Origin of the sequence: Thermococcus sp. GR5, assembly GCF_012027535.1 — an archaeon.
GTDB classification, from domain to species: Archaea; Methanobacteriota_B; Thermococci; order Thermococcales; family Thermococcaceae; genus Thermococcus; species Thermococcus onnurineus.
The window spans coordinates 165486-220872 of the sequence record NZ_SNUN01000003.1; the positions used below are offsets into that span (position 1 = coordinate 165486).

62 protein-coding genes (1 of these 62 running past the window's edge) are annotated in these 55387 nt (G+C 51.0%); 34 read left to right on the plus strand and 28 right to left on the minus strand.

Going from position 1 to position 55387, the window contains the following annotated elements; translation table 11 throughout:
• Nucleotides 1-6 precede the first annotated feature (6 nt).
• Nucleotides 7-330, plus strand: coding sequence for a tRNA-binding protein Pbp11 (gene pbp11 / locus E3E33_RS04380; protein ID WP_167711016.1), 324 nt, complete (start codon nucleotides 7-9; stop codon nucleotides 328-330).
• 10 nt (nucleotides 331-340) lie between these two features.
• A complete protein-coding gene (locus E3E33_RS04385; protein WP_167711014.1) occupies nucleotides 341-1183 on the plus strand; it encodes a TatD family hydrolase in 843 nt (280 codons plus the stop codon).
• On the opposite strand, the gene rtcA is transcribed toward E3E33_RS04385, so the two are convergent.
• On the minus strand, nucleotides 1180-2214 hold the full coding sequence (gene rtcA, locus E3E33_RS04390; protein WP_167711012.1) for an RNA 3'-terminal phosphate cyclase: 1035 nt from the start codon (nucleotides 2212-2214) through the stop codon (nucleotides 1180-1182). The genes E3E33_RS04385 and rtcA overlap by 4 nt on opposite strands.
• Before the next feature lie 93 nt (nucleotides 2215-2307).
• Between rtcA and E3E33_RS04395 the strand changes: the two genes are divergently transcribed.
• On the plus strand, nucleotides 2308-2898 hold the full coding sequence (locus E3E33_RS04395) for a hypothetical protein (RefSeq protein ID WP_167711011.1): 591 nt from the start codon (nucleotides 2308-2310) through the stop codon (nucleotides 2896-2898).
• Here the strand turns inward: E3E33_RS04395 and E3E33_RS04400 are convergent.
• Complete coding sequence (locus E3E33_RS04400; RefSeq protein ID WP_167711009.1) at nucleotides 2879-3733, minus strand: hypothetical protein; 855 nt, start codon at nucleotides 3731-3733, stop codon at nucleotides 2879-2881. The genes E3E33_RS04395 and E3E33_RS04400 overlap by 20 nt on opposite strands.
• Before the next feature lie 78 nt (nucleotides 3734-3811).
• Nucleotides 3812-4324 (minus strand): metallophosphoesterase, encoded by a 513-nt coding sequence (locus tag E3E33_RS04405; protein WP_167711007.1) that lies wholly within the window; start codon nucleotides 4322-4324, stop codon nucleotides 3812-3814.
• 108 nt (nucleotides 4325-4432) lie between these two features.
• Here E3E33_RS04405 and E3E33_RS04410 point away from each other — a divergent pair, with 108 nt between their 5' ends.
• The 10 genes from E3E33_RS04410 (at nucleotide 4433) to E3E33_RS04455 (ending at nucleotide 15155) form a co-directional block, all read left to right on the plus strand.
• On the plus strand, nucleotides 4433-4927 hold the full coding sequence (locus E3E33_RS04410) for a hypothetical protein (RefSeq protein ID WP_012571001.1): 495 nt from the start codon (nucleotides 4433-4435) through the stop codon (nucleotides 4925-4927).
• Nucleotides 4927-8400: an LAGLIDADG family homing endonuclease gene (locus tag E3E33_RS04415; protein WP_167711005.1), complete on the plus strand. Its 3474-nt coding sequence runs from the start codon at nucleotides 4927-4929 to the stop codon at nucleotides 8398-8400. Before E3E33_RS04410 ends, E3E33_RS04415 begins: the two co-directional genes overlap by 1 nt.
• A 68-nt stretch (nucleotides 8401-8468) precedes the next feature.
• Nucleotides 8469-8900, plus strand: a complete 432-nt coding sequence (locus E3E33_RS04420; RefSeq protein ID WP_012570999.1) for a translation initiation factor IF-2 subunit beta — start codon at nucleotides 8469-8471, stop codon at nucleotides 8898-8900.
• 149 nt (nucleotides 8901-9049) lie between these two features.
• Nucleotides 9050-10618: a carboxyl transferase domain-containing protein gene (locus E3E33_RS04425; RefSeq protein WP_167711004.1), complete on the plus strand. Its 1569-nt coding sequence runs from the start codon at nucleotides 9050-9052 to the stop codon at nucleotides 10616-10618.
• A 10-nt stretch (nucleotides 10619-10628) separates the two neighbouring features.
• Nucleotides 10629-11015: an OadG family protein gene (locus E3E33_RS04430; RefSeq protein WP_012570997.1), complete on the plus strand. Its 387-nt coding sequence runs from the start codon at nucleotides 10629-10631 to the stop codon at nucleotides 11013-11015.
• 2 nt (nucleotides 11016-11017) lie between these two features.
• On the plus strand, nucleotides 11018-11482 hold the full coding sequence (locus E3E33_RS04435) for an acetyl-CoA carboxylase biotin carboxyl carrier protein subunit (protein ID WP_167711003.1): 465 nt from the start codon (nucleotides 11018-11020) through the stop codon (nucleotides 11480-11482).
• Between the two features lie 6 nt (nucleotides 11483-11488).
• Complete coding sequence (locus E3E33_RS04440) at nucleotides 11489-12616, plus strand: sodium ion-translocating decarboxylase subunit beta (RefSeq protein ID WP_012570995.1); 1128 nt, start codon at nucleotides 11489-11491, stop codon at nucleotides 12614-12616.
• 83 nt (nucleotides 12617-12699) lie between these two features.
• A complete protein-coding gene (locus tag E3E33_RS04445) occupies nucleotides 12700-13542 on the plus strand; it encodes a CBS domain-containing protein (RefSeq protein WP_167711142.1) in 843 nt (280 codons plus the stop codon).
• A gap of 36 nt (nucleotides 13543-13578) precedes the next feature.
• Nucleotides 13579-14580, plus strand: a complete 1002-nt coding sequence (locus E3E33_RS04450; protein WP_167711002.1) for a homoserine dehydrogenase — start codon at nucleotides 13579-13581, stop codon at nucleotides 14578-14580.
• A 50-nt stretch (nucleotides 14581-14630) separates the two neighbouring features.
• Nucleotides 14631-15155, plus strand: a complete 525-nt coding sequence (locus tag E3E33_RS04455; protein ID WP_012570992.1) for an ASCH domain-containing protein — start codon at nucleotides 14631-14633, stop codon at nucleotides 15153-15155.
• Here E3E33_RS04455 and E3E33_RS04460 read toward each other — a convergent pair.
• From E3E33_RS04460 to E3E33_RS04500, 9 genes are all read right to left on the minus strand, one after another.
• On the minus strand, nucleotides 15152-15787 hold the full coding sequence (locus tag E3E33_RS04460) for a ZPR1 zinc finger domain-containing protein (RefSeq protein ID WP_167711001.1): 636 nt from the start codon (nucleotides 15785-15787) through the stop codon (nucleotides 15152-15154). The two genes, E3E33_RS04455 and E3E33_RS04460, sit on opposite strands and share 4 nt — an antisense overlap.
• Nucleotides 15788-15856: 69 nt before the next feature.
• The gene (locus E3E33_RS04465) at nucleotides 15857-16255 is read right to left on the minus strand and encodes a cell division protein SepF (RefSeq protein WP_012570990.1); all 399 of its coding nucleotides are present in this window, start codon (nucleotides 16253-16255) and stop codon (nucleotides 15857-15859) included.
• Between the two features lie 52 nt (nucleotides 16256-16307).
• Nucleotides 16308-16604 carry a hypothetical protein gene (locus E3E33_RS04470; RefSeq protein ID WP_167711141.1) on the minus strand — a complete coding sequence of 99 codons (297 nt, stop codon included), beginning with the start codon at nucleotides 16602-16604 and terminating at the stop codon, nucleotides 16308-16310.
• Nucleotides 16605-16644: 40 nt separating this feature from the next.
• Entirely contained in the window at nucleotides 16645-17454 is an 810-nt protein-coding gene (rrp42, locus tag E3E33_RS04475; protein WP_048055007.1) for an exosome complex protein Rrp42, read from the minus strand.
• A 1-nt stretch (nucleotide 17455) separates the two neighbouring features.
• Nucleotides 17456-18205, minus strand: a complete 750-nt coding sequence (rrp41, locus tag E3E33_RS04480; RefSeq protein ID WP_012570987.1) for an exosome complex exonuclease Rrp41 — start codon at nucleotides 18203-18205, stop codon at nucleotides 17456-17458.
• Nucleotides 18202-18972, minus strand: a complete 771-nt coding sequence (rrp4, locus tag E3E33_RS04485; protein WP_012570986.1) for an exosome complex RNA-binding protein Rrp4 — start codon at nucleotides 18970-18972, stop codon at nucleotides 18202-18204. The genes rrp41 and rrp4 overlap by 4 nt, the downstream gene beginning before the upstream one ends.
• Complete coding sequence (locus tag E3E33_RS04490) at nucleotides 18969-19679, minus strand: ribosome assembly factor SBDS (protein WP_012570985.1); 711 nt, start codon at nucleotides 19677-19679, stop codon at nucleotides 18969-18971. The genes rrp4 and E3E33_RS04490 overlap by 4 nt, the downstream gene beginning before the upstream one ends.
• Before the next feature lie 11 nt (nucleotides 19680-19690).
• A complete protein-coding gene (gene psmA / locus E3E33_RS04495; protein ID WP_012570984.1) occupies nucleotides 19691-20473 on the minus strand; it encodes an archaeal proteasome endopeptidase complex subunit alpha in 783 nt (260 codons plus the stop codon).
• 64 nt (nucleotides 20474-20537) lie between these two features.
• A complete protein-coding gene (locus tag E3E33_RS04500) occupies nucleotides 20538-20774 on the minus strand; it encodes a hypothetical protein (RefSeq protein ID WP_012570983.1) in 237 nt (78 codons plus the stop codon).
• A gap of 54 nt (nucleotides 20775-20828) precedes the next feature.
• Here E3E33_RS04500 and E3E33_RS04505 point away from each other — a divergent pair, with 54 nt between their 5' ends.
• From E3E33_RS04505 to E3E33_RS04540, 9 genes are all read left to right on the plus strand, one after another.
• Complete coding sequence (locus tag E3E33_RS04505) at nucleotides 20829-21305, plus strand: HIT family protein (protein WP_167711000.1); 477 nt, start codon at nucleotides 20829-20831, stop codon at nucleotides 21303-21305.
• A gap of 289 nt (nucleotides 21306-21594) precedes the next feature.
• Nucleotides 21595-25347, plus strand: coding sequence for a lamin tail domain-containing protein (locus E3E33_RS04510; RefSeq protein ID WP_167710999.1), 3753 nt, complete (start codon nucleotides 21595-21597; stop codon nucleotides 25345-25347).
• Entirely contained in the window at nucleotides 25344-26261 is a 918-nt protein-coding gene (locus E3E33_RS04515; RefSeq protein WP_167710998.1) for a hypothetical protein, read from the plus strand. The genes E3E33_RS04510 and E3E33_RS04515 overlap by 4 nt, the downstream gene beginning before the upstream one ends.
• Nucleotides 26258-27271: a hypothetical protein gene (locus tag E3E33_RS04520; protein WP_167710997.1), complete on the plus strand. Its 1014-nt coding sequence runs from the start codon at nucleotides 26258-26260 to the stop codon at nucleotides 27269-27271. Before E3E33_RS04515 ends, E3E33_RS04520 begins: the two co-directional genes overlap by 4 nt.
• Nucleotides 27268-27969, plus strand: a complete 702-nt coding sequence (locus E3E33_RS11105) for a CGP-CTERM sorting domain-containing protein (RefSeq protein WP_167710996.1) — start codon at nucleotides 27268-27270, stop codon at nucleotides 27967-27969. The genes E3E33_RS04520 and E3E33_RS11105 overlap by 4 nt, the downstream gene beginning before the upstream one ends.
• 4 nt (nucleotides 27970-27973) lie before the next feature.
• On the plus strand, nucleotides 27974-28402 hold the full coding sequence (locus tag E3E33_RS10930) for a hypothetical protein (RefSeq protein ID WP_240912016.1): 429 nt from the start codon (nucleotides 27974-27976) through the stop codon (nucleotides 28400-28402).
• Entirely contained in the window at nucleotides 28345-28920 is a 576-nt protein-coding gene (locus tag E3E33_RS10935; protein WP_240912017.1) for a hypothetical protein, read from the plus strand. Before E3E33_RS10930 ends, E3E33_RS10935 begins: the two co-directional genes overlap by 58 nt.
• Nucleotides 28920-29855 (plus strand): hypothetical protein, encoded by a 936-nt coding sequence (locus tag E3E33_RS04535; protein ID WP_167710995.1) that lies wholly within the window; start codon nucleotides 28920-28922, stop codon nucleotides 29853-29855. Before E3E33_RS10935 ends, E3E33_RS04535 begins: the two co-directional genes overlap by 1 nt.
• Before the next feature lie 22 nt (nucleotides 29856-29877).
• A complete protein-coding gene (locus E3E33_RS04540) occupies nucleotides 29878-30537 on the plus strand; it encodes a CGP-CTERM sorting domain-containing protein (protein WP_167710994.1) in 660 nt (219 codons plus the stop codon).
• Nucleotides 30538-30691: 154 nt separating this feature from the next.
• Here E3E33_RS04540 and E3E33_RS04545 read toward each other — a convergent pair whose 3' ends face one another.
• From E3E33_RS04545 to E3E33_RS04555, 3 genes are all read right to left on the minus strand, one after another.
• A complete protein-coding gene (locus E3E33_RS04545) occupies nucleotides 30692-31996 on the minus strand; it encodes an RNA-guided endonuclease TnpB family protein (protein ID WP_167710993.1) in 1305 nt (434 codons plus the stop codon).
• A 70-nt stretch (nucleotides 31997-32066) separates the two neighbouring features.
• Nucleotides 32067-32324 carry a nucleotide pyrophosphohydrolase gene (locus E3E33_RS04550; protein WP_167710992.1) on the minus strand — a complete coding sequence of 86 codons (258 nt, stop codon included), beginning with the start codon at nucleotides 32322-32324 and terminating at the stop codon, nucleotides 32067-32069.
• 9 nt (nucleotides 32325-32333) lie between these two features.
• The gene (locus E3E33_RS04555; protein ID WP_167711140.1) at nucleotides 32334-32621 is read right to left on the minus strand and encodes a hypothetical protein; all 288 of its coding nucleotides are present in this window, start codon (nucleotides 32619-32621) and stop codon (nucleotides 32334-32336) included.
• 93 nt (nucleotides 32622-32714) lie between these two features.
• On the opposite strand from E3E33_RS04555, the gene E3E33_RS04560 reads away from it, so the two are divergent.
• The 3 genes from E3E33_RS04560 to iorA all read left to right on the plus strand — a co-directional run bounded on the left by E3E33_RS04560 (nucleotide 32715) and on the right by iorA (nucleotide 35237).
• Nucleotides 32715-32966 carry a hypothetical protein gene (locus E3E33_RS04560; protein WP_012570979.1) on the plus strand — a complete coding sequence of 84 codons (252 nt, stop codon included), beginning with the start codon at nucleotides 32715-32717 and terminating at the stop codon, nucleotides 32964-32966.
• A 72-nt stretch (nucleotides 32967-33038) separates the two neighbouring features.
• The gene (locus E3E33_RS04565; protein ID WP_012570978.1) at nucleotides 33039-33248 is read left to right on the plus strand and encodes a hypothetical protein; all 210 of its coding nucleotides are present in this window, start codon (nucleotides 33039-33041) and stop codon (nucleotides 33246-33248) included.
• 72 nt (nucleotides 33249-33320) lie between these two features.
• Nucleotides 33321-35237, plus strand: coding sequence for an indolepyruvate ferredoxin oxidoreductase subunit alpha (iorA, locus tag E3E33_RS04570; RefSeq protein ID WP_206203358.1), 1917 nt, complete (start codon nucleotides 33321-33323; stop codon nucleotides 35235-35237).
• A 434-nt stretch (nucleotides 35238-35671) separates the two neighbouring features.
• Here iorA and E3E33_RS04575 read toward each other — a convergent pair whose 3' ends face one another.
• The gene (locus tag E3E33_RS04575; RefSeq protein ID WP_167711137.1) at nucleotides 35672-36355 is read right to left on the minus strand and encodes a DUF4152 family protein; all 684 of its coding nucleotides are present in this window, start codon (nucleotides 36353-36355) and stop codon (nucleotides 35672-35674) included.
• Between the two features lie 498 nt (nucleotides 36356-36853).
• A complete protein-coding gene (locus E3E33_RS04585; protein ID WP_167710991.1) occupies nucleotides 36854-37177 on the minus strand; it encodes a hypothetical protein in 324 nt (107 codons plus the stop codon).
• 55 nt (nucleotides 37178-37232) lie between these two features.
• Between E3E33_RS04585 and E3E33_RS04590 the strand changes: the two genes are divergently transcribed.
• Nucleotides 37233-38288: an AI-2E family transporter gene (locus E3E33_RS04590; protein WP_167710990.1), complete on the plus strand. Its 1056-nt coding sequence runs from the start codon at nucleotides 37233-37235 to the stop codon at nucleotides 38286-38288.
• Here the strand turns inward: E3E33_RS04590 and E3E33_RS04595 are convergent.
• The 5 genes from E3E33_RS04595 to E3E33_RS04615 form a co-directional block, all read right to left on the minus strand.
• The gene (locus E3E33_RS04595; RefSeq protein WP_167711135.1) at nucleotides 38212-38751 is read right to left on the minus strand and encodes a nicotinamidase; all 540 of its coding nucleotides are present in this window, start codon (nucleotides 38749-38751) and stop codon (nucleotides 38212-38214) included. The genes E3E33_RS04590 and E3E33_RS04595 overlap by 77 nt on opposite strands.
• Before the next feature lie 61 nt (nucleotides 38752-38812).
• Nucleotides 38813-39535 carry an ABC transporter ATP-binding protein gene (locus tag E3E33_RS04600; protein WP_012570972.1) on the minus strand — a complete coding sequence of 241 codons (723 nt, stop codon included), beginning with the start codon at nucleotides 39533-39535 and terminating at the stop codon, nucleotides 38813-38815.
• Nucleotides 39532-40239: an ABC transporter permease gene (locus E3E33_RS04605; protein WP_012570971.1), complete on the minus strand. Its 708-nt coding sequence runs from the start codon at nucleotides 40237-40239 to the stop codon at nucleotides 39532-39534. The genes E3E33_RS04600 and E3E33_RS04605 overlap by 4 nt, the downstream gene beginning before the upstream one ends.
• Before the next feature lie 39 nt (nucleotides 40240-40278).
• Entirely contained in the window at nucleotides 40279-41319 is a 1041-nt protein-coding gene (locus tag E3E33_RS04610) for a substrate-binding domain-containing protein (RefSeq protein WP_012570970.1), read from the minus strand.
• Between the two features lie 120 nt (nucleotides 41320-41439).
• Nucleotides 41440-41838 (minus strand): DUF2240 family protein, encoded by a 399-nt coding sequence (locus tag E3E33_RS04615; RefSeq protein WP_167710989.1) that lies wholly within the window; start codon nucleotides 41836-41838, stop codon nucleotides 41440-41442.
• Between the two features lie 92 nt (nucleotides 41839-41930).
• Here E3E33_RS04615 and E3E33_RS04620 point away from each other — a divergent pair, with 92 nt between their 5' ends.
• Genes E3E33_RS04620 through E3E33_RS04630 form a run of 3 tightly spaced genes read left to right on the plus strand, consistent with a single transcriptional unit; the run spans nucleotide 41931 to nucleotide 43838 of the window.
• Nucleotides 41931-42317 carry a PaaI family thioesterase gene (locus E3E33_RS04620; protein ID WP_012570968.1) on the plus strand — a complete coding sequence of 129 codons (387 nt, stop codon included), beginning with the start codon at nucleotides 41931-41933 and terminating at the stop codon, nucleotides 42315-42317.
• A 48-nt stretch (nucleotides 42318-42365) separates the two neighbouring features.
• Nucleotides 42366-42656 (plus strand): PadR family transcriptional regulator, encoded by a 291-nt coding sequence (locus tag E3E33_RS04625; RefSeq protein WP_012570967.1) that lies wholly within the window; start codon nucleotides 42366-42368, stop codon nucleotides 42654-42656.
• Between the two features lie 3 nt (nucleotides 42657-42659).
• Nucleotides 42660-43838 carry an MFS transporter gene (locus E3E33_RS04630; protein WP_167710988.1) on the plus strand — a complete coding sequence of 393 codons (1179 nt, stop codon included), beginning with the start codon at nucleotides 42660-42662 and terminating at the stop codon, nucleotides 43836-43838.
• Between the two features lie 54 nt (nucleotides 43839-43892).
• Here E3E33_RS04630 and E3E33_RS04635 read toward each other — a convergent pair whose 3' ends face one another.
• Nucleotides 43893-44108 (minus strand): hypothetical protein, encoded by a 216-nt coding sequence (locus E3E33_RS04635; protein ID WP_012570965.1) that lies wholly within the window; start codon nucleotides 44106-44108, stop codon nucleotides 43893-43895.
• A gap of 89 nt (nucleotides 44109-44197) precedes the next feature.
• On the opposite strand from E3E33_RS04635, the gene E3E33_RS04640 reads away from it, so the two are divergent.
• Together E3E33_RS04640 and E3E33_RS11115 are read left to right on the plus strand one after the other, a co-directional pair.
• On the plus strand, nucleotides 44198-44632 hold the full coding sequence (locus tag E3E33_RS04640; RefSeq protein ID WP_167710987.1) for a PEGA domain-containing protein: 435 nt from the start codon (nucleotides 44198-44200) through the stop codon (nucleotides 44630-44632).
• Nucleotides 44633-44697: 65 nt separating this feature from the next.
• On the plus strand, nucleotides 44698-44760 hold the full coding sequence (locus tag E3E33_RS11115) for a CGP-CTERM sorting domain-containing protein (protein ID WP_167711133.1): 63 nt from the start codon (nucleotides 44698-44700) through the stop codon (nucleotides 44758-44760).
• On the opposite strand, the gene E3E33_RS04650 is transcribed toward E3E33_RS11115, so the two are convergent.
• From E3E33_RS04650 to E3E33_RS04665, 4 genes are all read right to left on the minus strand, one after another.
• Nucleotides 44757-45011 carry a hypothetical protein gene (locus E3E33_RS04650; protein WP_012570964.1) on the minus strand — a complete coding sequence of 85 codons (255 nt, stop codon included), beginning with the start codon at nucleotides 45009-45011 and terminating at the stop codon, nucleotides 44757-44759. The genes E3E33_RS11115 and E3E33_RS04650 overlap by 4 nt on opposite strands.
• Nucleotides 45012-45079: 68 nt before the next feature.
• Nucleotides 45080-47305: a DHH family phosphoesterase gene (locus tag E3E33_RS04655; protein ID WP_167710986.1), complete on the minus strand. Its 2226-nt coding sequence runs from the start codon at nucleotides 47303-47305 to the stop codon at nucleotides 45080-45082.
• 38 nt (nucleotides 47306-47343) lie between these two features.
• Complete coding sequence (locus E3E33_RS04660) at nucleotides 47344-48522, minus strand: MFS transporter (protein WP_167710985.1); 1179 nt, start codon at nucleotides 48520-48522, stop codon at nucleotides 47344-47346.
• Nucleotides 48523-48684: 162 nt separating this feature from the next.
• Complete coding sequence (locus tag E3E33_RS04665) at nucleotides 48685-50154, minus strand: S-layer protein (protein ID WP_167710984.1); 1470 nt, start codon at nucleotides 50152-50154, stop codon at nucleotides 48685-48687.
• Between the two features lie 65 nt (nucleotides 50155-50219).
• On the opposite strand from E3E33_RS04665, the gene E3E33_RS04670 reads away from it, so the two are divergent.
• From E3E33_RS04670 to E3E33_RS04680, 3 genes are read left to right on the plus strand one after another with little or no spacing between them, the layout of a single operon-like run.
• A complete protein-coding gene (locus E3E33_RS04670) occupies nucleotides 50220-50759 on the plus strand; it encodes a DUF2391 family protein (protein ID WP_167710983.1) in 540 nt (179 codons plus the stop codon).
• Nucleotides 50760-51767 (plus strand): DUF3226 domain-containing protein, encoded by a 1008-nt coding sequence (locus tag E3E33_RS04675; protein WP_167710982.1) that lies wholly within the window; start codon nucleotides 50760-50762, stop codon nucleotides 51765-51767.
• A 49-nt stretch (nucleotides 51768-51816) separates the two neighbouring features.
• On the plus strand, nucleotides 51817-52512 hold the full coding sequence (locus E3E33_RS04680; protein ID WP_167710981.1) for an HAD family hydrolase: 696 nt from the start codon (nucleotides 51817-51819) through the stop codon (nucleotides 52510-52512).
• A gap of 151 nt (nucleotides 52513-52663) precedes the next feature.
• Here E3E33_RS04680 and E3E33_RS11120 read toward each other — a convergent pair whose 3' ends face one another.
• Nucleotides 52664-55387, minus strand: the 3' portion of a protein-coding gene (locus E3E33_RS11120) for a DNA polymerase domain-containing protein (RefSeq protein ID WP_167711131.1). 1203 nt of this gene lie beyond the right edge of the window; 2724 of the gene's 3927 nt are visible here — the last part of the coding sequence; the start codon falls outside the window, past its right edge; the stop codon is at nucleotides 52664-52666.

Consider the following 55387-nt stretch of genomic DNA (forward strand, 5'->3'; position numbering starts at 1 on the left):
GAGAGCATGGGATTCCTGAGCAGGCTGTTCGGTGGGAAGAAGGAAACCGGTACTGAGGAAATTCAGATAGTCTCAAGGAAGCCGGTTGGAAAGTTCCATGTTGAAAAGGTCTTCCACATCATGGGACGCGAAACCCTCGTGGGGACCGTGGAGAGAGGAGTAATCTATCCCGGCTACAAGGTGAAGGGAAAGAAAGCCGCAGTGATTTACAGGATAGAGAAAGGTAGAAAGGCTGTGGATTTTGTCATCGACGGAGACAAGGCTGCACTCATTCTCGAGGGAAGTACTAAAGCGAAAGAGGGAGATACCCTTGAAGTCTATCAGTCGTGAGGTGAGGGAAATGATCATCCTCGATGACCACTTCCACGTTGATCCTTTCAAGGGCCTGTTTCTGGAAGCTGTCGAGCAGTTCCACAGAGCTGGCGGGACTCACCTGATGGTGGTCTACAAGACAGCCCACGACTACGGCTTCCCGGGAATGAGCGCAGAGGATTTCATCAAAGCCATGGACTTCCACATCGAGCTTGTGGAGAAGATAAACAAAGAAACACCTGTAAAAGCATACGCCGTCGTCGGCGTCCATCCAGCGGAGTTCGTCTACCTTGCAGAGAAAAAGGGCCTCGAATATGCCAAGAACGAAGTGATGAAGGCCTTAGAATACGCCCAGAGGCTCTGTCTCGAAGGAAAAGCGATAGCCATAGGCGAGATAGGCAGACCCCACTACGAGGTTCCACCCGAGATCTGGGAGGCGAGCATCGAGCTGATGAAGTACGGGATGAGCTTGGCCAAGGAAGCCGACTGCGCGGTCCAGCTCCACACGGAGAGCTTCGACGAGGCCAAGTTCCGCGAGCTGGGCGAGATAGTCAAGGAGGTCGGAATAAAGCCGTACAGAGTCGTCAAGCACTTCTCGCCGCCGCTGGTGAAGATTGCCGAGGAAGTCGGTGTCTTCCCGAGCATAATCGCGAGCAAGAAGAACATTGCCGAGGCCATCAAGCAGGGCAACCGCTTCATGATGGAGACGGACTACATAGACGACAAGCGCCGTCCCGGAGCCGTTTTGGGGCCGAAGACAGTGCCGAAGAGGACAAAGGCCTTCCTCCAGAACGGCCTGTTCACGGAGGAAGACGTTTACAAAATTCATGTGGAAAATCCAGAGAAGGTTTACGGGATGGAGATGCCTTAAAGTTCGGCCTTTCTCACAACCCTCACCCTTCCAGGCTCTCCAACCTCTCCCTCCACCTCGAAGATCTTGCCCAAAAACTGCTCCACGACCCAGACGTTCGTCACGAGGTGGTTCGTTATCTCGGCAACTTTTATCTCGCCTCCTGCGAAGGCCAGGAATGGTACCAGCTGGTCGCCAAGGAATCTATCAACCGCGGCCCTGCTCGTTAGCTGCTCCAGAAGCTCATCCGCCGCTTCCCTGCCCACTGCTTCAGCAGGCTTTCCGCGCTTTCCGAGGGCGTCTCCACTGAGTCTCAAAACGTCCGTCTCGGCCCATACCACTATCCCACTACCCGGCCCGAGGGAACGCGAGACTTCTTCATATATATTAATAGGAACATCGTAAAACTCACTCAACCTCTCCCTAGCGGCCTTCGCCTGCCTACTCGCCACGTGCTCCGGGAGGTTGGTAGCGTGGCTGATGCCACCAAATAGCTCTATATGCCTCCACTCCAAAGCAACCAGAGGCTTTCTCTCCTCCCACGGCTCGACCCTGCCGACCACCAGTCCGCCGCCTTTGGGATAGTGTCCCCTGCGCTTGATTTCAATCTCGGCCCTTAGACCCATCTTTTCCAGCGCGAAGAGGGTAACGTGCCTGAGGTAGTCCACCGGCGGCGACCAGGGGACGTCGGTTCCGCCCGTTATCTCGAAGCTCCCACCGATGAAAGCCATCGCCGGAAGCAAAGCCTGGAGGACGAGGGTTACACTGCCAGCGGTCTTTATCGGTACGCGGATGTGCCTTGGCCTAGCCCTGCCAGGGTAGAATTCGAGAACCGTTGAGCCGACCTGGGCCCCCTTAACCTTAGCGCCGCTCAGCTCCTTCAGAGCCAAGATGCCATGCATGTGCTGGGGCCTTAAACCCGGGTTCGGCCTGTTTATCCTGATGTTGATTATCTTGAGGGGCTTTCCAGTGAGGACAGATAAGGCCACGCTCGTCCTCAGTATCTGCCCCCCTCCCTCGCCGTAGGAACCATCTATGACTATCATGCTCATACTTTCTCACCATGACTAAATTCCCGGCTTGGGCTAAAAAGCTTCACCCAAAAGGCTTTTACAATTGAAAACCAAATTCACAACGGTGGAAGTATGGACGAGCTGGAGTTCTGCCTGAAGAGCCTGAGTTATCCCCTTGGGATGCTCCTTGAGAGGTTGGAAAGAAGAAACGGCAAAGTGGTAACTGTCTCAAAGGAAACACTCACCCTCCCGGAAATCCCCTTCGTGGTGAAGTGCTACTTAACAGCCGTAGCGCTCTTCGAGAGCCTCGACATCGTCGATAAGAAGCGCCTGGGCGACGACTACAAGGCCATCGAGGAGTTCAGGCTCAAGATACTCCACTCGAAGCTTGGGGAGGGTGTTGCCGAATACCTCACCGACCCGGGGAGATACCTCCTGATCAGCGAGCACTTGGCAATAGACTGGCTCGAGTTTGAAAGGCGGGAGGAAAAGGTTAGGCCATACCTCGAGCGGCTGAAGGAGCTCAGAAATGAAGTGAAAGAGCGTTCAGAGTTTCTCAAGAGGACAGACTTCTTAGAAGAGCTGGGCGTTGACGAGGGTCTGCTCTTAAGATATCTCGCTGAGGATGAGAAGTTCAAAGAGCTAATAAACGCCGCACTGGGCAAACACAACCCAGAGTTCAAGGCCATGGTGGTTCGTTACTTCAAAGCTCTCCGAGGTTGAGTCTCACTGCGAGTCCCAGAGCATCTTTTTCGCTCAGCCCCTTCTTTTCCATCAGAGCCCTAACGAGCTTTGCGAGGGCTTCAACATTCCTAAGGTTGAGCCTCTCGGGAGGATAGCTGAGGAAGTATCGAGAATCGACATCGAAGCCAAGCCGTTGGGAAAGCTCCGCCGTGAACTCCTCAACGGTCAAGGGTGGAAGTCTTAGAACCACCGGAAAGTCGAGAGGTGCGTATTTTTTCAAATCTTTAGTCTCGACGATGAGGGGGTAATCCCTCTCTCCGCTCAGTAGTTCGACTACTCTCTCAACTGGCGGCTCCCTGAGGAGAAGTGCATTTTCCGGGAGGAACTCCGACAGCTCAACCCCACGGAGGTTCTCGACGATGGCATCTAGTCCAAGAGAAAGGGCCTCAAGCTCGTCCACAGGTCCCTCTATTTTGACCTTCCGGGATTCCTTGGTGGCAGTTTCAGGGGCTATCCTCTCGTAGAGGGTCTCGCTGACGAGGGTGAACTGATAGAGCCTCTCAATGTTCTCCAGGTAGAGGACGCCGTTCGAGAGTAGCTTAAGGCCGAGCCTCGCGAGGGCGGCGCTGAGCGAGCCTTCCGTCTTTGTCGTTATGGCCTTTCTCTCCCCGACTTCCTCATGGCCGCGGCTGACGAGGCGGTAGTCCCCGGGAAAGAGCCCCCTAGCGTTGAAGAACTTTTCCAGGGTTTTCTTCGCTATCTCCTCGCTGACCGCGTAGACCTTGATGAACTCGACGTTCTCCCATCTGTCCACGCCTATTAAGACCACCGCATCATGCCTTTCCCGGGGAACTAAAACATCTTCCATACTCATCGCCAGGCCCTTCTCCTGATTCTATCCTCCAGAGGTTCTCCAAAGGCGCTCGTCAGAGACGTTCGTTAGAGACGCTCGCTAGAGACTCATGACCCCGAGCAGTTCACCCGTTTCAATGTTCACTATTCTGACTTCCCTCTTCCTCGTGTCCAGCAGTGCAACGCTCTTAATGCCGGTAATGTAACCGCAGACCTCACCGGGATTTATCAGTATCGTCCTGCCGTCCTCCCTGATCTCGTAGCGGTGTGTGTGGCCAACGACTACAACGTCGTAGAGCCTGCTCCTCGCCAGGGCCCTCACTATCCTCTCGTCCGTACCGTGGGTGACCGCTATTTTCATACCATCAGCCTCGATTTCAAGTATCTCGTCGGCGATTCCCAGCACTTCATGGAGACCCTTTTTCTCACCATCGTTGTTTCCGAAGACTCCCTTAAGCGGGGCTTTGAGCTTCTTGAGCTCCTTCGCCACAAACGGCGCCACGTAGTCGCCAGCGTGAATCACCAGCTCGACGTTCTGCTCGTTGAAGAACTCCACAGCCTTCCTTACCGCCGGAAGGTTATCGTGGGTGTCGCTCATTATTCCTATCAGCATGCTCCCACCGGGTTAATTTTGGAAGGCTGAGCTTATAGCCTTAACCCACCCACAGCCATAAGGTTAATAGACCCAAGGGAGTAGGCATACATTCGAGAGGGTGATGTCATGTTCACAGGGAGGGCAATAATAGCCGTTAAAATCCTCCGCCCCTTCGGGGACTGGAACGCCGGCGATATAGTGCTCATCGAGGACTGGAAAGCGAAGGAGCTGTGGGAAGCGAAGATCGTGGAGGTTATCGATGAGACCGACAAGGTTATAGGCGAGATAGACAGGGCAATAGCCGAGGAGAGGGAGAACGAGCCCCTCATGCCCCTTCCGGCCGGCCTCTACGAGAGGGCGGAGTTCTACATGTATTACCTCGAAAACTACGTCAGAATGAACGCCGGAGATAACATCGAGACTATAAACGTCAAGCTCACCAAGCTGGCCAACCTGAAGAAAAAGCTTGAGCACCTCAAGGCCATACGCTTCAAGAAGATACTCAACTCCGTCATGCTGAGGCCGAACAGCCTTGAGTTGCTCTCCAGACTTTCCCCCGAGGAGAGGAGGATATACCTGCAGCTGTCGAAGATTAGAAACGAGTGGCTGGGTGAGGGCTGATGGACAGGGAGGACATGATAGAGAGGTACGCGAGATTTCTGCGTGAGTACGTCGATGACAACGGCAATGAGGTTTATCTGAACAAGCTTAAAGACCTGCTCACGGTTACCCCAAGGCGCTCTCTCTCGATAGACTGGACTCACCTCAACTCCTTTGACCCCGAATTGGCAGAAGAACTTCTCAAAAACCCCGAAGATAGCATTTTGGCTGCCGAGGATGCCATCCAGATAGTCCTCCGCGAGCCCCCCCTTTTGAAGGAGGAGGAGTTTAAGGTTCACGCGAGGTTTTTCAACCTTCCAAGGACGCTCCTCGTTAAAGAACTCGGCAGCGAGCACATAAACAGGCTCATACAGGTTGATGGAATCATCACGCGCGTGAGCGAGGTCAAGCCATTCGTTGAGAAGGCCGTCTTCGTCTGTAAGGACTGCGGCAACGAAATGGTAAGACTGCAAAGGCCCTACGACAACATAGTCAAGCCGAGCAAGTGTGACGCCTGTGGGTCAAGAAACGTTGAGCTCGACGTCGAGAAGAGCAGGTTCATCAACTTCCAGAGCTTCCGCCTTCAGGACAGGCCCGAGAGCCTCAAGGGTGGCCAGATGCCGAGATTTATTGACGCAATCCTCCTCGACGACCTCGTTGATACCGCCCTGCCAGGCGACAGGGTTCTCGTCACGGGAATACTTCGCGTAATTCTCGAGCAGAAGGATAAGCGGCCGATATTCAAGAAGGTTCTCGAGGTCAACCACATCGAGCAGCTCAGTAAGGAGATAGAGGAGCTTGAGATTACTCCTGAGGACGAGCAGAAGATAAGGGAGCTGGCAAAGAGAAAGGACATCGTTGATGCTATTGTCGATTCGATAGCCCCGGCAATCTGGGGACACAAGACCGTGAAGAAGGGCATAGCTTTGGCACTCTTCGGTGGCGTGCAGCGGGTTCTCCCTGATGGAACTAAGCTGAGAGGAGAGAGCCACGTTCTACTGGTTGGAGACCCGGGTGTTGCGAAGTGCGTTGATTATGACACCCAGGTTGTTCTGGCCGACGGGAGCTTAGGGAAGATAGGTGAGCTTGTGGAGGGGGCAATTAGGAGAGCCAAAAAAGAGGGAACCCTCGGCAGGGTTGACGACGGCTTCTACGCTCCAATAGACCTTGAGCTTTACGCTCTAGATGCCAAGACGCTCAAAGTGAAAAAGGTGAAGGCTAACATAGCCTGGAAGAGAACCGCGCCCGAGAGAATGTTCCTCATAAGGACCGCGAGCGGAAGGGAGATAAGGGTAACACCAACTCATCCATTCTTTGTCTTTGAGAATGGGCAGTTCAAGACAAGAAAGGCTGAGGAACTAAAAGCGAGCGACTTTATAGCAGTTCCACGCATCATTCCGATTGCTGGGAAGCCTACTAGGCTTTGGGACATTGAGATAGAAAAGCCCAAAACTGCCAAGAGCAAGTTAAAGCTTCCTGAATTTGCGGACGAGGAGTTCTGGTACGTTATCGGCCTACTGGCCGGGGAGGGCTACGCACAGAACAGAAACGGTAGTGCTACGATATTCTTTACGAACAACGACGAAAAGCTGATTCAAAAGGTCTACGAATACTTCAGAAAGCTCGACCTTAACCCAACGATTAGAAAGGCTCATAGAGGTAAATCGGCGAAAGATGTTTACGTGAGCAGCGTTGAGTTCTTCAGATTGTTTAAACGTCTTGGAATCGCGGAGAACTCTTCAAAGAAAAAAGTACCATCCCAGATATTCTCCGCAAGGTTGGAGGACATCAAAGCGTTCCTTCAGGGTTACTTTGACGCAGAGGGAACAGTTGATAGAGCCAGACCAAAAATCACAGTGGTTTCAGCATCGCTGGAACTCCTGAGAGGTGTCCGGCACCTTCTTTTGAGGTTTGGAATAAAATCACAGCTGCACGCGACAAGAGGCATAGCCACAAACGGAAAGATGAAGGAGGCAAAAACGTACTACCGCCTGGTCATAACGGGCAAAGATGTCATAAAGTTCAGAGAGACCATCGGTTTTGGAGTTGAGGAGAAGGCAAAACTCCTCGCAAAGGTTACCAACGGGATAAAACTGAACACCAACGTTGATGTTGTTCCGGGCGTCTCGAAGCTGCTCAGAGAACTCCGTGAATCAGCAGGACTAAGACAAAAGGACCTAGGAATAAACCGCTCCACTTACCTGCACTATGAACGGGGGGATAGGCTGCCCAGCAGGGAAAAGCTCAAAATCGTCGTTGAAACACTGAAAGAGAAGTCGCCTGATGCCCCCAAAAAGCTCAAAGTACTTGAACTGCTTGCGGACTCCGATATCTTCTGGGACAGAGTCGTCGAGGTCAGAGAATACAAGCCAGAGCATCCGTGGGTCTACGACCTCCAGGTGCCGGAGCACCACAACTTCATAGCCAACGACATCTTCGTCCACAACAGCCAAATTCTCCGCTATGTTGCCAATTTGGCGCCGAGAGCGATTTATACGAGTGGGAAGAGCAGCTCTGCCGCCGGTTTGACAGCCGCAGCCGTCCGTGACGAATTTACAGGTTCGTGGGTTCTGGAGGCTGGTGTTCTGGTTCTCGCCGATGGCGGATTTGCCCTAATTGACGAGTTCGACAAGATGAGCGACCGTGACAGGAGCGCTATACATGAGGCACTCGAGCAGCAGACAATCAGCATTTCAAAAGCGGGTATCACAGCGACACTTAACTCCAGAACAACGGTTATAGCCGCCGCCAATCCAAAGTATGGCAGATTTAACCGCCACAAGTCCCTTCCGGAGCAGCTAGACCTCCCACCGACTCTGCTGAGCCGTTTCGACCTTATATTCCTCCTGCTGGACGAGCCGGACGAGAAGATAGACGCATCTATAGCCGAGCACATACTCAAGGTCAGGAGGGGAGAGGCCGAGGCGGTAACGCCCAAGATACCCTACGACCTGCTCAAGAAGTATATAGCCTACGCGAGGAAGAACATCCACCCGGTTTTGAGCAAAGAGGCGATGGACGAGATAAAGCGCTACTACGTCCGTATGAGGAAGGGCTTCAGAAAGAGCGGTGAGGACGAGGGAGTGCAGCCGATTCCAATTACTGCGAGGCAGCTGGAGGCACTCATACGTCTCAGCGAGGCCCATGCGAGAATGCGCCTGAGCGAGACCGTGACGAGGGAAGACGCCAGAGCGGCGATACAGATAATCGAGGAGATGATAAGAAAGATAGCGACCGACGAGGAGGGGACACTGGACGTTTCGATCCTCGAAGTCGGCAAGAGTTCCAAGAAGATAAACAAGATTGACAAGCTCATAGACATCATCAAGAGCCTTGAGAGTGAGGGTGAGTTCGGCGCACCGGAGGACAAGGTAGTGGAAGCGGCGAAGCAGGCTGGAATTGGAACGGAGAACGAAGTAAAGAAGCTCATCAACGACCTCAAGAGGGACGCGAGGATATACGAGCCGAGAGCCGGCTTCTACAGGGTGCTCTGATTTTCTCGATTTTCCCCACGCCAAAAGGTTATAAACGGCTCTGCATACTTTAAGTGGAGGTGAGGAAAGTGAGCGAGAAGAAGGTTGACTTTTACGATTTCGAAGGCTTACTCGATAAGGCTTACGAGGAGCTCCCAGAGAACGTTAAGCATCACATCTCGAGGTTTGAGGTTCCCGCCGCCGTAGTCACGATAGCCGGAAACAGGACTATAATCGAGAACTTCATGGACATAGCCGAGGCCATGAACCGCGACCCGAACCATCTTCTCAAGTTCATCTTGAGAGAGGTGGCAACGGCCGGAACACTAGAGGGAAGAAGAGTTGTCCTCCAGGGACGCTTCACACCCTACCTGATAGCCAACAAGATGAAGAAGTACCTCAAGGACTACGTTATCTGCCCGGTCTGCGGCTCACCAGACACCAAGATCATCAAGAGGGGACGCTTCCACTTCCTCAAGTGCGAGGCCTGTGGTGCAGAAACTCCGATTGCACACCTCTGAATCCGTTCTACCTTTTTCTACTTCACCCCTTTTGCTGCTTTCAACATCTAAGAATTTTATCAACTCCTCAACGGGCAGTGGAGCAAAAACCCTTTTAAACTTTACAAACTACAACCACCAGACACTCTCAGCTGTTAGGGGGAGTTCTCATGAGCATGGAGGAAAAGGTTAACGAGCTGTACGAACGGAGAAAAAAGATTCTTGAGATGGGCGGCGAAAAGGCCGTCGAAAAGCAGCACGCTAAAGGCAAGCTCACAGCGCGCGAGAGGATCGAGAAGCTCCTCGACCCGGGAAGCTTCGTTGAGATCGGCATGTTCGTCAAGCACAGAGGAACGGAGTTCGGTCTCGATAAGAAGGAACTGCCCGCGGATGGTGTCATCACCGGCTATGGAACCATCGATGGAAGGCTTGTCTTCGTCTATGCCCAGGACTTCACCGTCATGGGAGGTTCCCTCGGCGAGATGCACGCTGCTAAGATAAAGCGCATAATGGAGCTCGCCCTTGAGGCGGGAGCACCTGTAATAGGCCTCAATGATTCCGGCGGTGCAAGGATTCAGGAGGGTGTGGACTCCCTCAAGGGCTACGGTGAGATCTTCAAGATGAACACAATTCTCAGCGGTGTTGTGCCGCAGATCACCGCAATTATGGGTCCCTGTGCCGGAGGAGCGGTTTACAGCCCGGCGATAGGAGACTTCATCCTCATGGTGGACAACCCGTCGAGCTTCATGTTCATCACAGGCCCACAGGTCGTTAAAGCTGTCACGGGCGTCGAGGTTACACCTGTTCAGCTCGGTGGAGCCATGGTTCACGCCCAAAAGAGCGGACAGGCCCACCTCATAGGAAAGAGCGACGAAGAGGTTCTAGCGTTGATAAGACGTCTCATGAGCTACCTGCCGTCAAACAACATGGAGAAGCCGCCGCGTGTTAAGACAAGCGATTTGCCATTCAGGAAGACCGAAAGCCTGTACTCCATAGTTCCGGACGACCCGAACAAGGGCTACGACGTCAGGCAGGTCATCTACGAGATAGTTGACAGGGATGAGAACGGCAATCCGGACTTCCTGGAGATTCTGCCCTACTTCGCCCCAAACGCCGTTGTCGGCTTCGGAAGGATGAACGGACAGACGGTTGGTATAGTTGCCAACAACCCCAACTACTTCGCAGGCGTTCTTGACATAGACAGCTCCGACAAGATAGCGCGCTTTGTGAGAACCTGCGACGCCTTCAACATACCCATCGTCACGCTTGTCGACGTCCCCGGCTACCTGCCGGGCACCCAGCAGGAGTATGGTGGAATCATCAGGCACGGAGCCAAGGTCCTTTACGCCTACTCCGAGGCCACCGTCCCGATGGTGACCGTCATTCTCAGGAAGGCCTACGGTGGCGCTTACCTCGCAATGGGAAGCAAGCACCTCGGTGCCGACTTCGTCTTCGCCTGGCCGACCGCGGAGATAGCCGTTATGGGTCCTGAGGGAGCGGCCAATATCATCTTCAGGAAAGAGATTGCAGCGGCAGAGAACCCTGAGGAGGTCAGGCAGCAGAAGATACAGGAGTACAGGGACAGGTTTGCCAACCCGTACGTCGCTGCCGCGAGGGGATACATCGACGATGTCATAGACCCTGCCGAGACAAGGGCAAAGATAATCCTTGCCCTCGAGGCCATGGAGAGCAAGCGCGTCAAGCTCCCGCCGAAGAAGCACGGCAACATACCGCTGTGAGGTGTGGGACATGGTAACCATGGCCGAGTTCGTGGAGGGCCTCAACATAACCGCCCTCGGAGTGACGGTGGTCTTTGCCGTCCTCACCATTTTAGCTTTAGTCCTCTACTTCGTCGGCTGGCTCGAGAGGAGGCTCATAGATAGAGAAACTTCAGGAAAAGCCCCTATCCCGACGAAGGTCGAAGAAGTACCAAAAGTTAAGGAAGCAAAGCCGGAGATACCCCCGAGGGACCTAGCAGTTATTACCGCGGCTATTTTAGCATACACTGCCGAGAAGGCGGCCCAGCTGAGGCCCTTACCCTTCAAAAGGAAGGTTTCTGACTCTTGGCGCCTCTACGGCATCCAGACAACTATGGAAGATGTTGAGGACTTCAATTACGAGAAAGGGAAGTGGTGAAGATGGCTAAGGTTAAGGTCATCGTTGACGGTGTTGAATACGAGGTTGAGGTTGAAGAGCTTGGAATGGGCCGTTTTAAAGTCTCCTTCGAGGACAAGAGCTACGAGGTCGAGGCAAAGGGGCTCGGAATAGACCTGAGCGCAATAAGCGAGCCGGCAGCTACCCCAGCCCGCGTCAGCGCTCCTGCCGTTCCGAGTGCTCCCGTTCCGGTTTCAGCGCCCGCTGCTCCGGCCCCAGCGCCAGCTCCTGTTGGTGAGGGGGTTGTGACGGCTCCCATGCCGGGTAAGATTCTTAGAATACTCGTTAAAGAAGGTGATCAAGTCAAAACCGGTCAGGGACTACTCATCCTCGAGGCAATGAAAATGGAAAACGAAATCCCAGCACCAAAAGACGGAACAATAAAGAAAATCCTCATCAAAGAAGGCCAAACCGTCGACACCGGACAACCACTAATCGAACTCGGGTGATGGAGAATGGCCGGACTGGAGCAGGCAATAATCGAATTCATCGAGAGCATGGGGCTTCTCCATCTAACTGTTGGCAATGTAATAATGATACTCGTCGGTCTGATACTCGTCTATCTCGCCATCAGATATGAGATGGAGCCCCTGCTCCTCCTCCCGATAGGCATAAGTGCCGTCATCGTCAACCTGCCGCTCACAGGCATAACCGACGAACCACATGGACTGTTCTATCTTATCCACCACTACCTCATAAGCACAGAGATAGTGCCACTGCTGATATTCTTCGGACTGGGGGCGATGACAGACTTCGGGCCGATGATAGCAGACCCCAAGACGGCTCTGCTCGGCGCTGCCGCTCAGATAGGTGTTTTCGTTGCTATGCTGAGCGCGGTGCTGCTCGGTTTCACCCTGCCTGAGGCGGCTTCGATAGGTATCATCGGCGGTGCCGACGGACCGACGACCATATACCTCACCACCAAGCTGGCTCCACACCTTCTCGGAGCGACTGCCGTGGCGGCTTACTCTTACATGAGCCTCGTCCCGCTTATCCAGCCGCCTATCATCAAGGCCATGACCAGTAAAGAGGAAAGGAAAATCAGAATGGAGCAGCTCAGACCCGTCTCCAAGAGGGAGAAGATAATGTTCCCCATAATCACTGCTATCGTCATCAGCCTCCTTGTTCCAAGCGCCGGGCCGCTCATTGGAATGCTCATGATAGGCAACCTCTTCAGGGAGAGCGGCGTCGTTGAGAGGCTGAGCAAAGCTGCCCAGGAGGAGCTAATGAACATCGTCACCATCTTCCTCGGGCTTGGCGTCGGCTCAACGATGAGGGCTGAGACTTTCCTCACGGCGAAGACCCTTATGATACTTGGCCTTGGTGTCGTCGCCTTCGCCTCTGCAACCGCTGGAGGAGTGCTCCTCGGGAAGATTATGATGAAGCTTAGCGGCGGCAAGATAAACCCGATGATTGGAGCGGCTGGAGTTTCGGCAGTTCCAATGAGCGCCAGGGTTGTCCAGCGCTTGGCGAGTGAGGAAGACCCAGGGAACTTCATACTCATGCACGCAATGGGTCCGAACGTCGCTGGAGTTATAGGGACTGCCGTCGTCGCCGGAGTTCTTCTCTCAGTTCTAGGCTGACCTTTTTCTTCAAATTTTTGATGAGCCTAATGAAAACCTTAAATAGGAGAAGGACGCTTTAACCTAAAGCGGTGGTGAAGAAAATGCGTGTAAAGACTTTGATGACCCCCGATCCAGTGGTCATAAAGCTCCCGGCCACGAGGGAGTATGCCCTTGACCTCTTCAGGAAACACAAAGTAAGGTCATTCCCCGTAGCAAACAGAGAAGGCAAGCTCGTTGGAATAATAAGTATCAAGCGTGTTATGCTCCATCCTGATGAGGAGCAACTGGCAATGCTCGTCAAAAGGGATGTTCCCACAGTGAAACCCAATGATGACCTTAAGAAGGCTGTCAGAGCTATGCTGGAGAGTGACTACAGACGCGTAGTGGTAGTTGATGACGATGACCATGTTCTTGGCATACTGACAGTAGGGGACATCGTGAGGCGCTACCTGTCCAGGAACGAGAAGCTGAGGAGCGTTACGATAGAGAAATACTACCAGAAGAACGTCGGCGTTGTCTGGCGTGGAACGCCGCTCAAGGCCGCTTTGAAGGCACTCCTCCTCTGCAACGCGATGGCTATCCCTGTCATAGACGACGACGGCAACCTCGTTGGAATGGTCGACGAGACTGACCTCCTCAAAGACAGCGAAGTTGTAAGGGTTATGAAGAGCACAGCCCTGGCTGCCTCCAGCGAGGAGGACTGGATACTCGAGAGCCACCCAACTCTGCTCTTCGAGAAGGCCGAGCTGCAGCTCCCGGAGAAGCCAGTCGAGGATATAATGAATCCCGAAGTTATCATAGCCACACCACACATGAGTGTCTACGAGGTCGCCCAGAAGATGGTTCAGTACCACATCGAGCAGCTGCCCGTTATAAGAGGTGAAGGCGAGCTTGTCGGCATCGTCAGGGACATGGATATCATAAAGGTCATCCTAAACAAGTGAACTCTTCTTTTTCCCAACATTTTAGCGGGTGTTTCTATGGAGGTAAAGCTCTCTCTTTTCGGCTTCGGAAACGTCGGTAGAGCCGTAGCGAGGGTTCTTCTCGAAAAAGAGACCTTCTTCAAAGAGCGATACAGCCTGAGCTTTAAGGTGGTTAGCATAGCCGACACGAGCGGAACGGTGTGGCTCCCGGAGGGCATCGACCTGAGGGAAGCGCTCACCGTGAAGGAGACCTTCGGAAAGCTCTCGGCATGGACTAACGACTACGAGGTTTACAACTTCACACCAAAGGAGGCAGTTCAGGAGATAGACGCAGACATCGTTATCGACGTGACGAACGACAAGAACGCCTACGGGTGGCATCTAACTGCTTTGAGAGACGGAAAGGCTGTCGTTACGAGCAACAAGCCACCGCTGGCTTTCCACTACGCGGAACTGATGGAAGAGGCCAATAAAAGGAGCCTTCCCTATCTCTTCGAGGCGACTGTGATGGCAGGAACCCCAATAATAATGCTCCTCCGACACGGACTGATGGGGGACACCGTGGAGAGAATTGAAGCCGTCCTCAATGCCACAACAACCTTCATCCTGAGCGAGATGGAGAAGGGGTTGGACTTTGATGATGCTTTGAAGAAGGCCCAAAAGTTGGGCATAGCGGAGCGCGACCCGAGCGGCGATATATTGGGCATCGACGCCGGCTATAAAGCGACCATCCTCCACTGCCTCGCCTTCGAGCCTATAACGTTTGATATGGCGAGTGTTAAGGGCATCGTCGAGGTAACGCCCGGAGAGATTGAAAGGGCAAAAGCGAAGGGCAAGACAATAAGGCTCGTCGCCACGGTTGAAGAGGGGAGGATCGTTGTGGGGCCTAAAGAAATCCCGAAGAACAGTCCGCTCGCAGTTGAAAGCCACGAAAACGCGGCAGTGATAAAAACCGACCTCCTCGGCGAGCTTGTGATTAAGGGTGCTGGCGCAGGGCTGAAGGAAACCGCCAGCGGGGTGGTGAGTGATATTGTTATGGCGGCGCTGATGATGCGCTGAACTACCCAAACCTTTTTTAGTCCTACCGGAAGCCTAACTCCGGTGAGCTCATGGAGCACGTGATAGCGCTCCACCAGGTCTACGGCGAGCTGATATTCAGAGGCCTAAAGACGGTAGAGCTGAGGAAGAGCAGAGCTTTTGGCGAGGGGGACATCGTTTTCCTCTACATAGCGCGCGGAAACCCCTACGAGCTGAGGGACACGCTAAGGAGGCTCGGCCTTCACGAGGAGCAGACGCTGACCAAGAGGGGAACCATCGCCGGTGGCTTCGAGGTTGGAGAAGTCATTAAGGCTGATCTTGAGACGCTCTGGGAGATGACGAAAGATACGAGCGGTTTAACTCTCGTTCACGGCGAGAACGGGAAGAAATGGCTTGGACAATACATCAGGGACTACGGCTACGCCTTCACCATAGAAAGACCCTTCCTTTTCAAGGAGCCAATGAGCAGGGAGGAGATGAAGGAGCGCTACGGAATCCACGTAGAAGGTATAATTCACCTGTCAAGAAAAACAAGGAAGCCCTGGGTAAGGGCTTTGATAGAAGACCTCCTCGCAAGGGAGGCAGTCTATCTTTAATCGGAGTCCTCCTTTTCTCCCGTCTCCTTCTCTGGATCAACGATGACGTACGGCCCAAGGCTGAGGCTCTCGATTTCCTCCTGTGTTAAGAGCCTGCTCCTGACCTTCTCGCCTATCAGTGCACTGTTGCCGAGGGGATCCATGATTTTAACCGTAAGCGGCTTTTTGCCCTCTCTGACGTCCTCGATGTACTGGAGTATTTCATCAACCTTCTTGACGGCTTCCTCGTCGCCCTCCTGCTTCCTGAAGTCCCTGGCCATGAGGAGAGTCTCCCTGACCCTTTCAAGCACTCCCTCGACGTTGCTGACAAAGCCTTCCGCGGCCGGGCCGGGCTCTATCTTAACTCCTATCTCGTCGAGCTCTATGGTTCCGCTCTTGCTCCTGACAACGCGCGTGAAGAGATCCTTCTCCTCCTCCACCTTCATCGTGTAGAGCTTCGGCGGCCTGTCTTCGAGTATCATGACGTCGGCGTTTCTATAGCCGCAGCGCTCGCAGATTATCGTGGACTCCATGACCTTGCCGAAGTAAGGTATCTCGTGAACGTACTGCAGAGCCTTGAGCGTGCCTTTGCCGCCGCAGATAGGACAGTCACCGAGGCGAATCTCCTGAATCTCTCCCTCTCTCTCACTCATCTCACACCACCGAAGAATAGAACCCCTAAGCCCTTTATAAAATCATGGTATGGGAAAAAGAAAACCCCGTCACTTGGCTATCTTTATGTCCACAGGGGTCAAAATCAGCTTTATTTCGTGCTTGCAGATTTTAGCGGCCTGGCCGCCGAGGGCACTCACCATACCCTTTATCTGCTCCGCGACCTTCTCAAGAACCTCCGGCTTGACCTCGAGCGGGGTGAGGTCGACTAAAACGATGTTGCCGTTCTGGAGCTCCTCTGAAATCCTCTCGAGGTCGGCGTAGCTGGTGACGACGATCTTCTTGAGGTACCTGACCTGGGGCTTGACTAGCTCCTTAGCAAGAACATCCTCCTCAAGGGGTACGACATCAATGTCACGCCTTGGAGCAGCAACCTCCTTCTTAATAGCAGTGGGTGGCTTCCTCTTGATCTTTTCGTCCTTCTTTTTGAGGCTATCAAACAATCCCATAACCTGTTCCCCCCAGTTAATCGTAAGGCTGGATTAATTTGGGCATTGGTGTTTATATCTCTTTCTGAAATTTGGAAGGCTCTTCTTCCTTCTGCAACCTGAGGAGACCAAAAACGCTCAGGAGGAATGTGGCAAGAGCAAAGACCAGAGGGACGTATGTGTAAACATCCCACCCCCAGTTAAGGAAGGCGTTGTGGACCAGCCACACGGTCATGCCGAGTGCCCAGAGGGCGAGCGTGAGGAAGAGTTCCTTTTTCGAGTCACCCCTGAGGGCGAGCCTGAAGAACTGGATAATAAAGAGTAGAAACACGACGACCGCTATGCCGTTAACCAAAAGGGGCCCCTCCACAAACACCACCGGATAGTATGAAAACAAAAAAAGTAAAGGTTCACTCTGCTCCAACGGCCTCGAGAACCTTCTCCCTTATCTCTGCAGCCTTAGTGAGGGCAAGGTCTATGGCGTACATGACCTCTTCGAGCTTAAAGCTTCCGCCCTCACTCTTCTGGACGGATGATATCATACCGTTCTCGTCGGTGGTGATGGTTATCCTGCCGTCCATGACGAGCTCCTCGTCGAGATTAGGGTCAACGAGCAGATTTCCGCCGACCTTGGCTATTGTAACCGGAATCGGCATCTTGCTCACTGGCAGAGGCTCGTACTCGTCGAGTATCTGCACCTCGCCGCTCTCCTCGTCGTAGACCACCTTCGGCATCTTGGCGCTCATGAGCGCGGCGATAGCGCCTATTCCGCTGGCGTCGAGCAGGTTACCGTCGTGGTCAAGGACGTGCACATCAATAAAGACGACACGGACGAGCTTGCCGGGAACTATGACGAGCTTCTCAAGCTCAACCGCTCCGCTCTCCCTTATACCCCTGTCAACAACACGCGCAAGCTCGATGGCCCTCTCGTCCGGTGGTCCAGGCTCGAAGCTCGGTGAAGCGAGTGGGACGAGCTCGACGTTAGTGGTTATTACTCCCTTCTCTGGAAGGTCAGGGAACGGCTCACCCATGTCAACCTTGATTCCAACTAGAACCTGGGTGTTTCCGAGCTTTACCCACGCTGAGCCCTCGGCCTTCTCGATGACGTTGATCTTGATCTCCAGATCGCGGTAGTCCTCCAGCGAGCGACCGTCAACGCGCTTGCCCTCTTTGAGGAGAGCGAGGATGTGGTCGCGCATTATGCTGGCCATAACTTCCATCTCACTCACCTCCACCGACCTCCTCTGCTATTTTGAGATACTTCTCCTTCAGCGCCTCGCGCTGCTTCTGGTAGACGGCCTTTGCACCCTTTATGGCGAGCCTCACAGCCTCTATGAACTCGTCTCTTGTGAGGTAACCGTCCATCTGGAGGAGTGTAATGTCGTTCTTGAGAGGCATTATGGCAACTGGAACGTCCGCTTCGCCGTAGTTGTCTTCCTCTTTATTGAGGTCGAGAACAATTTCGCCCTCTATCTTTCCGGCAGCACATGCAGCCACAAGGTCCCTCATAGGTATTCCAGCATCTGCCAGGGCGAGCGAAGCGGCGGTAATTCCTGCAACCCTCGTTCCAGCGTCAGCCTGGAGAACCTCAATGAATATGTCTATAGCGGTCCTCGGGAACATCTCGAGTATCAGGGCCGGCTCAAGCGCGCCCCTGATGACCTTACTTATCTCGACGCTCCTCCTGTCAGGACCGGGCTTTTTCCTCTCCTCCACACTGAAAGGTGCCATGTTGTAGCGGACGCGGAGGATTGCCCTGTCAGGCCTCTGGAGGTGCTTGGGATGAATCTCCCTCGGACCGTAGACGGCAGCCAAAATCTTGTTCTTACCCCACTCAACGTAGGCAGAACCATCGGCGTTCTTCAGCACGCCGACTTCCATCTTAATCGGTCTGAGTTCATACTTCTTTCTACCGTCTATTCTTCTTCCGTTCTCATCTATGAGCTTTAAATCCTCTGGCTTGCCCATCATTCTCCTTCACCTTCTCCAGCGGTTGGCTCTTCAATCTGGGGTATCTCCTCAATAACTCCCTGCTCCTTGAGCTCCTGGAGCCTGCTCATAAGGAGCTCCTTCACCCTGTCTGTGAGTCCCTGTGTGTGACTCTCCCTGTCAACTTTGAGAATAGCTTCGATAGCGAGTTTCTCAAGCTCCTCCTTCTTTCCGCTGACCCAGACCCATCCATTCTGGCCAACAATTATCCTCGTACCGGTTAGTTTCTTGATGAGGTTTATCATCGAACCGCCCTTGCCTATAAGTCTGGGCACCTTGGAGGGCGTTATCTTTACTATCTGACCCCCCCTGAGCGGTCCACCCTTGAATGGCATTCCCTTGGTGGTCAAGTCTATCTGGTTGATCTCGTTGTAGGCTTTTATCTTGGCGTAGATTATATCGCCTATGTCAAATATCTTCCTCAAGTCAGTCTTTAGGACGTCAATGCGCTCCTCAACGGCATCCTGAACGCGCAGGTTCGCCTGATAAGGTGCGCCGATGTCAACCGTCCAGTTGGAGAACTTGACGTCCACTATCTTCCCTATGACGTTGTCGCCAACCTCTGGTATGTAGGGGCCCTCAAGGGGGATAACCCTTATGGCATCTCCTCTGATCTCTACGAGCCCTACAACTGTCGAGTAAATCCTGTTCCCTTCCCTGAAGGTTCCTCTTCCACTCTTAAACGGCCCCTGGGCGAGTAAAGTCCCAGGGACAACCAGTTCCCTATTTTTTACAAAAATCCGCCTCATAGTCCCTTCCTCTCTACCAGTTTAGTTATCGCATTGCCCTTCGTGAGGGCGTTAAGCTTCTCATAAAACTCCTCCTCGACACCGCCGGGTATCTCGATGAGAAACATCCACGAGCCGTCGCTGGCCCACTCCTCGCGCTTTATGTTGCCAAACTTCCTGACCTCACCGTAGGCCCTGCCCACGTAGTCACCGGGTATCTTAACTGCGATGACCTTCATCTCCATCTTGAGCGGCAGTATGGGCCTTATCGCCTTAATGATGCCTGGAACCTGGGCCTCAGCATCCTTGAAGAGATCAACGTGGACACCTGCCTCCTCCATCGCCCTGAGGATTCTGTCAACCGGATGAGGGTAGCCAGTTCTTGGATCAACCGCATGCCTGTGAATGATTGTGGCAATATAGCGCCTCTTCTCCTCGAGCATCTGCCTCCTCTGCTCGGCGGTAAGCTGGACGTCTCCCTTGCGAAGGATTATCTTAGCGACCTCGTAGGGGTCACTTGTGCCGAATATTTTCTCCATCTCGTGCTCACTAGCTTTATCGCCCTTGTGGGCGTCCTTAAAAACGTAGGGGGTGGCAAGAATCTCCTCTATCGGGACGTCCTTGCCCTCCTTGAAGTCTCTGGCTAGATAAGGGTCAACTAGTATCTCAAAGGTCTCGCCATGGGTCTTAAGACGGGCGATGACTGCCTTATCGACGCTTATTGGCATCGCCCGCCACCTCAGTAGTTGCTGTCGAGCTCTGAATAATCCTCTTCCTTCTCCTCGACTTCCTCCTCCTTGATCTCCTCGAGGATCTCGCCGAGATACTTAGCGACCTCTTCTTTGTCCATTTTCTTCCAGCGCTTGTCCTTCATGGTTATGTACGCCACCTCTATGCTCTCCGGGCTCGGCTCCTCGAGGGTCTTTGCCAGGGCGAGGATAGCCAGCTTTATCGCGCCCTCCATGTCAAGGTCGTCGCTATAGTGGTCTTCGAAGATGGCCATGGCAGTGTTCCTGCCGCTGCCTATCGCCACTGCTCTCCACTCAAAGTACGCTCCACTCGGATCGGTTTCGTAGAGCTCGGGCTTATCGTTGACACCTGCCATGAGCAGGGCCGCACCAAAGGGCCTCACACCGCCGTACTGGGTGTGGGCCTGCTTGAGGTCACAGATCTTCTTCACCAGAACGGTGAGTGGAACGGGTTCTCCGTAGGTTAGACGATACACCTGGGCTTCCAGGCGGGCCCTGTCAACGAGAACACGGGCATCGGCAATTATACCGCTTGGAGCAGCAGCTATGTGGTCGTCTATCTGGAATATCTTCTCGTAGCTGCTCGGCTCGATGAGCTTGCTGGTTATCCTCTTCTCGACAGCGAGAACAACTCCTTCCTTCCACTTAACCCCTACAGCGGTAGCACCACGCTTCACTGCCTCCCTCGCGTAGTTCACCTGGAAAAGCCTTCCATCAGGGCTGAAAACCGTAATAGCCCTGTCATAACCTGCCTGCGGTGGCACAAACGCCATTTTACATCACCCCTATGGATTATCGCGATATCTCCTACTCTCTTTGGGATAATTCTCGGACGGCCTAATTAAGCTTTTCTATTTTTCCTCCAAACGCCAACAGGGCCATCTTTCTGGCGGTTCTCTTTGCCATCTCCAGTGGCAGGAAAGCGAAGAGGAATATCACAACCGCCAGGACAAGGGAGGCACTCCTGCCAATGGGCTGGAATATCATGAGCGCGAAAGCGACTAGCATCATGACCAGGCCTAGAGCCAAAAACCTCTGGTACGTTCTCTTTAGGATTTCCATAGTTTCCTCCATCTCACCACCGAGGGGTTTTTATTGCAAAGCAGTTTTAAGCCTTTGGTGTTGGGCATGGACTGTCCGTTCTGCAATCCAGGTGCTGAAGTCATCCTCTATGAAGACGTGCTGATCAGGATACTTATCGACTCATATCCAGCGAGCAGAGGCCATCTCCTTGTCGTTCCAAAGAGGCACGTCGAGCGCTGGGAAGAACTGAGGGAAGAAGAAAAGACTGCACTGATCAAAGGCATAGACCTTGCGATGGAAGGGCTGAAGAAGGCACTCCAGCCCGATGCGTTCAACATCGGTATGAACCTTGGGAGGGCGGCGGGACAGACGGTTCCCCACCTCCACATGCACGTGATTCCAAGATGGGAAGGAGACTCCAGGCACCCGCGTGGTGGCGTCAGAAAGGCGGTCCTCGATCTGGAAGACGAGAACTTAAACTTAAGAGAGCGGTGGGAGAAGAACAGACTGAATAAGGGGGAGATGGAGAGGCTCAGGGAAGCGTTTAACCGACCTCTCCATGCCCTGGAGGATGAGACTTGAAGAAAAGTCAACTTTCCAGTTACAGTGTTCCAAAAAGCGGGCTTTCGTGGAAGTAATCAGTTTGAGTGACAAAATTTTAAATCATTCGAAAAGCTTTTTTACTTTTTTATTCAAACTTAATTGCTTAAGCCCCATTGTTGGGTGATGGCAATGAACAGAAGGGTATGTGCGTTACTATTGGGCATATTACTAATTCTTGGAGGATTTCCAACGGGAGCCTCAGTAAAAGAAACGCATCGCTACAGGGGGGGGCGTTATCAACCCGTTCTTTGAGGGCTACCTAAAGGTATTGCCCAACGCAACGGAAGAAGAAAAGGAAGCACTGTTAACCCTTATAGAGGCCATGCTAAACGGGACGCTCAACGGTGAAATAACAGTCTCTGACACAATGAAAATCAAAAACGCCCAATGGAACGGGACTGACCTGATATTCGAAATCTGGTGGTACGACGGGATTAACCCTGTTGCCATAAAAACATACCGTTGGAGAAATCCCAGGCAGGCGCTCCAACTGGTGCATCAAATGAAAAACGGGAAAGCCTCAGAGGAATCCCTAGAGGAGGCCTTCACTGTTGGGCCCCTGACAATATCCTATGCCGTTCACATTGAGGACGTTGACTACCTCACCAACGATGGGAGCGGGGAGTACGTTCTCCTCCACAACCCAGGCCTTTCAACTGTAAGTTTACTGGGCTGGTACATAATGGACGAATACGCTTATAACAACCCGAGCTGCTGGATAAACAATACAATCCCGAGGGACGACTGTATAGATTCGTATGGAAAAGACCACGTGGTTAGGTTCTCCATTAATATACCTCCGGGGGCAGTTGTGAGGATACCAGTTGCCAGCTCTCCTTACAACGCCATTCTAAACAACGATGGGGACACGGTTTACCTCATCGATGACAAGGGATATTTTGCCAGCATGTACTCCTACTCGGCATCACCCGAGATAACTGTGGAGGGAATATCCTACTATCCAAACCCGCTTAGAGAGGGCGATTACATGGATTTAACCATAGTCCTTGACAACAGGGGTGCCCTCGATGGAACTGGAACGATAGAAGTTTACATAGACGGAAAACTCGTAAAAAGCTCCACAGAAACCGTGTGGAAGTACCACATATGGTACTACAAAATGTATGAAGTCTGGAAGGCAACGTCTGGAAGTCACGTTCTGACCGTCAAGTTTGTCCCGCAGTACGGTGGAGAAGTTTCTTCAAAGTCTATAACGTTCACAGTCTCGGCCTCGGAGCCCTATATAACGGAAGTAACCCACAACGACCTGGTCGAGGGTTATCCGGCGGAGTTCCACGTTGATGTCGTCAACCCAGCTGGAGAGAGAAAGGACATCATTCTGAAGCTCTTCATTGATGGCGTTGAGGTAGACACCGTAACCAGCTACGTTTATGAAAAGTGGGAGTTTGACCTACAGTGGAGCAACCCCGAAAAAGAATTCCACAAAGTGGAGATAAAGCTTTATGATGAATCCGGAACAGTGCTCTACTCCCAGTGGGCGAGCACGCTGTACTTCAGGCCCAACACACCCCCGAGGATAGAAAGCCTCCAGCTGCCTTCATGGGTGTACGCAAACGAGTGGAGTGAGGGAACAATCCAGGTTTACGATTCAGAGGGAGACCTAGTAGATGTTGAAGTGAACGTTATTGGAAGATTCAGCTTCACTCGCAGTGACCTATCCTCGGGTGTTCCATATGAGTTCCCCCTCGCACCCATATACAACCACACCAACTGTCGTGAGAACGTCACCGTAGAGTTTACACTAAGGGATCAATACGGAATGACCGGAGAAACCATAACGAAGGTGCTAACAGTAGTCACCGACAGCGATAAAGACGGGTGGTGCAACGCGGAGGATATAGAGCCGTTTAGAGACGCAACGGTAACTGTCTACATATTTAGGTACCGGAAACTCGACGCAGTTAGCGGAGACGTCAGCTTAAAAGCGTTTACACTCATAAACGGAAAATATCAGGAAGTGTACAACTCACAACTTGCATATATGACCACAGACTACGAAAAGAGAACCCTCCTCGGAGAAAATATTTTCAGCAACCTAGACGGGCAGGCAATAGCAAAGTTCACCTTCGACATCCCAGACAACGCAGAGACTGTAGATTTGTGGTTAAACCTGAACGATGGAGAAAACGTGCTGGATATCTCACCAACATCCTCTCTATTTGCCCATATAGTGTTTAACACTCTAACCGGAATCTGGAGCGGCGACGACTATCCCGATGACCACAAAGATTACTTCGGTTACGGTCACCTGAGTGGCTGTGGCGACGGTTCCTGTGGTGATATAAACCCAAGCACCGACATCGAACCCTTCTCCAAGTACTACGACGAGATTGAAGCCCTCGGATATGATTTGAGTGGTGTAAATATCACCAACGTCCAGGGCTGGGACGAAATAGAATCCTTAGAACTCAAGGACCACCAGACCGGAACCCTCTACCAGTACACGAACCCTGATGAGGCCGTGCTCTTCACCATCGCACTCCCCAACGGAACCCAGAAGAGGGTACTCATCATCAACAAGCGGAACGCCGAAGTGAAGGCAATGAAGCTGAACGATGAAATGAACGCAATGTCCACAGGAGTGACAGACAAAGACGTCAATGCGAGCAATATGACAACCAATGCAACGGCCGGAATTGGAAAGAAGGCCAAGTACGAGGCGACGTTAATCTTCAGGAATGAAACCGAGGGCGTTAAAACCCTCAGCACGGAGGCAGTTTCGAGTTCAGAAACCTCGACTGAGACTAGCTTGCTGACCTTTGACGTCGTTGCAACATCAGAGGACATCGACGAGGACGATGCAGAAATATGGTTCCTCATCAAACTGAATGACGCCGACGGTGATGGGATACCATTCTACAAAGAGTTAGAACTAAACAAAGAGCTTGGAACTAACAGATTCTCGCCGAGCATAAACGACGCCTACGGTGACTACGACGGCGACGGTGTTCCGAACAGTGTTGAACTATTTATTGGAAAGGATCCGGCGAAGAGGGATATACTCGGCATTGAGCTGAACATCTCAGTGGAATGGACGATGAGCGAAGAAGACAAGAAAAACTTGATTTACAGCATCAGAAGGGCAAGTGGCTTCATCTACGACTACACGGATGGGTACGCGATGATAACTAAAGTCAACATCTGGGACGACAAGAGGAACTGGGACATAGCAGATGTTAGAGTTCATGACACTACCTGGCAAATTCCTCAAATATCAGACCTTCTGTATCCTGGATGGCCAAAATCCATAGTTGGGGGATACTGGATGAAAAGAGACCCTAGGGTATCTCCCCAAGAGAAAGCACTCATACATATAATGATGCCTGAGAAATTCTGGGGAGGAGACTTTTGGGGTTCGATTGGTGAAGAGGACTGGGGAGAAACTCTAGGACACGAGCTCGGCCACTATGTCTTCTGGTTGCGTGATGAATATCAAGACTGGCAGGGGCACAAGTACCAAAGCTGGTACGTTGGGATATTGAATGCAGTGGCAACAGGCTCAATAGTAATAGTAGGAGGAGTACCATCTGCTTTGGTTTTAGAATACTACGCCTATAAAATCCAATTGGATGACTTTATGAGCATCCATTCAGTTATGAATAAACAGTGGAAGTGGAGCGAACTCAGCACACCTAAAGATTACGAAAACTTCAAGAGAGACACAGAAGAGCTATGGAACAAAACCAGCATAATCTGGAAACTCCAGGGGTACACGTCACCTAAAGACATGCTCCCAGACCAATGGGGAGACCCGAACGATCCAGATAAGTGGCATTCTTCAGGATGGGAAACCGTGTACAAGATTCTCACAAGCAAGAATCTAGAAATAAAAGCATGCGTACCACTTGAGGATCCCAGCAAAGGAAGTTATTTATGCAGTGAAGTTCCTATAGTCATGTCTAATGAGATAGAACTCTCCTTTGTTCCAGATTATAATTTTATTCCTGAAACCGGACCCTATACTGGCGTCGGCTACTTCATGGAGGTGACTTGGGGATGAAAAAACACCTCGCTTTGCTTTTGGTTTTGATTCTCTCCTTCTTTGCTTACAATACATACACTTATCATCAACTCTCCTCTGCGGAGGGAGCCTACAAGTTAGTGGGAGTTCCAAGTGATGAGAAGCTCATTGCAGTTTACCATGATGAGAACTCTTGGCAGTTCGCTACCTACAATCCAAAAACCAAAACGCTTAAAGTCTACTACATTACCCAGAATTCCTTATTATCCTTCAGGACTAAAAAGACAAAAAGTGTGAAGACATCATTAAACTACTCTCCACTAGCTCTAGATCTAAAACTCCTTGAAAAAGTGCCAGAGGAAACCCCATCACTACTCTTCGCCGGAAAATGGTATACAGAACAAAACCCACCAAACTTCCCAACGGCAAACCAAGTCGTCAAAGAGTATAACAAAACAATAAGGAGAATGGCCCTACTATACGCCAAAAGAGAACTCTGGATAAAGACGTACCTCCAAGTGGACACAAGAGCCTATGAAGTAGGAACAGAGGACGTACTAGTAATTCCAAATTTTGGAAACACACCCGCGGGAGTCTGGGTTGTTGAAATTCCACAGGGACATGGAAACTCCACAAAAATTGTGTATTACCCAGACTTCAAAATAACAGGGGAGACTAGCCCAGTGTATATGGGCTCATTCGTCTTAACTGAAAAGCCCATTGAGACTGCATTTTACACAGCGCTCATGAATCTCAGCAAGACTACCAGCTTCGCAAAGATTGAGGTGTACTGCCTCTCCCCTAAAGCTGATATTGATACAGTAGCTATCAAAAGATATTACCCGGGAATTTCCATGAAAGAATACTTTCCATTTCACTACCTTCACAAAAACACAATCGAAGTTTTATGGGGATGTAAAATAACCACTGATTCGGAAGAGGATCTAAAATGATCCAAAAGGCAAAGCTGTTCACAAGCAATGACCTAGTGAAGCCAGACATTCTTGGCATTAAACTCACGGTGGTAGTGGGCTGGGACGCAAATCAAACTTACCTCACCCAGCTCGTTAAGGGCTTCCAGAGGGCGAGCCAGGTTATCTACGATTACACCGACGGCTACGCGATGATAACGGAGATCAGCATAAAGAACAACGTGCAGGTGGGCAGTGAAGAGTGGGAGAACTCAATGGTACGGATCGAAGAATCCGGCGGGTTTTATACTATTCATGGTTTCAGGTATTGGCTATGGTTTAAAGAGAATTCAACAGTGCCAAAAGGTTACGTTCACCTTCAAAAGGAATGGTATGGCACCCCAGAAAACCTTGGATATTACAGGGGCGTGGCTCACGAGCTTGCACACTTTGTCTTTGGCATTGACGACGAGTACGGTGCACCATTCTCATGGGACTATGATATGGACGGAGATACGGACGGATTCACGTATGATAAACTGAAATATGTGCTCGAAACAGAGTACGGGATATACGGATTCGAGGGAATAAGAACGATCATGGACGATTCAAAAATAGCCACCGAACTAAGTACAAAAGGCAATCCAAACCAAAAGAACGATTATGACTGGTTCTACAACGAACTTCTCGAATACGACAAAAAACTGAGAGAAAAGTTTGGATACGGACTAATTAAGGTCATAACAGATCATAATGGACCTAACGATCTGAACAAACTAGAAGAGATGATGCCAACTCACTGGCACAGAACGTACATTATTGATCAGATACCTCGTAACATGACCTCAGCGTGGGAAGTTGTATCCGCCCTACTTGTGATAGATCATACTTTATCCTATAACGAAGTGTATGATCAGGATGCAAAACTCTATCTTGACTTAGACTTTGACGGGATCCCAGATTCAACACTGCCGGTAGACTATATTCCAAAGGTTGGCCCGTACACTGGAGTTGGCTACTATCTAAGAGTCCACTGGGGGGATGAGAGGTGAAAAGGATCGCCTTTGTCCTTTTTGTTTTTTCCCTTCTTATCTTACTACCAAAAACAAATGCCATCAGTATCTGGGATGTTCTTAAAGAGAATGAAACCGTGTTATGGATTTACATTTTGGACAAAGGTGGCCCCCATCCGACTTCTCCTCCACTAAACCCGCTTAGCAACTCAAGGATTGACAAAATATACATTATCCTCCCATATAACGAGACACATGTCAAAACACTCACCTACTATTCATCCGGAAACCGGATAAATGGATTTGATATATACTATCCTCAAACTCCAACAGTCCCGTTCAATCTCTCCAACTGGAACTTGTCTAAAGTCATCAGAGAATACCAATGGGGGCTCAAAAACTACCTCCCAAATGTTACTGGGGAACACTGGGAAAAGGGCTACTGGAACAGCACAATAACCAGATGGGAAGTCACACTCTCAGCAAGCAAGTTCAAGGTTGTCCTTCATGGTGGGCATTGTGGCGAGTGCGAGCAGTACATTACCTTCGAATGCTGGCGGAGTGATAGCAACGTGACATGTCAGTGGGGGGAACCAGTTTTTGAGGTAATAACTCCCCCATGGGCACCAAAAGACACGACAACGAGCACGACAAGGGAAGAAAACACAATCTGCGGGCCAGCAGTATTAATCGGGTTAATTTTAGTTCCCCTCATGATAAAACGGGTAAAGAGGTGAATGCATGAGACGAGGTGCTTTTGTTTTGTTATTTCTCCTTTTCTCGGCAATAATCGGTGGATACTACATAATCCAGAGCCCAGAAAAAACGGGAATCACGCCCCGTCCAGCATACCCCACTGAAATTTACGCATCAAAGGTTAAACCTTTGGTACAGAACTGGGCCAGCGATGCCGAGCTTATCCTTGCCTACGGCTCCGAATACTGTCAGCAAATCCTATGCGATGTTCACCCAATGTCATCACCATGTATTTGCAATGATTCAACGTTTGGCGATGGAAGGGCACCGCAATGGACGTTCGTCTTTTATTCCGGGCAAAAAGGCGAGCTCATGAAAGTGGATGCGTACATCGTTCAGGAAGAGGGGCAGAAAAGATGGCAGTTGTTTCCAGAACGTACAAAACTCCCCTCAACTACTCCAGCCTCGGCGTGAGCCTTTCGAACCCCCCGGAAAACCATACCAGCAAACCTGGGATTTACTTACTCTTCAGAAACCAATGGAATCCCAGCTTTAGACCCCTTAACATTACTGCAACCAATTTCACGAAATTCAAACGGCTGATTCTGATGGAATCCAAGAGCCCCGCAGTGCACAGAGGAATTTTAATACTCCCCGATGGGCAAATCGGAGATCTGAGCTCTCCAACCGTAATCGTCAGAACTCAATTCAACGAATCAAACGACATTATCACTGTAGTTTATCCTGGAGTAGTGCTAAGAGGGTACATACCATCACTCCCATGCAAACCCACCTCGCTAAAAAACTACTCCAAGAGCGTTTCAACCATAATCGAAAGACTGACATCCCAAGAGTTTTCGGAGCTTAAATTAATTCTCGGACAGCCCTATGCATACTATGAACTGGCAAATGGCACGATAAGGATAGAAACCTTGGACTGCGACTTCGAAGTAAGAAGTGAAAACATAACGGGAGCGTGCAGGACGAGATGATGAATGAGCCAGAAAAGATATTAAAAATACCTGCTATCTTCATTATTTTAGTTTTTGTAATTTTAGTATTGATGCTTATCGTTTCACTCCAAGATAACAAACTCTCGGATATTCCCCCAGAACTTTCCCCATATGATGCATACCTATTATTTGCAAAGCCATACGCGGAGAACTGGAGTGCTGATGCCGTTCTAATCGAAGCGGAATTTATAGAGTCCCCCGTGGGAGAATGGGGACCTACTGATGGGCAGCTCTACAAGCCGCCATTAGAGATAATTCCAGAATCCAAATTCAACAACGGCCGTTCACACCTCCATGTATTCACGTTCTATTCCCCCCTAAAAAAGGAGCTCCTGCTATTAACTGTTTACGTCTCAAACACAACTAAAAAATGGGATGTGTTGGAAATATCCAAGCAGACTCCCATAGATTATTCTTCATTCAAAGTCCTTCCAGAGAAGCTCCAAGGAGTTCCCGACACTAGCCATGCTATCCTGTTCCGTGGAGAATGGCATGAAGCGGTCGACATCGGCTCTCCCAAACTAGCGGAGAACCTTACAGTTATGGAGGTCATAGTTTGGGATACGAAGCACACTTCCATTGATGAGGGAATCCTGATTCCGATAAGAGCAGTTTTGTATAGACTTTCCAACGGCACGATTATAGTCAACTATCCAAGAGGGGTAGAGATATCAACCAAGGCAAACATTCCTCCCGGATTAGCAACATTCAAGCTCAATGGTAGCGTTATTGCCACGTTTGAAAAGATAAGGGAAGGCTGGCACCGCAGTGGAATAGAAAAATACGTGATAACATCAGAAACCATCAGGGGTTTCAGACTCACAAGACTGCGTGAGCCGGGACTCAACATCAAGGAGTGCATGGTTAGAATCGGTAATTTATCAACAGCCAAATGTTATGGAATTCAAAGTTAATATTAAGATGGGAAGTGAATCCATGAGCCAGGGCATTTTTGTTTTGGCTTTGCTCTTTTTTCTTTTCCTTCCCCTTGCCTCAGCGGGAAAGATTAATCTATTCAACCACTTACCGGCTAACGAAACAGTAAAGCTGGTAACCTTCGAGTGCCACTCAAACTGCACGCCAGAAGAATGGTTCATGGTTGATAACCTAACCATCATTAAACCCTACAACGGGACTCATGATGTCGAGATCATAATAACTAGAAACAAGACCAGAAGAGAATTCATTCCGGCAAAAAACTCAACGCTCTTCTCGATCAGTGACATTAACTGGAGTAATTTGGAGAACGTCACAAAAAACACGACAGCACACGATCCCTATGGAGCGAAATGGAAGGAAAGCTTTGAGAAAATGAACGGAAAAATCTGGAGTAAAGGGATTAAACTTCAGTTCCACTGTAGCGACTGCGAGGTACACGGTTGTTTGCTGATTTTGGATATTAATTGCAGTACCAACGCAACAAACTGTAAAGTAATGTCACAAGTGCCACCAGACTGCGGAATGGACATGAGATACACCAAAACAACCACCACAACCACTCAAAAACCAGAAGACAAAGAAATCTGCGGACCAGCGTTGCTGATTGAACTCACACTCAATCCTCTGATCTTGAGAAGGAAAAAGCGTGATAGCTGAAAAAGCCGAATCCTTCATTTTTCCTACTCGACCGGATACTTCTCTTCGTTCTTCCTCAGCTTTCTTTTGACTGCCTTGTCGAGGTCTATTTCAAGCTCGTGGGCGAGGAGTCTGACCTCCTCCCTACCAAGGGCGGGGGTTCCAACGGGAACCCCTATCCAAGGGGCGGGGAGGTTTGAGGGGTTCTCATCAGGGCAACCCTTGAAAAGGGTTCTTTGAACCCCTCTGGCCCGGTCTTAGGCCAGTTACCCCTACCCGCCGACAAACTCGGCAGGCTCGGGGTTATGGTTTTGGCCACCTTCCTCAAAATATTAAACGCTCCAACCAAGTCCGCATTAAAAACAAGCCCCGTCGCGGGACACTTAAACAAACCACGAACAAACCTTGCCCCTTCATGGGGCTTCTCGCAAACGGGGCACGTTTGAGAAGTGAAAGCCTCACCAACAACTTCAACCACAATACCATACTCTTCAGCAACTTCCGTCAAGCGTTTGATGACGTAATTAAACCGCCACACGTGAGAAAGGATGAAATTCTGCTTTTTGCCTTTATCGGAGTTTCTCGCTATGCCTTTAGGATAACCCACGACAATTTTAGAAACGCCCAAATCGTAAAGCCTTCTCACGGTTTGCCTAACTACCGTGTTAATGTAGTGTTTGGCTTGGAGTTTGGCTTTATCGTGCATTCTCTTGAGTTTTCTTCCAGTTTTCGCTCCGCTCTTATTGAGCTTTGATTGATACTCGGCAATCTTCCTCCGCCAGTAGAAGTCAATGCTCTTTAGAGGTCTTCCATTCACGAGGAAGCTTTCCCCGTTCTCCACATAAACTGCCATCAGGTTGTTCACTCCCAAGTCAATACCTGCTGAAAGGCTTCCCTTTGGAGTTCTTGGAAGTTTAATCCACTCCTTGTCTTCAAGTTTTTCTTCTACCGTAAGGCTGAGATGAGCATACCATTTCCGCCTTACTGGGTCGTAAGTGATTTCTAAGCGTCCTTGCTCGCCTTTCAAGTGTATTCTGCCCTTGAATTGAACTTCCAAGCGTTTGAACTTGCCAAGGCCCTTGAGAATTAGCTTGTTACCCTCAATCTTGAACTGGTCGTTTCTCAGGACGATTAGGAGTTTTCTCTTCCTGTCTTCTTTGAGATAGTTTGGCGGTCTTGGCTTGAGCCAAGAGGAAAGTTCTCCGTTCCGCTTCTTCCTCAGGAGGGAGAAGAATGAACGCCAGGCTTCTGCATTCTTCCTCGCTATTTGTTGAACTGTGGCAGAACCGATTTCTCGTTTGAATTCCTCATAAACGGTTTTCTCGGTCTTGTTGAAGTCCACGATTTGCCCTTGGAAGAATTGTTGCTTGCGAAGGTAGTTCACCCGGTTCCAAGCTTTGGCTCCTAAGTCGGCTAACTGGAAGAGTGCTTTTTCTTGTTCTTTGCTCGGCTGGAGTTTTACCGTTACTGTTCGCTTCATTTCAGAGTATGGTATTATTCTTAGGCTTTAAAATAGTTTTGCTTTCCCGCTTGAAAGCTCGTTGGGCGGTTTACTGCATCCGTTCAAAAGGCAAGGCTTGAGAAAGAAAAATTACGACATCCTCAATCTCGTCGGCTATCGCTTCCCTTTTGGTTGGGTTCTCGGAGAGTTCAAGAATCTCCTCGTCGGTCCCCCACTGGAAGTGCTCCAAAAGTTCGCCGAGCTCAACCGCTGCCGAGATGGCGAGGTTTTTGGGCGTGTGATACTTCGCCCAGCCTCGTGCATCACGGAAGGCCACAACCTTTCTCTCCAGCTCTCCGAAGTCCATGAAACCACCTCAGTAGACGTGGGCGTCGGTGTTTCTCAGCAACTCAAGCATCTTTAGGAACTCCCTGAGCTCTTCCTCGGAGAAGTGGTTCTCCACCTCATCCTCCGGGTCGAATTTGCTTAGGTATTCTCTGGCCTTCATTAGGTCATCAAGATCCTCCTGAAGCTCTAAAGCGCGCTGGGTGAACTCATAGCTCGTGTGCGGGCTCTCAAAGGCCCTGTTCTGGTTGGCTATTATGGCAATCTTAACGTTGGCTATCGTTTCGTCGAGCAGTTGGATGAGTTCTCCAATCTTCATTTCCACCACGTTGAGACTTTCTCAGCCAGAATATTTAAGCTTCTCCCGGAAGGTTCTTACGCAATAGCCGAGGAAATGTTTATGGTGAGACCTATGGACTTCGACCTCTTCATGGAGAGGTACGGGCATAAAATACTGTTCGGAATCTTTGGAGCTGTGCTTCTTGTAATAATAGGTACCCTTCTGGCATCGTTCTACCTGCTGTTCAGGTTCCTTGGATACTTTGCCGCTGGCCTGGTAATCGTGTTTTTGATAACCTACGCCTTCACAGTAAAGAGACGCGTCATGGACGCCCAGGCGCAGGCCCACGCCAAGTACTTCTACGACGACAGGAGGAAGCGTTAGGGGAAGAAAGATGGATCTTGGTCTCTTCATGGAGAGGTATGGATATAAGCTCCTTATGGTCTTTATGGCCTCGTGGTCATCGGAATAATCGGAGCACCCGTGGTCTTGATGGCCATCGGCCTTAAGGCGGACATCACCTCAGTGGCCATTGTAATACTCCTCCTATTCCTGCTGGGTGTCGCTATCTTTGCCTTCTCAAGCGGCCGTCAGAGCATCAGCAATACATTCACTAGGACACCCAACAGGGCATTCTACGGAAAGGAGGAAAAAGGAGAAAAGTGACTTTCGAAAATTTTTCGATTTTTACCGGTACTTTTCTGAGCATAGAGTTTTAACCCTCGGCACAGATAGCCTATGGTGGTCATCGTGGAGACGGTTAAGGCTTATCCTTCTGATTTAGTCAAGTCCAAAGTCAAGAAACGTGAGAAAAAGCTTCTCATGGGAAACGAGGCGATAGCCTACGGTGCCCTTGAATCGGGCGTCGTCTTCGCAACTGGTTACCCAGGAACCCCCTCAACCGAGGTCATCGAGACAATTGCCCATCTCAAGCCAGAAGTCTTCGCCGAGTGGGCGCCCAACGAAAAGGTTGCCCTTGAAGAGGCGGCGGGTGTTGCCTACACCGGCCTGAAGGCACTCGTCACGATGAAATGTGTTGGTCTCAACGTTGCAGCCGATCCCCTTATGAGCCTCGCCTATTCCGGTGTTGAAGGTGGTCTTGTAATCCTCGTTGCGGATGACCCCGGCCCGCACACCAGCCAGACCGAGCAGGATGACAGATATTATGGAAAGCTCTCGCTTCTCCCAGTTCTTGAGCCCGCTGACCCGCAGGAGGCCCACGATTTAATCATCTACGCCTACGAGCTGAGTGAGCGCCATAAAGTCCCTGTCATCTTCAGGACGACCACGAGGGTGAATCACACGACGGCTGACGTTGAAGTCGGTGAGTTCGTTGAGCTCAACCGCGAGCCGAAGTTCAAGAAGGACATAGAGCGCTATGTAAGGGCAAGCATGGATGGCAACAGGAAGAGGCATAAGTGGCTTAACGAAACGCTGAGAAAGATCGAGGAGGAGTTCAACTCGATGCCCTTCAACTGGGCCGAGGGAGAGGGAAGGATTGGAATAATCGTCGAAGGAGCACCCTACAACTACGTGAGGGAGGTTCTGCCCAAGCTCGACGGTGACTTCAAGGTTCTCAAGATCTCAACGCCTCACCCGCTCCCCAGGAAGCTGGTTGTTGACTTTCTCAAAACGGTTGACTTCGCAATAGTCATTGAGGACGGCGCTCCCTTCCTCGAGGAGGAGGTTAAAATAGCAGCCTATGAGGCCGGCCTGAACGTGCCAATCTACGGCAAGAGAACTGGTCATCTGCCCCTGGAGGGTGAATTGAACCCGAGCCTGGTCAGGAACGCCCTGCTGAATCTCCTCGGCAGGAGAGCTGAAGAGTACACCAAGCCCGATGAGGTCGCTTACGCCGAGAGCCTTGCCCCGAAGAGGCCTCCGGTCATGTGCCCCGGCTGTCCACACAGAGGCTCATACAGGGCTGCCCTCGATGCCCTGAGAGACCTTAAGCTCGGCCGCTATTCGGTTCCCATACACGGTGACATAGGCTGCTACGCTCTATCGCTTCTCCCGCCGCTTGAGGCTATCTGGACCGAGTTCGTCATGGGCGCGAGCATAAGCCTCGCCAACGGCCAGAGCGTGGCAATGAAGAAGAAAATCATAGCGACGATCGGAGACTCTACCTTCTTCCACAATGGAATCCAGCCTCTGGTCGATGCAGTCTACAAGAACCTCGACGTTCTGGTGATGATACTCGACAACAGGACAACGGCAATGACCGGCCACCAGCCGCATCCAGGAACGGGGGGAAGTGAAACCGACAGGAAGTTCAACGAGATTGATATCGAGGCGCTCGTCAAGGCTCTGGGCGTCAAGTACGTCAAGACTGTTGATCCCTACGACCTCAAGGCGACGAGAGAAGCGATAAAGGAAGCGATGCAGGTTGAAGGGCCGGCCGTGATAATAGCCAGACGGGAGTGTGTTATTCCGGTCATAAGGCGCGGGGAGATCGGCGAGATACCACTCGTCGTCGAGGAGAAGTGCACTGGCTGCAAGGCGTGCATACTCCTGACGGGCTGTCCAGCTCTAGTCTACGACCCAGATACCAACAAGGTGAAAATCGACGAGCTCCTCTGTACCGGCTGTGGAGTCTGCAACCAGCTCTGTCCGTTCGACGCGATAAAGTTCCCGAGCGAGCTGGGAAAGAGCTAATACCACCCGTACTTCCAGCCACTTTTCTTTCTCTTCTCGCTTTTTCTACTTCATCCGAAACAATCGCGTTGAAGAGCCAGAGGTATATTAGCGTTAGGAAAAAGCCGATGAACGCTCCGAGCTGCTCGTCAATCTTGGCAAGAGCCCATATTACCGCAAGCAGGGGAAAGCCAGCTTGAATGCAGCTTTCCTTATGTGCCTCCAGTTCTCCGGTCAAAGGCAGTCAGAGCTTCCTGTCTCGAGAACATGTTGTGGATGAACCAGTAGAGCCCACTGGACATAATAGATGACCAGACCAGTGGAGAGAGTATCAAAACTGTGTATACAGCAGGGACAATCCAATAGACCAAGCTCTCACCCGTTGGGGATTGGTCATGAATCTACTAAGCGTTCCGGTCGTAAAAAATTGCCTAAAGATTATAGTGAGTAAGGCTTTACTCCTTCCAAACCTCCAGAACCATAAACCTCCTCACAAGCGGGTTCGGGTAGAGCTCCCAGCCGATACCGTCTGTATCCGCTTCAACCTCTCCGTAGAGACCACCTTCTCTCGGGTCGAGGCTTTCACCGCGTATCTTCCCGGAGAGTAGTTCAACCTCCATATACCTCGGCAGGCCGACCATGACCCTGCCGTTCTCTCTCGCGTAGTCAATGGCCCACTTGGCGGTGTATATTCCTGAGAAAATCTCCGCTATCCTGACCGGGACACTCGACTTTCCGATGGCGAGAATTTCTATGCCCGTGTCTTCCCAGAATTTCTTCGCGAGGGGCTGAAGGTCCCTCCTCAGCTCGTGCCATACTGCCTTTCCTCTCTCGGTTATCGTCAGTGCATCAATGGTGACATCGTCGAGCTTTCTTACCTCTATCCCACCGAGTGTAGAGTCGAGGTGAATAACGTCGGGCTTGACTTTCTTTGCCAGCTTTACAGCAAGAAATGCCTCATCCTTCACGGCCTGTCTGCCGCTCATGTCGTAATTGAAGGGATCAGCGTACTTGACTATGCTGAGCGTTGCCGTCCTGTATGGCTTCTCAACGAGAACCGCGACCGTGGCGATAAGTCCGACGGGTTCATACTCCTCCGTGAGAAGTGCACCTCCCGTGTCAGCAGCGACTATCCTCATGGCAACCACCGTTAAGCACCAATTACCAATATACTCCTGATATTACAAGATCTAGGTGACAGTGTTGAATGGGTCAGCTGATGTAGTTTATGAAACTTTGGGTTCGTACATAGATGCCCTGTGCGATGCGATTTACATTGGGGCTGCTAGGGGCAAGCAATCCTCTACAATGGGAGAGCTTACCCGCTAACACCAATAGAAAGACCGCTCCCATTTTTGAGTGTATTCTATGTGGACGGGATGCTGGAGGTAACAGAGGTGCGAATAGAAAAAGAACCATGCTTTTCTCATCAAAATGTGCCCCCCAAGGATTGATGTGTACAGGCTGGATTACACCGTGGAGCTTATTTTTCATCCATCCGGAGGGGTGTGATTATGGTCACGCTCTACACGAACACGGGACTGGCAAAAACCCCTGAAGGTGCGATAAGAGACTGCAGAATTCACAAAGGAAAGAGGGAAAAGATTCTCTCGTCGAGGGTCAGCCGCTGAGTCTCATCACTTCTCAGAACTCGGCAAAGTCATCATCCCTCTGAGCCTTTCCACGTCCTCCCTTAAAGCGCTTACCGTTTCTTCATCAAAGCTCGTGATTCCGGAGTAGCGCTTTATGACTTCATGAACCTCAGGATACCTGCTCTCCAGCATTCCCATTAGTTCTCCAGCGGGCAGGAGCATGCCCGTGTCGCGGTAAACAAAATAGGCGCCTATCGCGTAAAGGGCATCTATATAGGAGTTGTAGGCCATATCAAAGCGTCTCTCGGACAGGTAATACTCAGCACGGCCCATGTAAGCTGAAATCTTCTCAATAAACTCCTTTTCCATTTCTCCCACCACGCAGAGTTTATAAGGACGGACTTAATAAATCTGTCGAGGGCTTATGAGGGCGGAGATAATCGCGTGGGCCACAACGGTCTTGGTCATAATCTACATCGCCTGGGAAGTCGTCAGTCCGCTCATCACGCCAATATTCTTCGGCCTCGTTCTGGCTTACGCAGTCTATCCTATCCACAAGAGACTAATCCCAGAGCTCGGCGAGGCAAGGTCGGCCTTCCTACTGACGGTCGGAATGGTGGGTCTTGGGGGTACTATAACGGCGGAACTTATAATGATCTCCGCCCAGGTTGCTGCATCGTTCTACTACAACGTCGTCGACTTCTTCAACTGGGTGCTGACCCAACCGCTTCCCTCAGAAGTTCTTGACTTCATCAGGAACTTCTCAGGAGAATTCATACCCAAACTTTCCGAGTATCTATCCAAACAGGCCTTTTCACTCCCCATGTACCCCCTGCAGCTGTTCATCTTTCTCTTCACATTCTACTACGCCCTGGCAAACTCAACGAGTATAATCGAGCAGATACAACTTTCCCTCCCCGAGAAAAACCGGCACCTCGGCGAAGAGATACTCCAAAGCGTAAGCAAAACACTGGGTGCCCTGGTTAGGGCGTGGCTCCTCCTCAACGTTGCCAAGGGAGTGCTCATGACCTTCGGCTTCATAATCTTCGACGTTTCAGATATTTACACCGCTATAGTGGCAGGCTTTCTTACGTTCCTCTTCAGCTTCGTGCCCCTCTTCGAAGGCTGGATGATATGGCTCATTGCCGCCGCTTACTTCGCTAAAGAGGGAATGTACCTCCACGCTGCCGGCATCTCTCTCTATGGGTTCTTCCTCGTCTCCCCGATGCCTGACTACATTATAAGGCCGCTGATAGTGGCCAAGGACACGGATCTCAACGAGACGCTCGTCTTCATCGGAATGGTTGGCGGCACGTGGGCAATGGGAATAAAAGGGCTGATAATAGGGCCTATAGTCCTCAACCTTCTTCTGACGCTCCTAAAAGAGTGGAAGAGAGTCATAGCTAGGAAAGGACCTTCACACCAGCCTGCTCCAACTCCCTCAAAGCATTCTCCTCATCCTCAGGATCGATGCCCCTAACGGCATCGCGTAGGAGATAGGTCTCAAAGCCGTGCCTGACCGCGTCGAGGGCCGTGGCTTTAACACAGTACTCCGTTGCCACACCGCAGACGTAAACGCGCTTTACACCCTTCTCCTTCAGGATTTCAGCCAGGTTGGTCCCTTCGAAGCCGGAGTAGGCCTCCTTATCCGGATCGGCCGCCTTCGAGATTATCACTGCATCTTCAGGAAGTTCAACAACGAACTCGGCACCAGGCGTGTTCTGAACGCAGTGCTTCGGCCAGGGACCTCCCTGATCCATAAAGCTGATGTGATCCTCAGGGTGCCAGTCCCTCGTGGCAACTATCAGAGCCCCGCGCTCCTTGAACTTTCTGATGTACTCGTTCACCCTCGGGATGATTTTGTCACCATCCGGAACGGGCAGGGCCCCTCCAGGCATGAAATCCCTCTGCATGTCCACAACTATCAAGGCATCCTCAGGCATGTCAACCACCAGTTAACATTTCGAAAAACACATTAAAAACAGTTCGCGTAATAAGTGAACTTCAGAAAAGCTCACCGTTGATGAACTTCCTCGTTAGCTCATTTTTGGGTTTCTCGAAGATTTCCCTTGTATTCCCAATCTCAACAATCCGTCCGGAATACATGTGGGCAATCCTGTCCGCGAGCCTCTTGGCCTGGAACATATTATGAGTAGAGAAGACTATTGTGGTCCCGTTTTCCTTAGCAATCTTCCGGACTATGTCCTCTATTATGGTGGAGTTCGTCGGATCCAGATTGGCAGTTGGTTCGTCCATCAGGAGGAGTTTTGGCTCCAGCACTATCGCCCTCGCTATGGCCACTCTCTGCTTCTCGCCACCCGAGAGGGTCTTTGCCTTTCTGTGCTCGTACCCCTCAAGCCTCACAAGCCTCAGAACTTCTTCCACCCTCCTCTTGATCTCGGCCATTGGATAACCCCTCAGCATCAGGCCATAGGCTATGTTCTTGAAGACTGTGGTGTTGAACATCACCGGCGTCTGGAACACCATTGTTATTTCCTTTCTGATACTTCCCGGCCGGTTCCAAGAAACTCTGACCCCATCGAAGTAGTACTCACCGGAATCTGGCCGTTCAAGCAGGGCAAGAACCCTCAGGAGGGTCGTCTTTCCTGCACCACTGTGGCCCATAACGCAGAATATCTCACCTTTCATGATTTCAAGACTGACGCCGTCAAGAGCCCTTTTCCCATCATAGGCCTTGACAAGGTTTAGAACCCTAACAAGGCTCATGCCAACCACTTCCTCACGAAGTTCGATAGAAGGTTCACGGTAAGGACTATGCCCATCAGGATTATGCCCAGCGCTATGGCTATGCTTACCTCAGCCCTGACCGTGTACATCTGTATAGCCGTCGTCAGGACGCGGGTATTGTAGACGCCGCCCTTTACGTAGATGTTTCCGCCTATCATGAGCGCTATACCGAGTTCGGATATTGCCCTGTTGAAGGCCGCTATTATCGCCAGGACTATCCCCCCGATGCTCTCCCTGACGACTTGTAAGGAAGCCCTAATCTCATCGGCACCAAGGGTTAAAGCGAGCTCTCTTATTTCACCCTCAATGGATTCCAGGGAGCTCACGACTATGCTCATGATTATCGGAGTGATCAGCAGAGCCTGGCCGATGCTTATTCCCATCTCGGTATAGAGCAGGCCCAGTGAGCCTAGTGGGCCGAGTGGAACGAACATAAGGTACAGCACCAGCCCCCAGATGACGGTGGGAACTCCCATGAGGCCGTTTATCAGTGTCTTCACGAGCCACTTACCCGGAAAGTCCCTGAGTCCAAGCAGAACCGAGAGTGGCAAAGACCAGACAACGGCAATGAGAGTAGCCATCCCAGAGACCTTGATTGAACGGAGGGCTATCTCAATGACGTACGGGTCATCTATCAGTTTGATGGCCTCTGAAAATCCCTGGATTATGTAGTCCCATGCCATAGCTCATCCACCCAGAGATGGAAAGAGAAAATAAAAGGCTTAGCCTTCCACGACCGAGGCAGGGAACTCGAAGAAGTCGTAGGTAGGCTTGTACCTGAACTTCTCAGGGCACTCGGTGTACTTGTCGCCGTCCTTCATGAAGCCGTACTTGAGTATCCACTTGAAGACGTCTCCCTCCTGGCTCTTAAGGACCGGAACCGCTGGGTAGAATAGAGGTCTTCCGAATTCGTCCTTTCCGTACTCAGCTATTGCCTTCTGGCCCTCCTCTGAGGTCAGCCACTCAGCGAGGAGCATCGCGCCTTCAAAGTCCTTGCCCGGTATCTTTTCAGGATTAATGATGATTATAGCGTAGACGTTGATAAGCTCTTCACCCTTGTCGACGAGGACATCGAGGTTTATCTTGCCTTCCTTCTGGTACTTGAGGTATGTACCGATGTCGGAGAGAGTGTAGGCATTTCTCTCGCTGGTGTAGAGAAGGGTGTTACCCATTCCAGAACCAGTCGTACCGAACCAGCTCTCGTTCTTTAAAGCTTCAAACTCAAAGCCAGCATTCTTCCAGAGAGCTATCTCCTTGGTGTTGGTTCCGGAACCATCATCTCTTGAGACCCAGACGAGCTGGTCAGGATGTGCCCTTCCGTACTCGACTATCTTTTTCAATGCCTCAGTAACGCTGAGCCCTCTTATTCCAGCCGGGTCGTCCTTGGGGCCGACGATGACAAAGAAGTTGTAGGCGAAAACCTTCCTGTTAACGCCGTAGCCCTCTTCCATAAAGGCCTGCTCCTTCGACAGAGCGTGAACGAGGATAGCGTCACTGGCACCGCTTTTAGCGTCGAGTATCGCCCCACCGGTTCCCTTAGGAATGAAACGGAGCTCTATATTGTACTTCTCCTTGAAGATTGGCGCGACCACATTCTCAAGAATTCCAGTATCGTAGAGGCTGGTTGTTGTTGAAATCGTCAAAACCTTGGGCTTCTCGGAGACAGTGCTTGTTGTGCTGGTGTTCGTGTTACTAATACAACCATAGGAAAACCCAACAAAGAGGAACACCAGTAGAGCCAACAGCTTTATCTTCTTATTCATAATGCCCCCACCGTTAGCTGGACGAAGGCCAATCTTATAAACATTTTTGTCCATATTAAACTGACTTGTTTAACAACATCTGCATCCTGATTTCTATAACGTGAGTCGAAAAGAGAAAACCTAGAGCTCAAGCCTTTCCCTGAACTTTGCCATGTCCACTCCCTTATCCATACCAAAGAGATACGCCAGAACCTTCTCGTCAAGGTCACCGTAGCGCTCGCGCATAGCTTTGATGCCTTCAAGAACCTCCTCCCGTCCCCAGCCGAGGGACTTCGCTATGTATTCAACCATCTCATTGAAGAGGTCTTCACTGGCCTCTTCCTCTTCTAACAAGACCTCGTTTACAACCAGCTTTCCTTCCCTCTCCTCAAGGAGACCACTCTCGATGGATTTCTCTATGAGCTCCTTCGTGGCTTTAATGTCCATGAGCCTGAGGCTGAAGGCGATGATTCCAACGAGTTCGCTCCTCGTGAACTCAACCGAGCCTTTATACTCGACGGCGCGCTTCAGCGGGTGCACACAATCACCTAACGTTTTTAGGGCGTTGGAATAGATAAACCTTTGCCCGTTAGAGGTTTAAACGGTGAAGAAAATTTAGAGTGGTGATGGTCGTGGAGCAGAGAACGCATATTCTAACCTCTGAGACCCTTGTGGGGAAGCCCGTTAAGATTGAAGAAGGCTATGCAGAGGTCGTTCTTCAGACGACGGACGAGATGAAGGTCGACGAGTACGGACTGGTTCATGGAGGCTTCACCTTCGGGCTTGCCGATTACGCGGCCATGCTCGCTGTAAACGAACCGACCGTTGTTCTCGGAAAGGCCGAAGTGCGCTTTTTGAAACCGGTCAAAGCCGGCGAGAGACTCCTCGCTAAGGCCTCTCTGGTGGAGGATCTGGGCAAAAAGAAGCTCGTGAAAGCCGAAGTGTTCAACGAGAAGAACGAGAAGGTCTTTGAGGGAACCTTCCACTGCTACGTCCTTGAGAAGCACGTCCTCGAGTGACAAAAATTTTTTAAATCTCAATATCGGATTTCGATATCGGTGTTCGATATGAAATACCGCGACTTCTTGACTCTACACGTTCTCCACCACGCAGAAAGGGAGCCAATAACCGGTTCTTTCATGATGGAAGAGCTCAAAAGACATGGCTATCACATCAGCCCGGGCACGATATACCCCCTTCTGCACGGCATGGAGGAAAGCGGGCTCCTAAAGAGCCACTGGGAAGTGCGGGACGGAAGGCGCGTCAGGGTCTACGAGATAACTCCGAAGGGAAAGAAAGCCCTCGAAGAGGGCAGGGAACGAGTTAGGGAGCTGTGCAGAGAACTCCTGGAGGAGTGAAATATGGAGGAGAAGGAAAAGAAAATCTTCGGCGTTAGCCGGAACGTCTTCCTGCTCGGGATCGTCAGCTTCCTCAACGACATGAGCAGTGAGATGATAGCACCGGTAGTACCAACTTATCTGACTGAAATCCTGGGAATTAGCAAGGTCGTGAGCGGCTCGATAATGGGCCTCATCGAAAGCCTGAGCTCGCTGTTTAAAGTACTTTTCGGCTACTTCAGCGACCACTTTAGAAAAAGGAAGCTCTTCGTGGCCTTCGGCTACCTGTTCTCCACCATCGCCAAGGGGGCCCTTGCATTCGTCCACTCGTGGTGGGACTTTGTAACCCTAAGGGTTCTCGACAGGGTGGGCAAAGGAATAAGAACCGCACCAAGAGACGCGCTCATTGCCGAATCCAGTGAGAAGGGGAAGACAGGCAAGTCCTTTGGCTTTCACAGAATGATGGATACGCTTGGAGCTGTTGCCGGACCGCTGGCGGCGATAGCGATTCTGGAGCTGCTCAAAAGCCTGCCCCTAGAAACCGCCTACCGCTATCTCTTCCTGCTCTCGGCTATTCCAGGCTTAATCGGAGTCGTTATCGTCATACTGCTGGTCAAAGACAAAGGCGGCGAGGTAAAGAAGAAGGTAAAGGGCATCTCGGCACTCAAATCCAGAAACCTGCGCCTCTTCCTCGTCGTGGTTGCCATCGGCGCCCTCGGCAGGTACAGCTATGCCTTCACACTCTGGAAGGCAGAGGAGCTCGGCTTCTCAGTCGTTCAGGGACTGGGCTTTTACGCGCTCTTCAACCTAATCTACGCTCTCTCAGCCTATCCCCTCGGAACCTACTCGGACACCTTCGGAAAGAAGAGGATGATAACCCTCGGTTTCGGAATAGCGGCTCTGGCATCGCTGGCCTTCGCATACGCGAGGGACTTCTACACACTCATAGCAGCCTTCGTGCTCTATGGCCTCTACATAGCCATCGAGGACACCATACCGAGGGCCTACATAGCTGACTTAGCGAAGGAATTCGAGAAGGGGACAATCATAGGCGCATACCACACTGTCTTTGGTGTCTTTGTCTTTCCAGCCTCGGTGATAGCAGGCTGGCTGTGGCAGAACTATTCACTGACCTACTCGTTCATCTTCGCGGCGCTGATGAACGCGATAGCTATGGTTCTGATGGCGTTTGTGAGGGAGTAGCCTCGTTTCATTTTTACTTTGCAGAAAAGCCGGGAGAAGAGAAGAACAGCAAAATCAAGCCCCAAGCTTCTCGAGCTCTTCCTTTCCTATGAGAAGCGGCCTCTCAGCCTCTATAACGTAGCTCAGCTCCCAGAGAACTTCGCCTTTGTTCATGGCCCTGGCATAGCGCTCGGCCATCTCCTCGGCCTCTTCAAGTGAGTTAGCCTCGATTATCCTCCTGACGTACCATTTCCTATCTCCAAAGCGAAGCTTGAACTCCGCCATGTACATGGGCACCACCGCAGGTAGGTGGGGGACAAACTTTAAAACGTTCACTCTAATTATAGTCAGTGGTATAAAGCAACTTGGAGGAAGGGGTAATGAAGGGTCATGCCCTTTTTCTTGCCCTCCTAGCGATGCTGCTTATAACTCCACCAATCCTCACCACTTCAGAGAACCAAATGGCGTACCTTATGGTAGTTAGTACCCCAAAGGCCCACGTCTTCATCAACGGAAAGAACGTTGGCGAGACACCCCTCAACCTCACCATCACGCCGGGCAACTACACTATCCAGCTCTACAACCCCGACTACCTCGTCTACTCCATGAACGTCTCCCTGCGGGATGGGGAAAGAAAACTGATTAACGCCACGCTGAAGTACCCAACCTTCAAGCTCAGGATACTGACAAAGGAGAGGGGACTGGAAGTCTATCTCGACGGGGAGCTTATCGGAGAAACGCCCCTTAACGAGACAGACGTTCCAGTAGGCATCTACAGCCTAACGATAAAGCGTAATGGAAAGACAATTTACTAGACCCAATAGAGCTACCATAGGAGACATCACTAGCAAAGAAGGAAACGAGAAATGACGAAGAAAACATCTGCGGTCCTAGCCTGTTGATACTGATAGCACTGACACCTGCACTCGCGAGAAAGCGCTAAGGCTCTATCGCCCTGTAAACGCCGTCTTCCTTGAGGGTGCCGAAGACCTTGCCCCCGTCCTTCGTGCGGAGCTCCACGAGGACCTTAGCAGGCTCGCGCTCAACTTCCTCCTCCACAACCCTTTTGCTTAGAACCTGGATAAAGGCATCCCCCAGCCTCTCGAACTCGAAGACGAGAACGTCATCCTCCCATCTGTGGCCGCGGTAAGAAACACCGCCCATTCTAAAAGTAACCTCAACCTTAACCTTCATTCGGACTCCTCCAAAAACTTGTACCATAAAAACCTCCAGCTTTCACCTTTAAAAAGGTTGGGAAAGGGTCAAGAGCTCTTCTTCAGCTTGAGCACCTGCTTGGCGAACTCCTCAAGCACTTCCTTGCGCATACCCTCAAAGAACTTTATTGAGCCAGCGTAGCTGTGACCACCGCCCTCGATGCCAGCGCTCGGGAGTGCCTCCTGGAGCTTGGGTATTATCTCGTTGAGGTCGAAGTTGTAGGCTGCCATGCCGTCGCTCGCCCTGACAACAGCGAAGTCCGGGCCGTAGGCCAAAGTGAGTATCGGGCTGTCCTCGCCGTATTTCTCCTTGAAGTGGTCGTGGATCAGGCCGCTCAGCTTGCCAGGGCTCGGGTAGCTGAACTTCGGTGCGTAGAGCTCTATGTCTATGGTGTTGAACCTTATACCGTTCGGCAGGACGACGCTCTTGACATGAGGCAGTGAAGCCCTAAGGGCCTTCTCCTGCTTCTCCTTGACCTCTGGATAAATTGCGTCGATAAGCATTCTGTGCCTCTGCAGGTTGCCCGTTAGGAGAAGTATCTCGTCGATTATGCCATGCCCGTCCATGAACTTCCAGAAATAAGCTTCGTGGTCTATAACCTCGGCTATCTTCTTGAGATCCTCTTCAGTTAGACCCTTCGCCTTCTTGGCTATCTCAAGGTACTGGTAAAACTCCGGTGCTTTACTCCTGTCGCCGGTTCCGGCTATGGCTGGCAGGTGCTTGATCTTGTCTTCTACAGCAGGATTAATGTAGCGCGCTATTTCAGTTGCCAGCATTCCGGCGGTCAGTTCGTAGTAGCCGCGCTTGATATGATGAGGATTGACGTGAACGTCGACATACTCATCGACGGCGGCTTTGTCCTCGCTTATCCACTCCCTCGGATCGTGGTGATCAATGACGATTATCGGTACTCCATAGGCCTTGATGCGCTTGTAGGCTGGAATGTCCTCACTCGTTCCGCCATTGTCCACTATGACGACGAGCGGTAATGGATCGCCGAACTTCTCGTGGTCCTCGACCATGAAGATTATGTCCTTGAGAACATCCTCAAGCTCGTAGAACGGTGCTCTGCTAGGTCTGCGCTTGAAGAGCTTCCACCTTGCCCCTGGATCGGGCGAGACCTCCTCTATGAGTGGAACTATAGCGTATTCGAGTGCCAGACCAGAGGTGTAGCCGTCCGCATCAGCGTGGTGCCTCAGCAATATCGGTCTTCCCTCGTAGATGGCACGCCTTATCATGAAGGCGGCCTTCATTATCTTCGGCTTGAGCTTCTCCAGAACCTCGCTCTCCACGAGGAAGCCAACGTCCTCGGGCTGGGCCTTCCTGTCGAGTTGCTCTTCAATCTTCTTCTTTACCTCAGCCGCCTCCGGACCCCAGAGGCGGGCCATGTCGCTGACTTCTATCTGTATCTCGCCGGAGTGGAAGGCTATCTTTCCGATTATCTCAACGATGTCGCCGACGTTTATGTTAGGATAGGCCCTAACGCCCGGTGCCTCAAAGGCGGCCGCCCAAGTTATGCCCGTTCCGTCGGTTATCGTGAAGACCGTTGGGCCGCCGGTGACCTGTATCTGAGTGACCCTGCCGCGTATCCTCACGGTTTTTCCGGCCATGTCCTTCCTGAGTTCGCCGATTGGAGTAACTGGAAGCTCTTTTCTAACGACGACCTCCTTGTAGTGCTTGAGGGCCGACTCTATGAGGTCAACCTCGCGCTTGTCGGGTCTAACATCAAGAACCTGGACGAGTATCTCCTGACCCGGAACGTAATCCCTACCGCCAAGGAGGTCCTTCCTCTTGATAAGCCCTGTAACGTGCGGGTTAAGCTTCACAAAAACACCAAAGCGCTCCACCCTGTCTATGGTTCCCTTATATACATTGCCTATCTCAACGTCCTCATAGTCGCAGGTCTTGTCGAGAATATAGACCACCTTGTATTTCCTCATACAGTCCGGACAGACCCAGGTGGTTTCCATACCAGGTTCCCAGGGCTCCTTCACCTTACCACAGATGTCGCAGGCGAGAACACGGCCAGTCCCGCCGCAGGCGGGGCAAGTGTCGTAAACCGGTACAACGCCCTTGCCGTGGCACTCAGGACAGGGTATCTCGTCAACTTCGTCTTCAACGCCGAAGTAGTCCAGGTTTCTATAACCCTTAAGCTGCTTGTCGAGCTTGAAATCAGCCGGAACATAGCCCCAGCCGTTACAAACTTGACACTCCTTCTCGCCAACCTTGACTTTACCAGTTCCGTGACACTCAGGACAGTCTTTAACCACCATGGCTCACACTCTCCAGAAGTTCTCTCACTGAAGTCACTTTAGGCCGATGGGGACTTATAACCTTTTGTCTCCGCGTCCCGGAAGAAACCCCAGAAGACAAGCATAGAGATTGCGTAAAGGAATGCCGTTATAAGGAACGGCCAGGTGAGAGAGAAATCGAAAAGCCTGCCGCCTATGTACTGACCTATTCCGAAGGTGGCCGTCCAGGAGAGGTTGTTCAAGGCCATTACAGTCGAACGCTCCTCCTTGGAGAAGGAACTCATCATGAAGGAGTTCCATATGGGGTTGACTATGTTCATGAGAATAGTTCTAACGGTGTAGATGAAGGCCGCCACCATGAAAGTCGGGGAGAATGGCATCGCAGCTATCAGGAAACTGGCACTTCCGTTGAAAGAGACTACGGTCTTGACACTGCCGAGCCTGTCCGCTATCATCGGGAGGATAAACATGCCAAGGCCCATTATGAACTGCTGAAGGGCGAAGAGCCAGCCTATGCTTTCCAGGCTCGTGCCGAAGCGCTGGTTGAAGTAGAGGCCCATGTATGGTATCGTAACACCGGCACCGAGACCAATGAGGGCGCTCGGAAGAGCGAAGCGACCGATTCTCAGGAGCAGTTTCTTATTGAGGTCGAGTCTTTTCTCCGTGCTTGCCAGAATGGACTTCACGAAGAGCACGATAACAAATCTAATCGGGATTATAAGGAGAACCAGCGCAAAGACCTCGCGGTAGCCTAAGTACCTTGGCAGGAAGCCAGCTAAAAGGAGGCCCACTGCGGAACCTATCGTTCCCATCGCGGAGGAGAGACTGAAGAGATAGTGCCTCTTCTCGTCGCTAACTTCACCGCTCAGCAGGGCCATGTAGGAGGGGCTCTCAAAGGCGAGGCCTATTCCAATGAGCACACCGCCCAGGGTGAGCATGACTATGGTCGGATATAGAACCTGGATGAGCCTGCCCAAGAACATCAGTGAGACTCCAAGAAGAACGGCCCTCTTGTAGCCTATCCTCGTGCCGAGAGGGCCCGAGAAGAGGAGAACGCTCGCCTGAGCCAGGGTCGAGAGCGAGAAGACTATCCCAATGTTTGTGTAGTCAAAGCCGAGGGATTTTAGATAGAACGGGAATATGAACCATGCTATGTTGCCGCCTAGCCAGGATATAAACGAGTAGGCCACGAGCAACCATGCATCCCTGCTGAAGTCCCTGTAATTCTGCAGTGACATGAACGTTTAGACGAGGGTTTGAGTATATAAACCTACCCCACGCCATGCCAAAAAATTTATTAATAAAAAAAGGCATTACTCACCGATTAAATCAAGAAATACGAGCATTCCCTAGCTTAAATAAGAGTGAGTAAAATTAGAAAAACGGGATAAAATAAGCTTTCACATTTCTTCCATAAACTTCTCTACAGCGAGCCTTGTCTCTTCATAGGTCTTTCCTGCGAGTATGATTACCTTGTACTGCGGGTTGTTCGGGTTGTCCAGCTCTTTTATCACGTATCCTTTCTGCTCTACCTCGGCCTTAATGGCATCCACTGTGTTCGTTCCATAGACCTGCTCGAGGAGCTCCCAGGCTTTGTTGCTGACCCACCCACCTATGATTATAACGTTCTTGTCCGATGGAAGGCTCGTCAGGTCGGTATCCTCGATGATGAAGTCGTAAACATCGTCTGTAGCCTCGACTTTCGGAGCGATAACTGAGACGGTTCTCGTAACCGTGGCAACGCGGACGAAGCGGTAGCCTTCAACTCCAACTATCCCTCCGTTCTCGTCCCTCTGGAAGACCGCCGTAATCTCAAGACCCCAACCAGTTGGGAGCTCTAGGGCGTCTCCCGACCCTATGAACACCCTTGGGAAGCTCTCGAGGCTCTCGTTCACGTGGAGGTAGAGGGTGTAGAGCCCGTTATCGGGGTCTATGTCCCAGATCCACTGGCCTTTATAGACATCACCGTCCGAGTACTGCTTCACTTTCTCGTAGTACCAGTAGTCGTAGGTGACCATCTGGGCGTTGTTTATACCAACGAAGAAGTCCGTGGGGGTGAAAAGGAAGACGTTCTTCGCCCCAGCTTCGAGAAGTTCGTTTATTCTTGCAGAGGGATAGGTGTCGTACTCCTCAAAGTCCTCGGCACCGTTGGTGTCGACGTACATGACGTAGTACTTGTCCTCGCTCATGGTCTTGGTTTTGATGAGGCCGCTGGGATAGGTCAGCTCGATGAGCATCTTGGAGACATCGAGGTTTATGTCGAGCAGCTTTATCTTCCAGCCACCGACGACTATGGAATCGCCAAGCGAGCTAGATTCAGAGTCGGCCTCCAAGTACGCGTAGAAGTACATGGTGTCCTTCCCATCAACAGTCGCCGAGACAACCTTATAATCGCCGCCTATATCGAGGGGCGTTGTGTTCTCGTTGAAGATTATCTCTACGCTTCTGTCGAGGAACTCAGCCATCCCGTTAGTGGAGTTAAACCCGACGCGGGAGAAGTCAACCTGAACAACTACAGCGTGTCCCACGGGTACGTCGCTAACGTTCACTCCGACGTCGGGCATGTCGATTGGATTGAGTTTGTATATCTGGTTTTCATCAGGAATAACCACACTGTGGTACTCAACGGGTACAGAAACGGTGGTAGTGTAAGTTCCATGAGAAATCCCCCTGAGAACCAGAAAAGCTCCGAGTCTTGAGCCGGTTATCGCGTCCTCACCTATGTGAAGGGGCACGCCGTTAACTATCTTGGTGGTTGGTAGAACTATCACGGTATTGGCAGAATTAATGCCAGTAATAGCTGCATTAATCGGCGTAAGGAGCAAGCCCAGAATTGTCAGGCTCACAAACAGGGCCAAAGCCTTTTTCATCGTTTATCACCGAATTAAGGTGCATCCCAACCTTTATAACTTTTCCTGGGGAAATCCCTTCTGCGATGATGAGTGAATCCAATGCTGACGGGATGATGAACCCCGAACCTGAGCACCCACCAGCGGACGAAAGGGGAAAGGAAATGGAAGATAAGCTCGACGAGATATATACCAGCCTTAAGGAGCTTCGCAGGGAGGTTGAGGAAAAGAAGGCACCCGACCGGCTCGGGTGGGACGACATAGCCCAGGAGATCATCGGTGCGGTAACCTTCGCCCTTCCATTCCTCTTCACCGGCGAACTTTGGGAAATCGCCAAAGACATATCCGTAGAGCGCTCCCTGGTAATCCTTCTCATGACCCTGGCCATTGCATACCTCTTCATTGCGAAGTCCCAGATAGGCAACCTCAAAAAAGAGGAGCTCTTCCATGTCCCAAAAAGACTTCTCACCGTGACCTTGATAGCGTATCTGATTTCCTCCGGGTTAATATACCTCTACGGCATCAACGGGATAGCCGACTTTACGACGGAGCAGTACCTCAACGCGACCATACTTATAAGCACATTTGCCGTCATCGGAGCGATAACTGTTGACATGGTGAAGTGAATGAGGATCATCACTGGAAAGAGATTTGAGGCCTTTGCAGATGATAACACACTGATTTTTCCCGAATGCGGAAAAAATCGGAGAGAGTTAGTTAGGATTGTTAGATCGCTCACCGGGGAGGAAACGGTGATAACAGCGAGCCTCGAGCTCATAGACCTCATACTTGGTAAGTTCAGAGGGGAGGGACATTTCCTTATCTACTCCGACACTGGAAAGACCCTAACAACCAAGGAGGCCTATGAGCTGAGAAAATACCTTGACTTCGATCTCCGGGGTGGCTTTACTGGTGAACCCTCCCGGGCGAGTGTCCTTTTCGTCGAGGGTAAGACTGATGCTAAGTTCTTTAAGGCGGTCTTCAAGAAGCTCTTCAAGTTCAAAGAGAGCAGAGAAGTTCCAGCGAATCTAAAATTCATTGAGGGAGTCTTTGAGCGCGAGAATTTCGAGCTGTTGAGAAATGAGAATGGCTTCTTAGCGGTAATCCCAAGCGAGGGCAACTCGGGAGTCATCCGAAACCTAGGCAACTTTATCAGAGCAATGGAAGTCTTTGAATTCAATGTTGACAAAATAGGAGTCGCCATAGATGTTGATGACGACAGAGAGAGTGCGATGGCCTCAATAACCGGGAAGCTCTCCCGGTTCCGTCCTGAAAAAACGGCCGCAGGTTTTAGAGTTGGGAAGACAGAGGTAATACCTCTAATCATAGGCCTTCCCTTTGAGGACGAGCTAATCGAATGGAAGAAGCCTACTGTTGAAGATTTAATGCTCCACCTCATAGAGCGGGAGGGACTTCTGGAGAGAATCAGACCGGCATTAAGGACCCTAAACGAGAGCCTGTGCAGGAAGCTAAAGCCCAAAGAGGTCATGTACCTGGCTCTTTCGGCCTATGGACACTGGGGCAATCTGGAAGGCTTTTACGAGCTTTTTGTCATGCGCTCCCGCTTCAGAAACCTCAAGGCCATTCTTAGGGAAGCGGGCTTATGGAAGGGCTTTTCGTTATCTCATGCATGAACCGTTGAATTTTTATTCCACCTCCCCCCAACTCTTCCAGGTGATACGCATGAAGCTCGCCTCATTCGATGTCTGGAACACCCTTCTAGACATTAACATTATGCTCGACGCCATGGCCGTTGAGCTGTCCAAACTCATGGGAGCGTGCATCATAGACGTCGTCGAGGGCATGATGTTCACAAGGGAGAGGATAAAGCGCATGAGGGCAGAAACTGCTGGAGATCCCACCCAGGCTCTGGAGGAGAGTCAGAAGATGCTCGCAGAGTTGCTCGGAACTGAGATCGAGGTCGTAAGGAGGGCCGCCGCGAGGGCTGTTCTTAAGGTCAGCGATGAAATCGTCCTGCCGGGGGCAAAGGAGGCGCTTGAGGGCGTCAAGAGGAAGGGCCTAAAGGTCACCGTTACGGGCAACGTGATGTTCTGGCCTGGCTCTTACACAAGGCTTCTGCTTGAGCGCTTCGGGCTGATGAAGTTCGTGGACAAGACCTTCTTTGCGGACGAGGTCTTCGCTTACAAGCCAATGCCCGAGATGTTCGAGAAGCCGCTTAAAGCGTTCGGCGTTGAGCCAGGTGAGACCATCCACATTGGCGACACCTATGCAGAAGACTTTGAGGGAGCGCTTAAAATGGGGATGTGGGCGGTCTGGATTAATCCCGAGGCCGAGGAAGTGAGGAAAATCCACGAGAGGGGCTTTGAGGTGCCGGGAGTGGAGGGAATTCTGGAGGTGTTGGAGGAGTTAGAAGGTTAAATTGGCTTTTTTAACAGTCTTACCCACCAAATCAACGCATTTGGGTTGATACCGTGAAAACATCACGAAAGTCAAAGAGCTGGAGAAACAGGGCAAAGGAAGAAAGGGCCATTCGGTTGAAATAATAGACAGGAAACACGAATCTCAGAACTCATTTCTTCGGCTTCAACCAAGCCCCCAATCCAACCTGCCTCGTCTTCTGGTATCTTAAATCCTCTTTCTTATACCCAAACGCCTCCAAAATCCTCATCACAGCCGGGAGAACCTGGTTCTCGATGTAGTAGTCAGCGTCGTACTTGTGCTTCGTTGGGTCGAACTCGTCGAAGGGTATCGCCCTGTCGCCTATCCTTCCCGAGCCTTTAAGGACGATGTAGCTGATTATCGTGCCGGGACGGACTTTTATTCCCCTCGCCGCCAAACGCTTTGCTATCGCTACGTGCGGGCCCATTGCTTTGTAGTCCTTCAGCTCGCGGGTTATTTGCTCGTGGATGACGAGCTTCTCCGGCGGGATTTCGTACTTGCTCAGCTTCTCGGTTATCTCCTTGACTATCTTAACGGCCTTCTCTACATTACCGTCCTTCAGGAGAGCCTCAAGAACCCTAGCCTGTGTTTCTTTAGCTATATCACTCCAATCACGCCTGACTATCTCCAGCCCGCGAGTTACTATCTTGCCCTCCTCGTCGATAACGGCGTACTTCTTTTTGGTGACGAAGAAGCCGCGCTTGTAGAAGCCCTCGTACTCAAGCTCAAGTAATCCAGGCAGCTTGGCGTTTATGTATTTAAGAAACTCTTTAGCCTTCTTTTTGACAGTTTCAGCATCCGCTCCTGGTATTGTCCCAAAAAATCCATCTGTGTCTGCATACAGCACTTTAAAACCGTACTTCTCCTCAATTTCCCTTATCGTCATCTCAATGTATTCCCTGCCCCAGGCGGTAACGCTCTCAGCGCACTCCTTGCAGTACCACCTTGCCCTGGGATAGCCGTAGTACCCGTAATAGCTGTTGTGAGCGTATATCATTCCAAATCCTGCCAGGAAGTTTTCATTCTCCTCAACGCTTAGATCGTAGACGTAGCCGTTGTAGTCCTCAACTTCGACTTCTTCAACTCTGTCAAGCACGATGTCTCCCTCGAGAAGCCAGGAAATTCTCTTGGCCTTCTCCTGGTTAAGTTCGCCCCTCTTAATCTTCTCTCTAAGCTTTTTGGGGCTCACGTTTTTCTGAAACCTCTTTTCGAAGACGTCTTCGAGTATCTCCTTTGGAATTACGTGAGAGTAATAGGCGTTCTTCTTCTTGCTGTTGCCAAGGAACGATAGTTCTTCGTTAACTAGAACTCTGTACACCCCGCTCTCAAACCTTATCTTAACGGCCGAGATGCCAAGGGAGTTGAGGAGGATTATCAAACCGTTGACTAAGGTCTCGCTTTTTGTGGAAAGCCTAACCCTCTTGCTCGGATGGAGGTCGCCGTCCCCTATGAAGTACCCCTCTAAAAAGGCCCAGCGCACGTTTTCGGGGGATGTGAATATAACCTCAGGAACTCGTTTGTTCTCCGCCAGCGTACCACATAGGCTCTTGAAGAGCACGTAGGCCATTTTCTTGGGCATCTCCACGTAGTTCTTTCCGCGTCTCACCTTTCCGAAGAATTTCGATGCAAGCCTTTCCATGTCATCGAGAACCTTCTGGTCATTGTTGTAAAGCTTGACCGAATAGCTCCACCCGTTCTTCTGGTTCCTCTGCTTTCCTGCATAACCCTCGCTGACGTAATAACCGAGAAGCTTTGCAAGGTCTTCGTTGACTTCAATGAAAGGCTCCATCCTAAAGCCGTTGAGGGTTCCAATTTTCCACTCCCTAAGCTCTTCCTCCGGCATAAACTCTATCTTATCCCTGAGGTCGTTAAAGGCAACCAGGTATTCCCTCTTGTTGCCGTTGTACCTAACCTTTTCAGCAAGAACCTCGTAGAGCGCCCTGTATTTCCTTAAAGCTTTCTCATCAAGAACTTCGTAGCCGATTTTTTTGAGTCTGACATAGCCCAGCTTTTGGAGGTGTTCGAGGTATCTTCGGGCCGTTCTGGGTCTTTTCTCTCCCTCAAAAATCCAGCGGAGGGTTCTCAGCATGCCCCTAAAGAAGTTCTTGCGCCCCTTGGTGGGTATAGTTAAGACGACGTCGGCGGTTTCCTCCTCAGGAAGGTTGAGGAGAACATCGGCAAGGTTTATCCTCTCATGCCTTTCCGGGAGGTTAATCCTCCTTGGAACTGCTATGAAGTCCCCAGGTTTTACTTTCCCGCCGGTAACTTCCACAAGTTCCCCATTTTTGACTGTGAAAAGACTGTGCCCCTCCGTGACCTTGATTTTCCTGCCGGAGGAGAGTTTTATGCTGTACACTTTTCCGCGATAGCGGTGCCGTATAAGGGCTCTGACGGGCCTTACCTCGGATATCTTTGTCTTTCTGTTGAAGGAAATGGCATTTATCCCCAAAACTTCGAGAACCTCGGTTTCATTGCTCTTTAGGGGGTTCCCCTCATCCATCGCATTATCAACAAAATCGCCGATTCTCGTCAGTTTGAGCCTTCCATCAATGAGCAAAGGAACCCATTCATCGGGTAGAATGCTATTCGCTAAGATTTTTATTGCCCGCTGCCTGTAGTCGAGGAGCTTCTTCTCCAGGGGATCTATTGTAGCCTTCATCTTCCTCTTTATCTTCTGCCTCTCTTCGAGCAGGTTCCCGAGAAGGCTCGGAATGAAGCCGGGGAAGTCCTTGCAGAACTTGTGACCGACCTGAGGGGCGACGTCATATTCCTTGCAGCCCTCTCTGTTGAGAGTATCCGGCGAGACGTTGTGGGTGATTATGATCGAGGGGTAAAGAGAGCGAAAATCTAAATA

Bases quoted from the DNA above. Each gene is read 5' to 3' on its own strand.
- rrp42 (WP_048055007.1), bottom strand. From the start codon at position 17,454: ATGGAAGTTATGGCCAGCATAATGCGCGACCACATCCTCGCTCTCCTC.
- E3E33_RS04490 (WP_012570985.1), bottom strand. From the start codon at position 19,679: ATGCCAATAAGCGTCGATAAGGCAGTCATCGCCCGTCTTAAGACCCAT.
- E3E33_RS04540 (WP_167710994.1), top strand. From the start codon at position 29,878: ATGAGCCAGGGCATTTTTGTTTTGGCTTTGCTCTTTTTTCTTTTCCTT.
- E3E33_RS04430 (WP_012570997.1), top strand. From the start codon at position 10,629: ATGGTAACCATGGCCGAGTTCGTGGAGGGCCTCAACATAACCGCCCTC.
- E3E33_RS04610 (WP_012570970.1), bottom strand. From the start codon at position 41,319: ATGAATAAGAAGATAAAGCTGTTGGCTCTACTGGTGTTCCTCTTTGTT.
- E3E33_RS04585 (WP_167710991.1), bottom strand. From the start codon at position 37,177: ATGGAAAAGGAGTTTATTGAGAAGATTTCAGCTTACATGGGCCGTGCT.
- E3E33_RS04635 (WP_012570965.1), bottom strand. From the start codon at position 44,108: ATGTACATGGCGGAGTTCAAGCTTCGCTTTGGAGATAGGAAATGGTAC.
- E3E33_RS04590 (WP_167710990.1), top strand. From the start codon at position 37,233: ATGAGGGCGGAGATAATCGCGTGGGCCACAACGGTCTTGGTCATAATC.
- E3E33_RS04500 (WP_012570983.1), bottom strand. From the start codon at position 20,774: ATGGAGGAAACTATGGAAATCCTAAAGAGAACGTACCAGAGGTTTTTG.
- psmA (WP_012570984.1), bottom strand. From the start codon at position 20,473: ATGGCGTTTGTGCCACCGCAGGCAGGTTATGACAGGGCTATTACGGTT.
- iorA (WP_206203358.1), top strand. From the start codon at position 33,321: ATGGTGGTCATCGTGGAGACGGTTAAGGCTTATCCTTCTGATTTAGTC.
- E3E33_RS04410 (WP_012571001.1), top strand. From the start codon at position 4,433: ATGTTCACAGGGAGGGCAATAATAGCCGTTAAAATCCTCCGCCCCTTC.
- E3E33_RS04555 (WP_167711140.1), bottom strand. From the start codon at position 32,621: ATGAAGATTGGAGAACTCATCCAACTGCTCGACGAAACGATAGCCAAC.
- E3E33_RS04520 (WP_167710997.1), top strand. From the start codon at position 26,258: ATGATCCAAAAGGCAAAGCTGTTCACAAGCAATGACCTAGTGAAGCCA.
- E3E33_RS04535 (WP_167710995.1), top strand. From the start codon at position 28,920: ATGAATGAGCCAGAAAAGATATTAAAAATACCTGCTATCTTCATTATT.
- E3E33_RS04660 (WP_167710985.1), bottom strand. From the start codon at position 48,522: ATGTCACTGCAGAATTACAGGGACTTCAGCAGGGATGCATGGTTGCTC.
- E3E33_RS04665 (WP_167710984.1), bottom strand. From the start codon at position 50,154: ATGAAAAAGGCTTTGGCCCTGTTTGTGAGCCTGACAATTCTGGGCTTG.
- rrp4 (WP_012570986.1), bottom strand. From the start codon at position 18,972: ATGAGGCGGATTTTTGTAAAAAATAGGGAACTGGTTGTCCCTGGGACT.
- E3E33_RS04505 (WP_167711000.1), top strand. From the start codon at position 20,829: ATGGACTGTCCGTTCTGCAATCCAGGTGCTGAAGTCATCCTCTATGAA.
- E3E33_RS04650 (WP_012570964.1), bottom strand. From the start codon at position 45,011: ATGAAGGTTAAGGTTGAGGTTACTTTTAGAATGGGCGGTGTTTCTTAC.
- E3E33_RS10935 (WP_240912017.1), top strand. From the start codon at position 28,345: ATGGCAGTTGTTTCCAGAACGTACAAAACTCCCCTCAACTACTCCAGC.
- E3E33_RS04600 (WP_012570972.1), bottom strand. From the start codon at position 39,535: ATGAGCCTTGTTAGGGTTCTAAACCTTGTCAAGGCCTATGATGGGAAA.
- E3E33_RS04450 (WP_167711002.1), top strand. From the start codon at position 13,579: ATGGAGGTAAAGCTCTCTCTTTTCGGCTTCGGAAACGTCGGTAGAGCC.
- E3E33_RS04455 (WP_012570992.1), top strand. From the start codon at position 14,631: ATGGAGCACGTGATAGCGCTCCACCAGGTCTACGGCGAGCTGATATTC.
- E3E33_RS04440 (WP_012570995.1), top strand. From the start codon at position 11,489: ATGGCCGGACTGGAGCAGGCAATAATCGAATTCATCGAGAGCATGGGG.
- E3E33_RS04425 (WP_167711004.1), top strand. From the start codon at position 9,050: ATGAGCATGGAGGAAAAGGTTAACGAGCTGTACGAACGGAGAAAAAAG.
- rtcA (WP_167711012.1), bottom strand. From the start codon at position 2,214: ATGAGCATGATAGTCATAGATGGTTCCTACGGCGAGGGAGGGGGGCAG.
- E3E33_RS04460 (WP_167711001.1), bottom strand. From the start codon at position 15,787: ATGAGTGAGAGAGAGGGAGAGATTCAGGAGATTCGCCTCGGTGACTGT.
- E3E33_RS04560 (WP_012570979.1), top strand. From the start codon at position 32,715: ATGGACTTCGACCTCTTCATGGAGAGGTACGGGCATAAAATACTGTTC.
- E3E33_RS04545 (WP_167710993.1), bottom strand. From the start codon at position 31,996: ATGAAGCGAACAGTAACGGTAAAACTCCAGCCGAGCAAAGAACAAGAA.
- E3E33_RS04465 (WP_012570990.1), bottom strand. From the start codon at position 16,255: ATGGGATTGTTTGATAGCCTCAAAAAGAAGGACGAAAAGATCAAGAGG.
- E3E33_RS04680 (WP_167710981.1), top strand. From the start codon at position 51,817: ATGAAGCTCGCCTCATTCGATGTCTGGAACACCCTTCTAGACATTAAC.
- rrp41 (WP_012570987.1), bottom strand. From the start codon at position 18,205: ATGATGGGCAAGCCAGAGGATTTAAAGCTCATAGATGAGAACGGAAGA.
- E3E33_RS04655 (WP_167710986.1), bottom strand. From the start codon at position 47,305: ATGGTGGTTAAAGACTGTCCTGAGTGTCACGGAACTGGTAAAGTCAAG.
- E3E33_RS04670 (WP_167710983.1), top strand. From the start codon at position 50,220: ATGATGAGTGAATCCAATGCTGACGGGATGATGAACCCCGAACCTGAG.
- E3E33_RS04435 (WP_167711003.1), top strand. From the start codon at position 11,018: ATGGCTAAGGTTAAGGTCATCGTTGACGGTGTTGAATACGAGGTTGAG.
- E3E33_RS04515 (WP_167710998.1), top strand. From the start codon at position 25,344: ATGAAAAAACACCTCGCTTTGCTTTTGGTTTTGATTCTCTCCTTCTTT.
- E3E33_RS04405 (WP_167711007.1), bottom strand. From the start codon at position 4,324: ATGCTGATAGGAATAATGAGCGACACCCACGATAACCTTCCGGCGGTA.
- E3E33_RS04630 (WP_167710988.1), top strand. From the start codon at position 42,660: ATGGAGGAGAAGGAAAAGAAAATCTTCGGCGTTAGCCGGAACGTCTTC.
- E3E33_RS04385 (WP_167711014.1), top strand. From the start codon at position 341: ATGATCATCCTCGATGACCACTTCCACGTTGATCCTTTCAAGGGCCTG.
- E3E33_RS04605 (WP_012570971.1), bottom strand. From the start codon at position 40,239: ATGGCATGGGACTACATAATCCAGGGATTTTCAGAGGCCATCAAACTG.
- pbp11 (WP_167711016.1), top strand. From the start codon at position 7: ATGGGATTCCTGAGCAGGCTGTTCGGTGGGAAGAAGGAAACCGGTACT.
- E3E33_RS10930 (WP_240912016.1), top strand. From the start codon at position 27,974: ATGAGACGAGGTGCTTTTGTTTTGTTATTTCTCCTTTTCTCGGCAATA.
- E3E33_RS04675 (WP_167710982.1), top strand. From the start codon at position 50,760: ATGAGGATCATCACTGGAAAGAGATTTGAGGCCTTTGCAGATGATAAC.
- E3E33_RS04575 (WP_167711137.1), bottom strand. From the start codon at position 36,355: ATGAGGATAGTCGCTGCTGACACGGGAGGTGCACTTCTCACGGAGGAG.
- E3E33_RS04415 (WP_167711005.1), top strand. From the start codon at position 4,927: ATGGACAGGGAGGACATGATAGAGAGGTACGCGAGATTTCTGCGTGAG.
- E3E33_RS04395 (WP_167711011.1), top strand. From the start codon at position 2,308: ATGGACGAGCTGGAGTTCTGCCTGAAGAGCCTGAGTTATCCCCTTGGG.
- E3E33_RS04400 (WP_167711009.1), bottom strand. From the start codon at position 3,733: ATGAGTATGGAAGATGTTTTAGTTCCCCGGGAAAGGCATGATGCGGTG.
- E3E33_RS04640 (WP_167710987.1), top strand. From the start codon at position 44,198: ATGAAGGGTCATGCCCTTTTTCTTGCCCTCCTAGCGATGCTGCTTATA.
- E3E33_RS04550 (WP_167710992.1), bottom strand. From the start codon at position 32,324: ATGGACTTCGGAGAGCTGGAGAGAAAGGTTGTGGCCTTCCGTGATGCA.
- E3E33_RS04625 (WP_012570967.1), top strand. From the start codon at position 42,366: ATGAAATACCGCGACTTCTTGACTCTACACGTTCTCCACCACGCAGAA.
- E3E33_RS04595 (WP_167711135.1), bottom strand. From the start codon at position 38,751: ATGCCTGAGGATGCCTTGATAGTTGTGGACATGCAGAGGGATTTCATG.
- E3E33_RS04445 (WP_167711142.1), top strand. From the start codon at position 12,700: ATGCGTGTAAAGACTTTGATGACCCCCGATCCAGTGGTCATAAAGCTC.